General features: G+C 71.7%; 49 protein-coding genes and 3 tRNA genes. 22 read left to right on the top strand and 30 right to left on the bottom strand.

The window, feature by feature from the left end:
- Positions 1-6 precede the first annotated feature (6 nt).
- The gene (recO, locus tag ACFVYR_RS15640) at positions 7-759 is read left to right on the top strand and encodes a DNA repair protein RecO (RefSeq protein ID WP_384255211.1); all 753 of its coding nucleotides are present in this window, start codon (positions 7-9) and stop codon (positions 757-759) included.
- A 51-nt stretch (positions 760-810) separates the two neighbouring features.
- A complete protein-coding gene (locus ACFVYR_RS15645) occupies positions 811-1,632 on the top strand; it encodes an isoprenyl transferase (RefSeq protein ID WP_384255213.1) in 822 nt (273 codons plus the stop codon).
- Positions 1,633-1,719: 87 nt separating this feature from the next.
- On the opposite strand, the gene ACFVYR_RS15650 is transcribed toward ACFVYR_RS15645, so the two are convergent.
- From ACFVYR_RS15650 to ACFVYR_RS15665, 4 genes are read right to left on the bottom strand one after another with little or no spacing between them, the layout of a single operon-like run.
- Complete coding sequence (locus tag ACFVYR_RS15650) at positions 1,720-2,166, bottom strand: Fur family transcriptional regulator (RefSeq protein ID WP_384255216.1); 447 nt, start codon at positions 2,164-2,166, stop codon at positions 1,720-1,722.
- 25 nt (positions 2,167-2,191) lie between these two features.
- Positions 2,192-3,082 carry a metal ABC transporter permease gene (locus ACFVYR_RS15655; RefSeq protein ID WP_384255218.1) on the bottom strand — a complete coding sequence of 297 codons (891 nt, stop codon included), beginning with the start codon at positions 3,080-3,082 and terminating at the stop codon, positions 2,192-2,194.
- A gap of 16 nt (positions 3,083-3,098) precedes the next feature.
- Entirely contained in the window at positions 3,099-3,899 is an 801-nt protein-coding gene (locus ACFVYR_RS15660) for a metal ABC transporter ATP-binding protein (protein ID WP_384255220.1), read from the bottom strand.
- A 32-nt stretch (positions 3,900-3,931) separates the two neighbouring features.
- On the bottom strand, positions 3,932-4,906 hold the full coding sequence (locus tag ACFVYR_RS15665; RefSeq protein WP_384255223.1) for a metal ABC transporter solute-binding protein, Zn/Mn family: 975 nt from the start codon (positions 4,904-4,906) through the stop codon (positions 3,932-3,934).
- A 174-nt stretch (positions 4,907-5,080) separates the two neighbouring features.
- Between ACFVYR_RS15665 and ACFVYR_RS15670 the strand changes: the two genes are divergently transcribed.
- Positions 5,081-6,460: a glycine--tRNA ligase gene (locus ACFVYR_RS15670; protein WP_384255225.1), complete on the top strand. Its 1,380-nt coding sequence runs from the start codon at positions 5,081-5,083 to the stop codon at positions 6,458-6,460.
- A 49-nt stretch (positions 6,461-6,509) separates the two neighbouring features.
- On the opposite strand, the gene ACFVYR_RS15675 is transcribed toward ACFVYR_RS15670, so the two are convergent.
- Positions 6,510-7,406, bottom strand: coding sequence for a helix-turn-helix transcriptional regulator (locus tag ACFVYR_RS15675; protein WP_384255228.1), 897 nt, complete (start codon positions 7,404-7,406; stop codon positions 6,510-6,512).
- Positions 7,407-7,484: 78 nt separating this feature from the next.
- Between ACFVYR_RS15675 and ACFVYR_RS15680 the strand changes: the two genes are divergently transcribed.
- Positions 7,485-7,910, top strand: a complete 426-nt coding sequence (locus ACFVYR_RS15680; protein ID WP_384255230.1) for a VOC family protein — start codon at positions 7,485-7,487, stop codon at positions 7,908-7,910.
- Between the two features lie 6 nt (positions 7,911-7,916).
- Here the strand turns inward: ACFVYR_RS15680 and ACFVYR_RS15685 are convergent, their stop codons facing one another.
- The 5 genes from ACFVYR_RS15685 to ACFVYR_RS15705 all read right to left on the bottom strand — a co-directional run bounded on the left by ACFVYR_RS15685 (position 7,917) and on the right by ACFVYR_RS15705 (position 13,319).
- Positions 7,917-8,291 carry a hypothetical protein gene (locus ACFVYR_RS15685; RefSeq protein WP_384255233.1) on the bottom strand — a complete coding sequence of 125 codons (375 nt, stop codon included), beginning with the start codon at positions 8,289-8,291 and terminating at the stop codon, positions 7,917-7,919.
- A 45-nt stretch (positions 8,292-8,336) separates the two neighbouring features.
- A complete protein-coding gene (locus ACFVYR_RS15690) occupies positions 8,337-8,921 on the bottom strand; it encodes a TetR family transcriptional regulator (RefSeq protein ID WP_384255235.1) in 585 nt (194 codons plus the stop codon).
- 25 nt (positions 8,922-8,946) lie between these two features.
- The gene (locus ACFVYR_RS15695) at positions 8,947-9,963 is read right to left on the bottom strand and encodes an aldo/keto reductase (RefSeq protein WP_384255237.1); all 1,017 of its coding nucleotides are present in this window, start codon (positions 9,961-9,963) and stop codon (positions 8,947-8,949) included.
- Positions 9,964-10,046: 83 nt separating this feature from the next.
- Entirely contained in the window at positions 10,047-11,501 is a 1,455-nt protein-coding gene (locus ACFVYR_RS15700; protein ID WP_384255240.1) for an MFS transporter, read from the bottom strand.
- 150 nt (positions 11,502-11,651) lie between these two features.
- The gene (locus ACFVYR_RS15705) at positions 11,652-13,319 is read right to left on the bottom strand and encodes an MFS transporter (RefSeq protein ID WP_384255242.1); all 1,668 of its coding nucleotides are present in this window, start codon (positions 13,317-13,319) and stop codon (positions 11,652-11,654) included.
- A gap of 229 nt (positions 13,320-13,548) precedes the next feature.
- Between ACFVYR_RS15705 and ACFVYR_RS15710 the strand changes: the two genes are divergently transcribed.
- Complete coding sequence (locus tag ACFVYR_RS15710) at positions 13,549-14,373, top strand: helix-turn-helix transcriptional regulator (RefSeq protein WP_384255387.1); 825 nt, start codon at positions 13,549-13,551, stop codon at positions 14,371-14,373.
- Positions 14,374-14,414: 41 nt separating this feature from the next.
- Positions 14,415-15,554, top strand: coding sequence for a tRNA dihydrouridine synthase DusB (dusB, locus tag ACFVYR_RS15715; protein WP_384255244.1), 1,140 nt, complete (start codon positions 14,415-14,417; stop codon positions 15,552-15,554).
- Positions 15,555-15,811: 257 nt separating this feature from the next.
- On the opposite strand, the gene ppdK is transcribed toward dusB, so the two are convergent.
- The 4 genes from ppdK to ACFVYR_RS15735 form a co-directional block, all read right to left on the bottom strand.
- Positions 15,812-18,505 (bottom strand): pyruvate, phosphate dikinase, encoded by a 2,694-nt coding sequence (ppdK, locus tag ACFVYR_RS15720; protein ID WP_384255247.1) that lies wholly within the window; start codon positions 18,503-18,505, stop codon positions 15,812-15,814.
- Positions 18,506-19,020: 515 nt separating this feature from the next.
- A complete protein-coding gene (locus tag ACFVYR_RS15725) occupies positions 19,021-19,857 on the bottom strand; it encodes a carbohydrate ABC transporter permease (protein WP_384255389.1) in 837 nt (278 codons plus the stop codon).
- Between the two features lie 74 nt (positions 19,858-19,931).
- On the bottom strand, positions 19,932-20,834 hold the full coding sequence (locus ACFVYR_RS15730) for a carbohydrate ABC transporter permease (protein WP_384255392.1): 903 nt from the start codon (positions 20,832-20,834) through the stop codon (positions 19,932-19,934).
- A 104-nt stretch (positions 20,835-20,938) separates the two neighbouring features.
- Entirely contained in the window at positions 20,939-22,213 is a 1,275-nt protein-coding gene (locus ACFVYR_RS15735; RefSeq protein WP_384255249.1) for an ABC transporter substrate-binding protein, read from the bottom strand.
- 234 nt (positions 22,214-22,447) lie between these two features.
- Between ACFVYR_RS15735 and ACFVYR_RS15740 the strand changes: the two genes are divergently transcribed.
- On the top strand, positions 22,448-23,035 hold the full coding sequence (locus ACFVYR_RS15740; protein WP_384255252.1) for a hypothetical protein: 588 nt from the start codon (positions 22,448-22,450) through the stop codon (positions 23,033-23,035).
- Positions 23,036-23,254: 219 nt separating this feature from the next.
- Complete coding sequence (locus ACFVYR_RS15745; protein WP_384255254.1) at positions 23,255-23,692, top strand: group III truncated hemoglobin; 438 nt, start codon at positions 23,255-23,257, stop codon at positions 23,690-23,692.
- Between the two features lie 19 nt (positions 23,693-23,711).
- On the opposite strand, the gene ACFVYR_RS15750 is transcribed toward ACFVYR_RS15745, so the two are convergent.
- From ACFVYR_RS15750 to ACFVYR_RS15770, 5 genes are all read right to left on the bottom strand, one after another.
- Positions 23,712-24,491 (bottom strand): SDR family NAD(P)-dependent oxidoreductase, encoded by a 780-nt coding sequence (locus ACFVYR_RS15750; protein ID WP_384255256.1) that lies wholly within the window; start codon positions 24,489-24,491, stop codon positions 23,712-23,714.
- A 108-nt stretch (positions 24,492-24,599) separates the two neighbouring features.
- Complete coding sequence (locus tag ACFVYR_RS15755) at positions 24,600-25,184, bottom strand: TetR/AcrR family transcriptional regulator (protein WP_384255259.1); 585 nt, start codon at positions 25,182-25,184, stop codon at positions 24,600-24,602.
- Between the two features lie 43 nt (positions 25,185-25,227).
- Entirely contained in the window at positions 25,228-25,578 is a 351-nt protein-coding gene (gene nirD, locus ACFVYR_RS15760; RefSeq protein WP_384255261.1) for a nitrite reductase small subunit NirD, read from the bottom strand.
- On the bottom strand, positions 25,575-28,136 hold the full coding sequence (gene nirB, locus ACFVYR_RS15765) for a nitrite reductase large subunit NirB (protein WP_384255264.1): 2,562 nt from the start codon (positions 28,134-28,136) through the stop codon (positions 25,575-25,577). Before nirB ends, nirD begins: the two co-directional genes overlap by 4 nt.
- Position 28,137: 1 nt before the next feature.
- Positions 28,138-29,412, bottom strand: a complete 1,275-nt coding sequence (locus ACFVYR_RS15770; RefSeq protein WP_384255266.1) for an NAD(P)/FAD-dependent oxidoreductase — start codon at positions 29,410-29,412, stop codon at positions 28,138-28,140.
- Positions 29,413-29,704: 292 nt separating this feature from the next.
- Between ACFVYR_RS15770 and ACFVYR_RS15775 the strand changes: the two genes are divergently transcribed.
- From ACFVYR_RS15775 to ACFVYR_RS15785, 3 genes are all read left to right on the top strand, one after another.
- A complete protein-coding gene (locus tag ACFVYR_RS15775; RefSeq protein ID WP_384255269.1) occupies positions 29,705-31,261 on the top strand; it encodes a ferric reductase-like transmembrane domain-containing protein in 1,557 nt (518 codons plus the stop codon).
- 114 nt (positions 31,262-31,375) lie between these two features.
- On the top strand, positions 31,376-31,567 hold the full coding sequence (locus ACFVYR_RS15780) for a hypothetical protein (RefSeq protein WP_384255271.1): 192 nt from the start codon (positions 31,376-31,378) through the stop codon (positions 31,565-31,567).
- A 92-nt stretch (positions 31,568-31,659) separates the two neighbouring features.
- Positions 31,660-32,442, top strand: a complete 783-nt coding sequence (locus ACFVYR_RS15785) for a sulfite exporter TauE/SafE family protein (protein ID WP_384255273.1) — start codon at positions 31,660-31,662, stop codon at positions 32,440-32,442.
- Positions 32,443-32,497: 55 nt separating this feature from the next.
- Here ACFVYR_RS15785 and ACFVYR_RS15790 read toward each other — a convergent pair whose 3' ends face one another.
- From ACFVYR_RS15790 to ACFVYR_RS15810, 5 genes are all read right to left on the bottom strand, one after another.
- Positions 32,498-33,202: a class F sortase gene (locus tag ACFVYR_RS15790; RefSeq protein WP_384255275.1), complete on the bottom strand. Its 705-nt coding sequence runs from the start codon at positions 33,200-33,202 to the stop codon at positions 32,498-32,500.
- A gap of 116 nt (positions 33,203-33,318) precedes the next feature.
- On the bottom strand, positions 33,319-33,885 hold the full coding sequence (locus tag ACFVYR_RS15795; RefSeq protein WP_384255277.1) for a hypothetical protein: 567 nt from the start codon (positions 33,883-33,885) through the stop codon (positions 33,319-33,321).
- A gap of 284 nt (positions 33,886-34,169) precedes the next feature.
- Entirely contained in the window at positions 34,170-34,967 is a 798-nt protein-coding gene (locus ACFVYR_RS15800) for an aminotransferase class IV (protein WP_384255280.1), read from the bottom strand.
- Positions 34,968-35,040: 73 nt separating this feature from the next.
- Positions 35,041-36,429, bottom strand: a complete 1,389-nt coding sequence (locus ACFVYR_RS15805; RefSeq protein ID WP_384255282.1) for a sensor histidine kinase — start codon at positions 36,427-36,429, stop codon at positions 35,041-35,043.
- 11 nt (positions 36,430-36,440) lie between these two features.
- Positions 36,441-37,139 (bottom strand): hypothetical protein, encoded by a 699-nt coding sequence (locus ACFVYR_RS15810; protein ID WP_384255284.1) that lies wholly within the window; start codon positions 37,137-37,139, stop codon positions 36,441-36,443.
- 238 nt (positions 37,140-37,377) lie between these two features.
- Here ACFVYR_RS15810 and cutA point away from each other — a divergent pair, with 238 nt between their 5' ends.
- From cutA to ACFVYR_RS15825, 3 genes are all read left to right on the top strand, one after another.
- Positions 37,378-37,713 carry a divalent-cation tolerance protein CutA gene (gene cutA / locus ACFVYR_RS15815; RefSeq protein ID WP_384255287.1) on the top strand — a complete coding sequence of 112 codons (336 nt, stop codon included), beginning with the start codon at positions 37,378-37,380 and terminating at the stop codon, positions 37,711-37,713.
- Complete coding sequence (locus ACFVYR_RS15820) at positions 37,710-38,162, top strand: gamma-glutamylcyclotransferase family protein (RefSeq protein WP_384255288.1); 453 nt, start codon at positions 37,710-37,712, stop codon at positions 38,160-38,162. Before cutA ends, ACFVYR_RS15820 begins: the two co-directional genes overlap by 4 nt.
- A gap of 277 nt (positions 38,163-38,439) precedes the next feature.
- Positions 38,440-38,730: a DUF6355 family natural product biosynthesis protein gene (locus ACFVYR_RS15825; protein WP_384255290.1), complete on the top strand. Its 291-nt coding sequence runs from the start codon at positions 38,440-38,442 to the stop codon at positions 38,728-38,730.
- Positions 38,731-38,850: 120 nt separating this feature from the next.
- On the opposite strand, the gene ACFVYR_RS15830 is transcribed toward ACFVYR_RS15825, so the two are convergent.
- Both ACFVYR_RS15830 and ACFVYR_RS15835 read right to left on the bottom strand, forming a co-directional pair.
- The gene (locus tag ACFVYR_RS15830) at positions 38,851-40,953 is read right to left on the bottom strand and encodes a molybdopterin oxidoreductase family protein (protein WP_384255293.1); all 2,103 of its coding nucleotides are present in this window, start codon (positions 40,951-40,953) and stop codon (positions 38,851-38,853) included.
- 280 nt (positions 40,954-41,233) lie between these two features.
- Positions 41,234-41,857: a vancomycin high temperature exclusion protein gene (locus ACFVYR_RS15835; RefSeq protein ID WP_384255295.1), complete on the bottom strand. Its 624-nt coding sequence runs from the start codon at positions 41,855-41,857 to the stop codon at positions 41,234-41,236.
- A 378-nt stretch (positions 41,858-42,235) separates the two neighbouring features.
- Between ACFVYR_RS15835 and ACFVYR_RS15840 the strand changes: the two genes are divergently transcribed.
- The 5 genes from ACFVYR_RS15840 (at position 42,236) to ACFVYR_RS15860 (ending at position 49,443) form a co-directional block, all read left to right on the top strand.
- A complete protein-coding gene (locus ACFVYR_RS15840) occupies positions 42,236-43,171 on the top strand; it encodes a sirohydrochlorin chelatase (RefSeq protein ID WP_384255297.1) in 936 nt (311 codons plus the stop codon).
- A gap of 61 nt (positions 43,172-43,232) precedes the next feature.
- Positions 43,233-44,555: a deoxyguanosinetriphosphate triphosphohydrolase gene (locus ACFVYR_RS15845; RefSeq protein WP_384255300.1), complete on the top strand. Its 1,323-nt coding sequence runs from the start codon at positions 43,233-43,235 to the stop codon at positions 44,553-44,555.
- A 176-nt stretch (positions 44,556-44,731) separates the two neighbouring features.
- Positions 44,732-45,994, top strand: a complete 1,263-nt coding sequence (locus tag ACFVYR_RS15850) for an NAD(P)/FAD-dependent oxidoreductase (RefSeq protein WP_384255302.1) — start codon at positions 44,732-44,734, stop codon at positions 45,992-45,994.
- Positions 45,995-46,037: 43 nt separating this feature from the next.
- Positions 46,038-47,936, top strand: a complete 1,899-nt coding sequence (dnaG, locus tag ACFVYR_RS15855) for a DNA primase (RefSeq protein ID WP_384255305.1) — start codon at positions 46,038-46,040, stop codon at positions 47,934-47,936.
- Between the two features lie 175 nt (positions 47,937-48,111).
- Positions 48,112-49,443, top strand: coding sequence for an RNA polymerase sigma factor (locus ACFVYR_RS15860; RefSeq protein ID WP_384255307.1), 1,332 nt, complete (start codon positions 48,112-48,114; stop codon positions 49,441-49,443).
- 201 nt (positions 49,444-49,644) lie between these two features.
- Here ACFVYR_RS15860 and ACFVYR_RS15865 read toward each other — a convergent pair whose 3' ends face one another.
- The 4 genes from ACFVYR_RS15865 to ACFVYR_RS15880 form a co-directional block, all read right to left on the bottom strand.
- Complete coding sequence (locus tag ACFVYR_RS15865; protein ID WP_384255309.1) at positions 49,645-51,555, bottom strand: ABC transporter ATP-binding protein; 1,911 nt, start codon at positions 51,553-51,555, stop codon at positions 49,645-49,647.
- An 11-nt stretch (positions 51,556-51,566) separates the two neighbouring features.
- Complete coding sequence (locus ACFVYR_RS15870) at positions 51,567-53,300, bottom strand: ABC transporter ATP-binding protein (RefSeq protein WP_384255311.1); 1,734 nt, start codon at positions 53,298-53,300, stop codon at positions 51,567-51,569.
- Between the two features lie 200 nt (positions 53,301-53,500).
- Positions 53,501-54,928 (bottom strand): FGGY family carbohydrate kinase, encoded by a 1,428-nt coding sequence (locus ACFVYR_RS15875; RefSeq protein ID WP_384255314.1) that lies wholly within the window; start codon positions 54,926-54,928, stop codon positions 53,501-53,503.
- Between the two features lie 110 nt (positions 54,929-55,038).
- On the bottom strand, positions 55,039-55,344 hold the full coding sequence (locus tag ACFVYR_RS15880) for a YtxH domain-containing protein (protein WP_384255316.1): 306 nt from the start codon (positions 55,342-55,344) through the stop codon (positions 55,039-55,041).
- A 204-nt stretch (positions 55,345-55,548) separates the two neighbouring features.
- Between ACFVYR_RS15880 and ACFVYR_RS15885 the strand changes: the two genes are divergently transcribed.
- The 3 genes from ACFVYR_RS15885 to ACFVYR_RS15895 all read left to right on the top strand — a co-directional run bounded on the left by ACFVYR_RS15885 (position 55,549) and on the right by ACFVYR_RS15895 (position 55,951).
- A tRNA-Asn gene (locus tag ACFVYR_RS15885) sits at positions 55,549-55,621 on the top strand.
- 5 nt (positions 55,622-55,626) lie between these two features.
- A tRNA-Asn gene (locus ACFVYR_RS15890) sits at positions 55,627-55,699 on the top strand.
- 175 nt (positions 55,700-55,874) lie between these two features.
- Positions 55,875-55,951, top strand: a tRNA-Ile gene (locus ACFVYR_RS15895).
- The last annotated feature ends 78 nt before the right edge of the window (positions 55,952-56,029 follow it).

Genomic DNA, 56,029 nt, shown 5'->3' on the forward strand with positions numbered 1-56,029 from the left:
TCGGCAATGAGTCTCTTCAGGGACGACGGCATCGTGTTGCGCACCCAGAAGCTGGGCGAAGCGGACCGCATCATCACGCTGCTCACGCGCGGTCACGGGCGGGTACGCGCCGTGGCTCGCGGGGTGCGCCGCACCAAGTCCAAGTTCGGGGCGCGGCTCGAACCCTTCTCCCACGTCGACGTGCAGTTCTTCGCGCGGGGGAGCGAACTCGTCGGGCGCGGGCTTCCCCTGTGTACGCAGAGTGAGACGATCGCCCCGTACGGCAGCGGGATTGTCACGGACTACGCGCGCTACACGGCCGGGACGGCCATGCTGGAGACCGCCGAGCGGTTCACCGACCACGAGGGTGAGCCGGCCGTGCAGCAGTATCTGCTGCTCGTCGGCGCGCTGCGGGTCCTGGCCCGCGGCGAGCACGAGCCCCACCTCGTGCTCGACGCCTTCCTGCTCCGCTCCCTGGCCGTCAACGGCTACGCGCCGAGCTTCACCGACTGCGCGAAGTGCGGCATGCCGGGACCGAACCGCTTCTTCTCCGTCGCGGCGGGCGGATCGATTTGCGTCGACTGCCGGGTGCCCGGCAGCGTCGTGCCGTCGGCGGAGACGCTCACGCTGCTCGGCGCGCTGCTGACCGGCGACTGGGAGACGGCGGACGCGTGCGAGGCGCGGCACGCCAGGGAGGGCAGCGGGCTTGTTTCCGCCTATCTGCACTGGCACCTGGAGCGCGGACTGCGCTCCCTGCGGTACGTAGAGAAAAGTACGTGAGCACGTGAGTACGTCGCGTGCGGTGAACAGCTAGGTAGGAGAGAGCCCCCCATGGCACGACGCGGAATCCTCGGACGGTCCCGCCGTGAGTACACGCAGCCCGAGCCGCACCCCTCGGGCGCCCGGCCGCCGAAGATCCCCGGTGAGCTCGTCCCGCGGCACGTGGCGATCGTCATGGACGGCAACGGACGCTGGGCCAAGGACCGTGGCCTGCCGCGCACCGAGGGGCACAAGGTCGGCGCCGAGCGCGTCCTCGACGTGCTCCAGGGCAGCATCGAGATGGGCGTCGGGGCGATCTCGCTGTACGCCTTCTCCACGGAGAACTGGAAGCGGTCCCCGGACGAGGTGAAGTTCCTGATGAACTTCAACCGCGACTTCATCCGCAAGACCCGCGACCAGCTGGACGACCTCGGCGTGCGGGTGCGCTGGGTGGGCCGGATGCCCAAGCTGTGGAAGTCGGTCGCCAGGGAGCTGGAGATCTCCCAGGAGCAGACCAAGGACAACGACAGGCTCACTCTGTACTTCTGCATGAACTACGGCGGCCGCGCCGAGATCGCGGACGCCGCCCAGGCGATGGCGGAGGACGTGAAGGCGGGGCGGCTCAACCCGTCCAAGGTCAACGAGAAGACCTTCGCCAAGTACCTGTACTACCCGGACATGCCGGACGTCGACCTCTTCCTGCGCCCGAGCGGCGAGCAGCGCACGTCCAACTACCTGCTCTGGCAGAGCGCCTACGCCGAGATGGTCTTCCAGGACGTCCTGTGGCCGGACTTCGACCGGCGCGACCTGTGGCGGGCCTGCCTCGAATACGCCGGGCGCGACCGCCGCTTCGGCGGCGCGATCCCCAACGAGGAGCAGATCGCGAACAGTTAGGGACCCAGGCGCAGGGACACGGACAGGGCCCGTACCGTCACACCGACGGTACGGGCCCTGTTCACGTCCGTACGGGACGGCTGCGCGTTACTTGTTCGCGCACTCCTGGCACGTGCCGAAGATCTCCACCGTGTGCGCCACGTTCACGAAGCCGTGCTCGCCCGCGATCGACTCGGCCCACTTCTCGACCGCCGGGCCCTCGACCTCGACCGCCTTGCCGCAGACGCGGCAGACCAGGTGGTGATGGTGGTCGCCGGTCGAGCAGCGGCGGTAGACCGTCTCGCCCTCGTTGGTGCGCAGGGCGTCGACCTCGCCCGCGTCGGCGAGGGACTGGAGGGTGCGGTAGACCGTGGTCAGACCGACCGAGTCGCCCTTGTGCTTGAGCATGTCGTGCAGCTCCTGGGCGCTGCGGAATTCGTCCACGTCGTCGAGCGCCGCGGCCACCGCCGCACGCTGGCGGGTCGACCTGCCTCGAACCGGGGCTCCCACGGTTGCCTCCTCGCGTTGCGCTCTGGTCTGGGCCTGCCGGGCCATTGTGCCAGGTCGGCCCGGAGCCAGGTCAGGTCTTGGCCACCGGCTGGGCCGGGACCGAGCACTCCGCGGGTTCACCGGCCGCCTCCGCGGCGGCCACGGCCCGCGCCCTGCGCCTGGCCAGCGGCGTCGCGAGCACGGTGAGGACGATGAAGGCACCGATGGTGAGCAGCACGATCGTCGCGCCGGGCGGGACGTCCTGGTAGTACGACGTCACCGTGCCGCCGAGCGTCGTCGCGATGCCGAGCGCCACCGAGATCACGAAGGTCGCCGCGAAGCTCCGGGTCAGCTGCTGCGCCGCCGCCACCGGCACCACCATCAGCGCGGAGACCAGGAGCAGGCCGACGACGCGCATGGCGACGGTGACGGTGACCGCCGCGGTGACGGCGGTGAGCAGGTTCAGGGCGCGCACCGGGAGCCCGGTCACGCGCGCGAACTCCTCGTCCTGGCTGACCGCGAAGAGCTGGCGGCGCAGCCCGACCGTGACGAGGACCACAAAGGCGGCGAGCAGGCAGATCGCCGTGACGTCCTCCTCGGAGACGGTCGAGAGCGAGCCGAAGAGGTACGACTGGAGGTTGGCGTTCGAGCCGCCGGGGGCGAGGTTGATGAACATGACGCCGCCCGCCATGCCGCCGTAGAAGAGCATCGCCAGGGCGATGTCGCCGCGCGTCTTGCCGTACCAGCGGATCAGCTCCATGACGACGGCGCCGACGATGGCGACCGCCGTCGCCATCCACACCGGCGAGGCCGAGAGCAGGAAGCCGAGGCCGACGCCGGTCATCGCGACGTGGCCGATGCCGTCGCCCATCAGGGCCTGGCGGCGCTGGACGAGGTAGATGCCGACGGCGGGCGCGGTGATGCCGACCAGGACGGCGGCGAGCAGCGCCCGCTGCATGAAGGCGTATTCGAGGATTTCCATGATTCTTCGCCCTCGGTCAGGTCAGCAGGCCGGTGCGGACCGGTTCCGCGTCGGCGGTGTGCGGGTGGACGTGGTCGTGGCCCGGCAGGGCGTGCTGCCCGACCGCGTGCGGCGGCGGGCCGTCGTGCATGACGCAGCCGTCGCGCAGGACCACGGCGCGGTCGATCAGCGGCTCGAGAGGGCCCAGTTCGTGCAGGACGAGCAGGACGGAGGCGCCCTCGGCGACCTGCTGGCGCAGGGTGGAGGCGAGCACCTCCTGGCTGGCCAGGTCGACGCCCGCCATCGGCTCGTCCATGATCAGCAGCTCCGGCCTGGAGGCCAGGGCGCGGGCGATGAGGACGCGCTGGTGCTGGCCGCCGGAGAGCGCGTTCACGGAGTCCTTGGCGCGGTCGGTGAGGCCGACGAGGTCGATGGCGCGGGCGACGGCCTCGCGGTCGGCCTTGCGGAGCACGCCGAAGCGGGCGCGGGAGAGCCGCCCGGAGGTGACGACCTCGTTGATCGTCGCGGGCACGCCGCCCGCCGCGGTGGTGCGCTGCGGTACGTACCCGACGCGGGCCCAGTCGCGGAAGCGGCGGCGCGGGGTGCCGAAGATCTCGACCTCGCCGCCGGTGACGGGGACCTGCCCTATGACGGTGCGTACGGCGGTGGACTTGCCCGAGCCGTTGGCGCCGAGCAGGGCGACGACCTCGCCGCGGCGCACGGTGAGGTCGATGCCGCGCAGGACGGGGCGCGAGCCGAGCTCGGCCGTCACCTTGCGCAGGGATATGACGGCTTCGCCGCCGTGCCTGCCGTCACCGGAACCGGCTGTCTCGCTCATGGGTCGTGCCTCCGTAGCCGCGGGAGAGGGGGTCACTTGGCGCCCAGGGCCTTCTGCAGGGCCTTGAGGTTGGACTCCATGACCTGGATGTAGTCGTCACCCTTGGACTTGCCGCGGACGATGCCCTCGATGGGGTCGAGCACGTCGGTCTTCAGGCCGGTGTCCTTGGCGAGCGTCCGCGCCGTCTTCTCGTTGACGAGCGTCTCGTAGAAGACCGTGGTGGCGCCGTCGGCCTTCGCCATCCTCTGGAGGTCCTTGACGCGCTTGGCGCTGGGCTCGGCCTCGGGGTCCAGGCCGCTGATGGCCTCCTCGGTGAGGCCGTAGCGCTCGGCGAGGTAGCCGAAGGCGGCGTGGGTGGTGATGAAGACCTTGGAGTCGGTGTCCTTCAGGCCGTTCTTGAAGGACGTGTCCAGGCCGCCGAGCTTCTTCACGAGCTTCGCGGTGTTCTTCTTGTACGTGGCCGCGTGGTCCGGGTCGGCCTTCTCCAGGGCCTTGCCGACGCCCTCGGCGACCTCGGCGTACTTCACCGGGTCGAGCCAGATGTGCGGGTCGGCGCCGTCGTGGGAGTGGCCGTGGTCCTCTTCGTCGCCGTGGTCGTGGTCGTGCTCGTCGGCGTGGCCGCCGACCTCGTTGCCGTGCTTCTCCAGGCTGGTGAGCGAGGCGGCGTCGACCTTGGTCTCGATGCCCGACTGGTCGATCGCGTCGTCCACGGCGGGCTGCAGGCCCTTGAGGTAGAGGGCGACGTCGGACTCCTCCAGCTGTCCGCGCTGCCTGGCGGACACGTCGAGGTCGTGCGGCTCCTGGCCGGGCTCGGTGAGAGTGGTGACGGAGACGTGGTCGCCGCCGATCTGCTCCGCGAGGTACTGCATGGGATAGAACGACGCCGTCACGGCCAGCTTGCCGTCCTTGCCGGCCGCGGTGGAGGTGGTGCAGGCGGTCAGGGCCGTGAGGCCGAGGACCGTCGCGGAGGCGAGGGCGGTGGCGGGTATGAGGCGTCGTACGTTCATGACAGTCATTTTCAACAAAAGTGGAAACGATTGTCAACAAGGGGTCCTGGCCAAGGCTGTAGCGGAACCGATTTGATTAGGGGGGTGAGGCCGCCGGTAACCTGAAGCATTCGCTCCCGAAGCCGCTGCTTTGGCAGTTACCGCTTCGCCCGCCGTCGTCATGAAGAGAGCACCGTGGCCGCCGACAAGATCGACACCATCGTCAGCCTGAGCAAGCGCCGTGGCTTTGTTTTCCCCTGTAGTGAGATCTACGGCGGACAGCGTGCCGCCTGGGACTACGGTCCGCTCGGCGTCGAGCTGAAGGAGAACCTGAAGCGCCAGTGGTGGCGCTACATGGTCACCTCGCGTGAGGACGTCGTCGGCATCGACTCGTCCGTGATCCTGGCCAGCGAGGTCTGGCAGGCCTCCGGCCACATCGCCACCTTCACGGACCCCCTCACCGAGTGCACCTCCTGCCACAAGCGCTTCCGCGCGGACCACCTGGAAGAGGCGTACGAGGAGAAGAAGGGCCGCGCCCCGGAGTCCCTCGCCGACGTCAACTGCCCCAACTGCGGCAACAAGGGCCAGTTCACCGAGCCCAAGCAGTTCTCCGGCCTGCTCTCCACCCACCTCGGCCCGACCCAGGACAGCGGCTCCGTCGCCTACCTGCGCCCCGAGACCGCGCAGGGCATCTTCACCAACTTCGCCCAGGTCCAGCAGACCTCGCGCCGCAAGCCGCCGTTCGGCATCGCGCAGATGGGCAAGTCCTTCCGCAACGAGATCACGCCCGGCAACTTCATCTTCCGCACCCGCGAGTTCGAGCAGATGGAGATGGAGTTCTTCGTCAAGCCGGGCGAGGACGAGAAGTGGCAGGAGTACTGGATGGAGCAGCGCTGGAACTGGTACACCGGCCTGGGCCTGCGCGAGGAGAACATGCGGTGGTTCGAGCACCCGCAGGAGAAGCTCTCCCACTACTCCAAGCGCACCGCTGACATCGAGTACCGCTTCCAGTTCGGCGGCAGCGAGTGGGGCGAGCTGGAAGGCGTCGCCAACCGCACCGACTACGACCTGTCGGCGCACTCCAAGGCCTCCGGCCAGGACCTCTCCTACTTCGACCAGGAGGCCGGCGAGCGCTACACGCCGTACGTCATCGAGCCCGCGGCCGGTGTCGGCCGCACCATGCTCGCGTTCCTGCTCGACTCGTACTTCGAGGATGAGGCGCCCAACGCCAAGGGCAAGCTGGAGAAGCGCACGGTCATGCGCTTCGACCACCGCCTCGCTCCGGTGAAGGTCGCCGTCCTGCCGCTCTCCCGTAACCCTGAGCTGTCCCCGAAGGCCAAGGGCCTCGCGGCGGCCCTCCGGCAGAACTGGAACATCGATTTCGACGACGCGGGCGCCATCGGCCGCCGCTACCGCCGCCAGGACGAGATCGGCACGCCGTACTGCGTCACCGTCGACTTCGACACCCTCGACGACAACGCCGTGACGGTGCGCGAGCGCGACTCGATGAAGCAGGAGCGGGTCTCCCTCGACCAGATCGAGGGCTACCTCGCCACGCGCCTCGTGGGCTGCTGACGCGCGTACGCCCCCTGGGTGAGATCCACGCGAAGCCCCCGGTTCCGGGTCACGGAACCGGGGGCTTCGCGCGCACGGCGGGGCTGCGGGGAGTCTGGACGAGGACCGACGCGTCCTGCGGCTGAGGGGTGAGGAGCAGCGTCATGTCGTACGCCCGGGGCGCGCTGCCGTCCCGCGGTGTGAGCTCGATGGTCCGCGGGGCGAACTCGCCGACCGACCTGCAGGCCCACCAGTCGTCCAAGTCCGGCCGCACGGATCGCAGTTGCGCCGTGAGCCGCAGGAAGCTCGCGTCCCCGGGCCGGCGGTCGGCGTGCGTGCGCAGGTGCCGGTAGAGGTCCATGGCCACGGACTCCCAGCCGGGCAGCAGCCGCTGGTGCCGTTCGTCGCCGACGAGCAGGAGCAGCAGATTGCGCCGCTCGGCGGGGAGCTCCGCGGGGTCGGGCCACACGTCGGCGTACGCGCGGTTCCGGGCGAGGATGTCCAGGGCGGGGCCGAGGAGCAGCGCCGGGCTGTCGGGCCAGCTGTCGAGCACGGCGCGGAGTGCGGGGGCGACCGGGGCGGGCGGCTCCTCGGCGGGGGGAGCGGATCCGGCGGGAGCGAACCCGACGGGAGCGAATCCGGCGAGGGCGAGGGCGTGCCGGTGGGAGGCGTCGTCGAGGCGCAGGGCGCGGGCCACGGCGTCGAGCACCTGCCGCGAGGTGTCGACGCGGCCCTGTTCAAGCCAGGTGTACCAGGCGACGGAGACCCCCGAGAGCACGGCGACCTCCTCGCGGCGCAGCCCCGAGGTGCGTCGGCGGGCGGTAGTGGGCAGCCCCACGTCGCCGGGGGAGGTCCGCTCCCGGTGGGCCCGCAGAAACCCGCCGAGTCCGCGCCGGAGCGCGGCGGTCGCGGTCGCGGCGGCGGTCTCGTTGGTGGTTGCGGTGACGGTCTCCGTCGTGGTCGCCATGGCGCCAGCCTATGACCCGGACTCACCCCCACAGATGCCCCACTGGTTGCGGTGCCCGCCGGGCCGGAGGCTGGACCCATGACTCAAACCCCTGTGATGTGGCGCCGCCGCAACGACTCCACGGACCTGACCGAACCCCGCCCCTTCATCCGCGTCTACACGGGCCCCGGCACGCTGGACGCCCTGGCCGCGTCGTACGAACGGCTGCTCGGCACCGAACGCGACATGTGGTTCACCTACCCCGAGAAGAACCTCGCCCTCGCGGCGGTCGGCGCCTTCCTCCTGATAGAGGGCACGGAGGAGACCCTGGCGCCGTTCCGCGCGACGCACGGCACACTCCTGGTCGACTCGGCGGCCACGTACCTGGACCGGCTTGCGGCGGAGGGCGCGGAGATCACCGAACCGCTGATCAAGGTCCCGACGGGCTCGGGCTTCACGGCGCGGCACCGGGACGGCACGGTGATCGAGTACGTGGAGCACCGGCCGAGGGACGACGGGCGCTAGGCGGGCCTAGTCCTCCACGTCCTCGTCCTCGTCCTCGCCCTGGGACCACGCGGCGACCGGAAGCGACAGGTAGATGCCGAAGTCGTCGCATCCGGTCGCGGCCCTGACGCCGTCGTGCAGCCGGTCCACCCGCTCCTGGCGGTTGCCGGCCCGGCTCTCGAACCACTTCGACCGGATCTCGATCACGAAGTCGAGGCCGCTGCGGTCCCACGGCCCGAGCTCACGGAAGCGCAGCTCCACGTCGCCAGGCCGCAGATCGCCGTCGTAGGGCTCCTCGGGGCACTCCACCGCCAGGGACACCAGGTGGGGGAGGACCGAACCGAGTTCGCGGAGCGTCGCTTCGGGGACGTGGGGCGCGTAAGTGATCTCGACGAGCGGCATCCGATCACTGTATCCGCGGCTCCCCGGCCCCTGTTGTGGCCCTCCCTAGGCCCGCAGGCCCCGCAGGGTCAGGTCGAGGACCGCCGTGAACGCGTCCTCGATGCCGGGGCGGGACCAGTGCGGCGCGTAGGACGGGTCGTGGAAGCGGGAGGTGGCGTCGAAGACGGCGCGGGCCGTCACCGCGGGGTCGGCGGACGCGAAGTCGCCGCTGTCCACGCCCTGTTGCACGATCGCGGTCAGCTGTCCCGTGAGTTCGGCGATGTGGTGGTCGACCACGTCGCTGTTCTCGTCGGTCAACACCAGGTACGTGGCGAAGAGTTCGGGATCGTCACCGGCCTTGTGCTGCTTGGCCTCGAAGAGCCCTGTCAGCCAGAGCCGCAGCTTCGTCGCGGGCGGCTCGGCGCCGGTGACGATCCCGGAGAGCGACTCGGACGTACGGTCCAGCCAGCGCCGTGTCACCGCGCCGCGCAGCTCCGCCTTCGTGCGGAAGTGGCGGTACACCGTGCCGTGGCTCACCCCGAGGGCGCGGGCCACGTCGACGACCGTGGCCTTGGCCGCACCGTGCCTGCGCAGCACCTCCTCGGTCGCTTCGAGGATGCGCTCGGGGGTCAGGGGAGCCGCGGTTTCCATGGCACAGACCGTACCCGTGGCCGGTTCAGCGCTCGCTGTCGAGGTGTGCCATCTGCGCCTGCGGGTAGCGCGCGCCGGCCGCCGCGTCCGCGGGCACGGCCGCCTCGATCGCCGCCAGGTCCGCGTCGTCGAGCGTCACGTCGAGGGCGCCGAGCGCCTCGTCGAGCCGGTCCCTGCGGCGCGCGCCGACCAGTGGCACGACGGCCGCGCCGTGCCGGGGGCCCTGCGCGAGGACCCAGGCGATGGCGGTCTGCGCGACGCTGACGCCCTTCTGGTCGGCGATCTTCCGCAGGGCGTCGACCAGGTCGAGGTTGCGGTCGAGGTTCTCGCCCTGGAAGCGGGGGCTCATCGAGCGGAAGTCGTTCGCGGCGAGCTGCCGGTCGCGGGTGAAGTGGCCGGAGATCAGGCCGCGCGAGAGCACGCCGTACGCCGTGACGCCGATACCCAGCCCGGCGACGGTCGGCAGGATCTCCGCCTCGATGCCGCGCGAGATGAGGGAGTACTCGATCTGCAGGTCGGAGATGGGGGCCGTGGCCGCCGCCCGGCGGATCGTGTCGGCGCCGACCTCGGAGAGGCCGATGTGCCGTACGTACCCCTTCTCGACCAGCTCCGCGATGGCGCCCACCGTCTCCTCGATCGGGACGTCGGGGTCGATGCGGGCGATGCGGTAGACGTCGATGTGGTCGACGCCGAGGCGCTGCAGCGAGTACGCGGCGAAGTTCCTGACCGCGGCCGGGCGGCCGTCGTACCCCGACCAGCCGCCGTCCGGATCGCGCAGGGCGCCGAACTTGACGCTGGTCAGCGCCTGCTCGCGGCGGGCGGCCGGGGCGGTGCGCAGGGCCTCGCCGATCAGCATTTCGTTGTGGCCCATGGCGTAGAAGTCGCCGGTGTCCAGGAGGGTGACGCCCGCTTCGAGGGCGGCGTGGATCGTCGCGATCGATTCGGTGCGGTCCGCGTCCCCGTAGAGCGCGGACATGCCCATGCAGCCGAGGCCGAGGGCGGCGGTGCGGGGGCCGGTGGTTCCGAGAGTGAGAGTGCGCATGCGTCCACGATGACATGACAGATGACAGATTTCAATATCTGTCATCTGTCAGTCGTTCCTCGCGAGCTGTCGGCTCCCGTCTGTCACCTCGCCACAGCCACCGCCTCCGGCCGCGCCTCCTTCTCCAGCCGCTCCGCCGTCCTGCGTGCCGAGTCGCGCGCCCACCGTCCGCTGGTCAGCGCCCCGAGCAGCAGTACGGCCAGACCGCAGCCCGCGATGATCCACCAGGCGGGGCGGCTCGCCTGTGTGAAGTCGTCCGCGTACGAGGAGGACGCCACGCCCGAGGCGAGGACCGCGCCGATCACCGCGACGCCCAGCGTCGTGCCGATCTGGCGGCTGGTGGACGCGACGGCCGCGGCGACGCCCGCCTGGGCACGCGGCATCCCGGAGACCGCCGTGTTGGTGATCGGCGCGTTCACGAAGCCGAAGCCGAGGCCGAAGAGGAGGTAGCCGAGGAGGCGCGTCCCGCTGGAGGCCGCCGCGTCGAACCCGGCGAAGAGGACGCCCGACGCCGTCATCGTCACCCCCGCGATCAGCAGCGGGATCCGTGGGCCGCGGCTGCCCACCAGACGGCCCGACAGCGGCCCGCAGACCAGCGCCATGGCCGCGATCGGCAGCATCCACAGCCCGGCGTGCAGGGCGTCGAGACGCAGCACGTCCTGGAGGTAGAGCGTGGAGAGGAAGAGGAAGCCGCTGAGCGACGCGAAGGCGCAGACCGCGATCACCGTCGCCCCGCTGAACGGCACCGACCGGAAGAAGCGCAGGTCGATGAGGGGCTGATCGCGGCGCGGCTCGTACCGCAGCAGCCCGGCAAGGCCGAGCACCGCCGTGCCCGCGGAGGCGAGGATCAGCGGTGAGGTCCAGCCGGCCCGCGGCGCCTCGATGATCGCGTACGTCAGCGCGCCGAGCAGCACGATCACGAGCAACTGCCCCACCGGGTCGGGGCGGCGCGGCTGCGGGGCGCGCGATTCGGGGACGTACCGCAGGGTGAGGAGGAGCGCGGCGAGGCCCACCGGCACGTTGATCAGGAAGATCGAGCGCCAGCCGACCGAGTCCACGAGGACGCCGCCGACCAGCGGGCCCGCCGCGAGCGAGATTCCGGACACGCCGCCCCAGACGCCGATGGCACGGGCCCGCTCGCGCGGCTCGGTGAACGTGTTCGTGATGATCGACATGGCGACCGGGTTGAGCATGGAGCCGCCGACCGCCTGCACCATGCGGAAGGCCACCAGGAATTCGAGGCTGGGGGCGACCGAGCAGAGCACCGAACCGAGTGTGAAGATCACGAGCCCCGCCAGGAAGATCTTGCGGCGGCCGATCCGGTCGGCGGTCGAGCCCGCGAGCATCAGGAGCGAGGCGAGGACGAGCGTGTACGCGTCCACCGTCCACTGCATCCCCGAGACGCTCGCGTCGAACTCCTTCTGCAGGGTGGGCAGCGCGACGTTCAGGACCGTGTTGTCGAGGGTGACGATGAGCAGGCTCGAACAGCAGATCGCCAGGACGAGCATCCGTCGGCGGTGAGTGAGTTCATCGGGCATCTTTCGACGGTAGTTCGGCGGAGCGCTCAGGGCGCGGGGTGGGACCGGGCGAGAGCAACGGGTGGGGGAGAGAGTGACGGGTGGGGGAGGGGGGTGACGGCCGGGAGGGTGTGACGGCCGGGAGGGGGGTGACGGGGTTGAGCGCCGGGCTCAGCTCAGCGTTCGCGGCAACCGCAGGCTCAGCAGGGCCAGGCCGAGCAGGCCCGCGAGCTGCACGCCGAGCCCGCTCACGAACGCGTCCCGCATGCCGAGGTCCGGCACCAGCGCCAGGAAGAGCGAGCCGATCGTCGCCACCCCCACGGCCAGGCACGACTGCTGCACGGTCGCGGCGAGCCCGCTGCCCGCGCCCGCCCGCGCGGCCGGAACGGCGGCGAGCGCGACGCGGTAGTAGAGCGCGAGCTGGACGCCCTGGCCGAGGCCGCAGAGGAGCAGCCCGGGGGCGAGGGCGAGAGGGTCGAGGGCGGACCACGGCGTCCACAGCACCGTAAGGCCGAGCACGGTGAGGCCCGCGACGTGCACGAGGGCGGCGCGGGTCATCGCGCGGGTGCCCCAGCGCCGCACCAGACGCGGCACGAGCATCGACGCCGGAATCTGCGTCAGACCCATCGGGACCACCGCAAGGCCCGCCTTCAACGCCCCGTAACCCAGGCCCTGCTGAAGAATGATCGCGAACCCGAACATGAAGCCGCTGAACCCGATGAAGATCGGCACACCGAGAACCAGACTCCTGCGTACGCCCGGCTCGCGCAGCAGCGACGGAGGCAGCAGCGGACTCCCACCGGTGTGCTCGGCGCGCCGCTCCACGGCCCCGAACGCCCAGCCGAGCAGCGGCGCCGCGACCAGCAGCAGTACGGACCACAGCGGCCAGCCCGTCGCGCGGCCCTCCGTCAGGGGCAGCAGCAGCGCGGTCAGCGCGCAGGCGAACAGGACCGTGCCGAGGACATCGCTCCGCGCGGGCCGCTCGGCACGGCTGTCGGGCACCGCGCGCCCGCCGATGAGCAGGGCCGCCACCGCGACCGGCACGTTGACGAGGAACACGGCGCGCCAGCCGGTACCGCCCAGGTCGGCGGCGACCAGGGCGCCGCCGAGCGCCTGCCCGAGCAGACCCGCGATACCGCTCACGGCGCCGTACAGGGCGACGGTCCGCGCTCGCCGCTCGCCGCGCGTCGTCGCGTGGATGGTCCCGAGAACCTGCGGCAGCATCAGCGCGGACGCGGCACCCTGGGCCACCCGCGCCCCCACCAGCCACCACGCGCCGGGCGCGACCCCGCAGGCCAACGAGGTCAGCCCGAAGGCGGCCACACCCCACAGGAACAGCTTCCTGCGCCCGTACGTATCGCCGAGCCGCCCCCCGAGCACGAGCAGCACGGCGTACGCCACCGCGTAGCCCGCGACGACCATCTCCAACGTGGCGGGGGAGGCGTTCAGGTCGCGCTCGATGCTGGGCAGGGCGACGTTGACGATGAAGAAGTCGATGCTGGAGAGGGAGGCGCCGAGGAGGAGGGTGAGGAGGGCGAGGGGGGTGAGGGAGGGACTGAGGGGGGTGAGGGGCGGGGTCGGACTCGCGTGGGGCTTGTCTGAGGAGTACTTGTACGAGGAGTACTTGTCCGACGGGCTGCGGCTCAGCTTGTCGGAGGAGCTGCGGACCAGCTTGCCGGGTGAGCTGCAGTCCAGGTTGTCGGAGGAGCTGCGGACCAGCTTGTCGGGTGAGCTGCAGTCCAGGTTGTCGGAGGAGCTGCGGCCCAGCTTGTCGGAGGAGTACTTGTCGGAGCGGTTGCCGTCGGAAGCGTTGCCGGTTGGCGTCGCGGGATGAGTCACGGATCGACTCTGTTCCGGTCCTCAGAGGGGTACCAGAGTGTCTTTATCCTGGTACCAGGCGAACCTGGAAACAGGCTGCGGGATGGCGCAGCCTGGACACGTGACGACGACCACGACCACGACGACTACCAGGACCACACCCACCACACCCACCACGCCCACCACGCCCACCACATCCGCCACATCCGCCCCCGCCTCGCCCTCCGCCCCGTCGGCAACCGGCGCCGAGATCCGCAGGCAGGAGCTCGCCGCCTTCCTCCGCAGCCGCCGTGAACGCGTCACGCCCGAGCAGGTGGGCCTGCCCCGCGGCACCCGGCGCCGTACGCCGGGCCTGCGCCGCGAGGAGGTCGCGCAGCTCGCCTGCGTGGGCGTCACCTGGTACACGTGGCTGGAGCAGGCGCGGTCCATCAAGGTGTCCGCGCAGGTCATCGACGCGATCGCCCGGGCGCTCCTGATGGACCCCAGCGAGCGCGCCCACCTCTTCGCGCTCGCCGGAGCCGTGGACCCGCGCCCCGAGGCGGAGTGCACCGCGCTCTCCGCGGAGGTCCGGCGGCTGCTGCGCCGCCTCGCCCCGTATCCGGCCAACGTGCAGAACGGCCGCTACGACGTGCTCGCGTACAACCGTTCCTGGACGCACGTCTTCGGCGACTTCGACGCGATGCCGCAGCGCGACCGCAACTGCCTGTGGCTCCTGGCCACCAGTGAGCGATGGCGCGCGACCTTCATCGACCGCGACGAGATGCTGCGCGATCTGGTCGCCAAGTTCCGCGGTTCCATGGCCGAGCACGGGGCCGAACCGGCCTGGAAGGAGCTGCGCGACCGGCTGGCCGGGGTCTCCGCCGAGTTCCGCGAGCTGTGGGAGCGGCACGAGGTGGCGACCATGTCTCCGCACGTCAAGCGCTACCAGCACCCCCAGGTCGGCCTGCTCCGCCTGGAACACCGCATGCTGTGGATGGCCCCGCTGACGCAGGCGTACCGCCTCATCGCCTACGTCCCCGCCGACGACGCGACGGAGGAGCGTCTGGAGCGGCTGGCGGAGCTGTCCGAGGAGTGAGGGACAATGAAGGGTCCCGTCATACGTTCCGGAGATCATCGATGCCGTCCCAGCCGCAGCCCCTGTCGATCGGCCCGCACACCGTGCAGCCGCCGGTCGTGCTCGCCCCCATGGCGGGCATCACGAACGCGCCTTTCCGGACGCTGTGCCGGGAGTTCAGTGGAGGCAAGGGCCTCTTCGTCAGCGAGATGATCACCACGCGCGCCCTGGTGGAGCGCAACGAGAAGACGATGCAGCTGATCCACTTCGACGCGACGGAGAAGCCGCGCTCGATCCAGCTGTACGGCGTCGACCCGGCGACCGTCGGCAAGGCCGTCCGCATGATCGCGGAAGAGGACCTGGCCGACCACATCGACCTGAACTTCGGCTGCCCCGTCCCCAAGGTCACCCGCAAGGGCGGCGGCTCCGCGCTGCCGTACAAGCGCCCCCTGCTCCGCGCGATCCTGCGCGAGGCGGTCAGCGGCGCGGGCGACCTGCCGGTCACCATGAAGATGCGCAAGGGCATCAACGACGAGCACATCACCTTCCTCGACGCGGGCCGCATCGCCGTCGAGGAAGGCGTGACGGCCATCGCCCTGCACGGCCGCACCGCCGCCCAGCACTACGGCGGCACCGCCGACTGGGACGCCATCGCGCGCCTCAAGGAGCACGTCCCCGAGATCCCGGTGCTCGGCAACGGCGACATCTGGTCGGCCGCCGACGCGGTCCGCATGATGAACGAGACCGGCTGCGACGGCGTCGTCGTGGGCCGTGGCTGCCTCGGCCGCCCCTGGCTCTTCGGCGACCTGGTCGCCGCCTTCGAGGGTACGGGCGCACCCAAGGCCCCCGACCTGCGCGAGGTCGCCGCCGTCATGTTGCGGCACGCCACCCTCCTCGGCGAGTGGATCGGCGACGAGGCGCGCGGCGTCATCGACTTCCGTAAGCACGTCGCGTGGTACCTGAAGGGCTTCGCGGTCGGTTCGGAGATGCGCAAGCGCCTCGCGATCACCTCCTCGCTCGCCGAACTGGAGGACGGACTCGGCGAGTTGGACCTCGACCAGGCGTGGCCGGCGGGCGCGGACGGCCCACGCGGCCGCACCTCGGGCAACAACCGGGTCGTCCTGCCGGACGGCTGGCTGAAGGACCCCTACGACTGCGCGGGCGTGAGCGAGGACGCGGAACTGGACACGTCGGGCGGCTGAGGCCCGGCGCCGACGACCTGGCCCGCACGCAGCGATGTGCTCACTGGTCACCGGACGCCTGGAGCATCTGGACGACGGCCGCGTTCCCTGCGGCGCTCGGCCGGGCAAGGAGACGCGCCGGACCGGTCGTACGCGAGGATGTCGGGGCCTACGCGTCGGGGCAGCATCCCCGCACAGGATGCTGCCCCTTCTTCGCGGACCGGAGCCGACGCCGTATCGGTACTGAGGGTCGGGGACACGGCGTCGGCCCCGGGGCTCTACCGGTGGTCGCTGCCCGTCGAGTGGGACGCGGCGCGGCCGGCCTCCAGGCGGGCCACCGGGATGCGGAACGGTGAGCAGGAGACGTAGTCCAGGCCCACCTCGTGGAAGAAGTGCACGGACTCCGGGTCGCCGCCGTGCTCGCCGCAGACGCCGAGCTTCAGGTCGGGACGGGTCTCGCGGCCCGCCTTGACCGCGTCGCGGACCAGCTTGCCGACGCCGTCCTTGTCGATGGTCTCGAAGGGCGAGACCCCGAAGATGCCCTTCTCCAGGTACGCGGTGAAGAACGAAGCCTCCACGTCGTCGCGCGAGAAGCCCCAGACCGTCTGCGTGAGGTCGTTCGTGCCGAAGGAGAAGAACTCGGCGGCCTCGGCGATCTGGTCGGCGGTGAGCGCGGCGCGCGGCAGCTCGATCATCGTGCCGAGCGCCAGCTTCAGGTCGACGCCGGTCGTCTCGATGACCTCCGCGATGACCTGCTCGGCCTCGTCACGGACGATCTCCAGCTCCTGGACCGTGCCGACGAGCGGAATCATGATCTCCGCGCGCGGGTCGCCCTTGGCGCTCTTGCGCTCGGCCGCCGCCTCCGCGATGGCCCGCACCTGCATGGTGAAGAGGCCAGGGATGACCAGGCCGAGGCGTACGCCGCGCAGGCCGAGCATCGGGTTCTGCTCGTGCAGCCGGTGCACGGCCTGGAGCAGGCGCAGGTCGTTCTCGTTGGCGTCCTTGCGGGACTCGGCGAGCGCGACGCGGACGGACAGCTCGGTGATGTCCGGCAGGAACTCGTGCAGCGGCGGGTCCAGGAGGCGCACGGTGACCGGCAGGCCGTCCATCGCCTCGAAGAGCTCCACGAAGTCCTGCTTCTGGAGCGGGAGGAGCTCCTTGAGCGCGTCCTCGCGCTCGTCGTCCGCGTCGGCGAGGATCAGCCGCTCGACCATCTCGCGGCGCTCGCCGAGGAACATGTGCTCGGTGCGGCACAGGCCGATGCCCTGCGCGCCGAAGCGGCGGGCGCGCAGCGCGTCCTCGGCGTTGTCCGCGTTGGCGCGCACCCGCAGGCGGCGCACCCGGTCCGCGTACGCCATGATCCGGTGCACGGCGGCGACCAGCTCGTCGGCGTCGTCGGCGCCGGCGTGCATGCGGCCCTCGAAGTACTCGACGACGGGGGAGGGGACCACGGGCACCTCGCCCAGGTAGACCTTGCCCGTCGAACCGTCGATGGAGACGGTGTCGCCCTCCTCGACGACCACGCCGCCCGGCGCGGTGAGGCAGCGCCGCTTGGTGTCGACCTCCAGCTCCTCGGCGCCGCAGACACAGGTCTTGCCCATGCCGCGCGCCACGACGGCGGCGTGCGAGGTCTTGCCGCCGCGCGAGGTCAGGATGCCCTCGGCGGCGATCATGCCGTCGAGGTCGTCGGGGTTGGTCTCGCGGCGGATCAGGATCACCTTCTCGCCCGAACGCGACCACTTGATCGCGGTGTACGAGTCGAAGACCGCCTTGCCGACCGCGGCACCCGGTGACGCGGCGATGCCCCGGCCGAGCTGCTCGACCTTCGCGTTCTCGTCGAAGCGGGGGAACATCAGCTGCGCGAGCTGCGCGCCGTTGACGCGCTGGAGCGCCTCGGCCTCGTCGATCAGGCCCTGGTCCACGAGCTGCGTCGCGATGCGGAAGGCGGCACCCGCGGTGCGCTTGCCGACGCGGGTCTGGAGCATCCACAGCTGGCCGCGCTCGATGGTGAACTCGATGTCGCAGAGGTCCTTGTAGTGCGTCTCAAGGGTCTCCATGATCTGCATGAGCTGGTCGTACGACTTCTTGTCGATCTGCTCGAGATCGGCGAGCGGCACGGTGTTGCGGATGCCCGCGACGACGTCCTCGCCCTGCGCGTTCTGGAGGTAGTCGCCGTACACGCCCTGATGGCCGCTGGCCGGGTCGCGGGTGAACGCGACGCCCGTGCCGGAGTCGGGGCCGAGGTTGCCGAAGACCATCGAGCAGACGTTGACGGCCGTGCCGAGGTCGTGCGGGATGCGCTCCTGGCGGCGGTAGAGCTTGGCGCGGTCGGTGTTCCACGATTCGAAGACCGAACGGATCGCGAGGTCCATCTGCTCGCGCGGGTCCTGCGGGAAGTCCCGCCCGGCCTCCGTCTTGACGATCTTCTTGAACCTGGTGACCAGCTTCTTCAGGTCGGCGGCCTCGAGGTCGGTGTCGACCGTGACCTTCTTGGCCTCCTTGGCCTTCTCCAGCGCGTCCTCGAAGAGGTCACCGTCGACGCCGAGTACGGTCTTGCCGAACATCTGGATGAGGCGGCGGTAGGAGTCCCACGCGAAGCGGTCGTCGCCGGACTGCTTGGCGAGGCCCGTCACGGACTTGTCGGAGAGCCCGATGTTCAGGACGGTGTCCATCATGCCGGGCATGGAGAACTTGGCGCCGGAGCGGACCGAGACGAGCAGCGGGTCGTCGGCCTGGCCGAGCTTCTTGCCCATCTTCTTCTCGAGGGCGTCGAGGTGCGCACTCACCTCGTCCCGCAGCTCGACGGGCTCCTCGCCGCTGCCGAGGTAGGTCTTGCAGGCCTCGGTGGTGATGGTGAAGCCCGGCGGGACGGGCAGCCCGAGGTTGGTCATCTCGGCGAGGTTCGCGCCCTTCCCGCCGAGAAGGTCCTTGAGGTCCCTGTTGCCCTCGGTGAAGTCGTAAACGAACTTCACGTCCGCGGTCGTCTCACTCGTGTGAGCTACGTGGGAATCTTTGTTTTCCGACACGGGTCTCGACTCCTCGAGGACTCGGTGGCTGCCCTGACGGCGAGGAACATACCCAGATCGAAGGCTCATGGGTACGTCCACTTGTGCGTCATACGGCCGTAACCACCCGTCCGCCGCTAGATCGAAAGTGACTGAGCGGTAGCCAAGACCTCCTTCGTTCGTTCAAGTCTTGAACACACACCGCCCTCTGTACTCACTAAACGCTCAGGTGAGCGGGGAAATCTCAGATGTGAGTTCACCTCGTGAATGATCGAGCAGTGGCACTGAGTGCCACCCTTTGGAGAAGTGCACCCGCTCATGAAGCGCTCATCTGAGCGCAAGGCCTATCAGGGGTGGCGAGAATCACGCCGTTTGGAGGGGCCGAATGTCGGCATCCGGACCCTCTGAAGAGGGTCCGGACTCCCTGAAGTGCGGTGGAGTACTTCGCGGACGCCGGTGAGGAAGGGAGTTCCGGACAGATCTCAGTCGTCGATCCCCGACCTCTCCACCCCCGCCACGATCCACCGTTGGAAGAACAGGAACACGACCAGGAGCGGCACGATCGACACCGCCGCCGCGACGAACAGTTCGTGCAGGCGGATGACCTGGGACGTGGTGAACGTGGCCAGGGCCACCTGGACCGTCCACGCGTCGCGGTCCTGGCCGATCACCAGGGGCCACAGGAAGGAGTTCCAGGCGCCGATGAACACGATCGTGCCGACCGCGGCGAAGACGGGACGGGAGTTGGGCACCACCACCCGCCAGTACGTGCGCCAGTAGCCGAGGCCGTCCACCCGTGCCGCGTCCTCCAGTTCCCTGGGGAAGCCCAGGAAGTACTGGCGGAAGATGAAGCAGGCGAAGGCCGAGAACAGGGTGGGGACGATCAGGCCGCGCAGGGTCGACACCCAGCCGAGCGACGAGACCAGGACGAAGCTCGGTACGAAGGTGACGGCGGCCGGGACCATCATCGTGCCGAGGATCGCGTAGAAGACCTGGTTCGCGAACCGGTAGGGGATGCGCGCCAGGCCGTACCCGGCGAGCGAGGCGAGGACGAGGGTGCCCAGCGTCGTCGCGACCGCGATCAGCGTCGAGTTGAGCAGGGCCCTCGCCATCGGCACCGTCGGGTCGTCGAACAGCTCGGAGAGGTTCGACCAGTGCAGGGTGGAGGGGAAGAACGTCCAGTCGGGGGACGTGATGTCGTCCTCGGACGCGAGGCCGTTGCGTACGAGGAGGTAGAAGGGGATCAGGAAGAGGAGCGCCAGGGCGATCAGCAGGACGAGGCGCAGGGCGCGGCCCGTGCGGACCAGGGCGTCGTCCATGGGGCGGTGCGGAGCCTTCGCCGGGTTCCCCGGCCTCTTCGGGTCGGCACGCTTCGCGGATGTGGTCATGGCGCTCAGTCCTCCTTTCCGCCGAGGCCGAACCAGCGCGCCTGGCCGATCGTCACCACCGCGATGATCAGGGCGAGGATCACCGCGCCCGCGCTGCCGAAGCCGAGGTTCTGCTCCTGGCCGAGCGCTGTGTAGTAGAGGTAGACGAGCGGCGGACGGGCGTAGGGCGGGTAGCCCTGGGAGTCCGAGAGCAGGTTGTAGAACTCGTCGAAGGCCTGGAAGGCGTTGATGACCAGGAGCAGCGTCACGGCGACCGAGGTGGTGCGCAGCTGCGGGAGCGTGATGTGGCGAAGCACCTGCCAGCCGGGCCGCGCCCCGTCCACCGCAGCCGCCTCGTAGAGGGTGGGGGAGATCCGTTGCAGGCCGGCCAGGAAGAGGATCATGTAGAAGCCGGCCTGGAGCCAGAGCCGTACGGTGACGATGACCAGCCAGTACCAGGGCGGGTCCGTCGTCGAGAGCCAGGCGGTCTGGTCGGCGCCGAACCAGCCGAGGACGGTGTTGGCGAGCCCGAACCGCACCCCGTTGAAGATCGACAGCTTCCAGATCAGCGCCGCCACGACGTAGCTGCACGCCGCCGGGAGGAAGAAGACCGAGCGGAAGAACGCCTGCGCGCGGCGCATCCGGTTCACCATCAGCGCGAGCGCGAGGGACAGCACGAACGTCGTCGGCACGATGAAGGCGGAGAACACCGCGAAGGTGACGAGGCTGTCGGTGAAAGCGTCGTTCCGCAGCATCGACGTGTAGTTGTCGAATCCGATGAAGTCGGTCGGCGAGACCGTGTTGTGGGCGTCGAAGAAGCTCAGGTAGACGCTCCAGGCGAGCGGTACGTACGTGAAGAGGATCAGGCCGAGCGCGAAGGGGCCGACGAAGACCCAGAACCAGAGGGTGCGGTTCTGGGTGCCGAGCAGGGCTTTCGCGGGGCGGCGGCGCGTCTTCGGCGTATCCGGCCCAGCTGACGCCTTGGGCTCGGAGTTCGCGGAGTTCGCGGCGGGACCCGTGGCCAACGCCCGCCTCACGACTTCTTCTTGGCGCGGTCCAGCTCCGCCCGCACCTTGCGTACGACGGACTTCAGCTCGCTCTCCGGGTTCGCGCCGGACTTGATGATCCGGCTCAGCGCGTCCTGGTACGCGGTGCGGCTCGGCGGAGTCCACAGCAGCGGCTGGGCGTAGCCGTACTGTGTGGAGTAGCGCACGGCGTCCGCCGCAGGGCCCTCCTTCAGCTTGTCGGCCTTCTTCGCCAGGGAGAGCCTGGCCGGGATGTGGAAGCCGTACGACAGCGCGAAGTCCTCCTGGTACTCCGTCCTGTCGATCCACAGCCACTTCAGGAAGTCCTTCGCCTCCTTCTTGTGGTCGCTGCGGGCGCTCACCGCCGCGCCGTACGCCCCCACGGGCAGCGCCGGTTTCCCGCCCGGCCCGTCGGCGGGCAGCGCCAGCACGCCGAAGTCGTCGCCAAGCTCCTTGCGCACGGCGGGCAGCGCCCACAGCCCGCACCACTGCATGGCGGTCAGCTCCTGCACGAACGCCGACGGGTCCGACCAGTCGGCGGGCGCGCCGAGCAGCAGCGACTTGTCGGCGTACAGCTGGCGCAGCTTGCCCAGGACGCGGGCGGCCGCCGGGTCGTCGAAGCCGACCTCGCCGTCCTCGGTGACGGAGGAGAGACCGGCCGCGTACAGGGGTGTGATGCCCAGCGCACCGGCGCCGCCGTCATTGCCGAGGAAGAGGCCCTTCACCTTCTTCGTGGTGGTCGCCTTCGCCGCGTCGACCAGCTCGTCCATGCTCTTCGGCGGCTGCACGCCCGCGTCGTCGAGCAGGCTCTTGCGGTAGTAGAGCAGGTGCATGTCGGCGACCTGCGGAATGGCCCAGATCTTGCCGTCGTACGTTTTGGGAGCGAGCAGCACCGGGTTGAAGTCGTCCTTCACACCCTCGAACAGGTCGGTGAGGTCGACGACCTGGCCGCCCCTGATCTGGTCCAGGGACGGGCCGTTGACCTCGAAGACGTCGGGCCCCGAGTCGGTGAGCAGGGACGCGGCGGTCTGCTCGTCGTAGTTGCCCGGGCGCCACTGGACGCTGACGTCCGCCTTCTTGTACGCGGCGGCGTACCGCTTCACGGCCTGCTCGGTGCCCGCCTCGCCGTACTGGTGGTACCACTGCGCGAGCCGCGGGCCCTTGCCGCCCGAACCGCCGCCGTCGCGCCCGGTGTTGGACCCGCACGCGCTGAGCAGCCCGAGCGCCGCGCCGGCCGCGACCGTCGTGCCCGTCCCGAGCAGTGTCCTGCGGCTGATGGTCATGCTGGTCGTCCCCCTGCGTGGTGTGTCGGAACTCCGTGGCGTGGCCTTGTGTGCCCGGCTCAACGATCAACCATGCAGAGGGATTACGACAGGGGTGTTGCGGCCGAGTGTCACCCTGCGGACACCCGGGCCGCCCCGACGAGTGTCAACGGGCCGTCAAGGTGTGCCGACGGTGTGTATATGCCTCGTCAACGGGCGACGACGTGGGCACGCGGCCGTTCTACCGTGCCGCACATGGGACACGACATGGCAGGTTGGGGCGCTGTCCGCGGCGGTGCCGCCCACGGCGGCAGAAGTCGTCGGGGCGGCGAAGGAGCGGCGGGGCAGACCACGTCGGACCGCGGCTGGGCCGCCTCGGTGCGGGGCGCCGTCTTCTGCGCGTGCGCGCTCTTCGTGCTCGTCCTGCTCATCGACCGGGCGGACGACACGCTCACCCCCGCGCGGGCGTGCCTGTGGGCCGCGCTCGCCGTGCTGCTCTACCTGGTGCTGCACCCCGTACGGGTGACCGCGGGCCCCGGCTGGCTGGCCGTACAGGGGCTCGGCCGCCGCAGACACGTCTGCACCTGCCTGCTGACCGCCGTGCGGCGCAGCGAGGGCGTCGCCGCCCGCCTGGTCCTCTGCGACTCACTCGGCAACCGCGTCGAACTCGACCCGCAGATCCTCGTCGACAACCCCCTGCTCCTGCACCGCCTCGACACCGGCGCCCGCACCGCGCGGGAGAACGGGCTGCTCAGGACCGGCTGCACCGAACTGCGCCGGCTGGCCACGCGGGCCGACCGCGCGGCGGCCAAGGCCGTCTTCGAGGCGTCGGACCTGCGCTGAGCGCACGAGCGCACATGGACGCGTCGGACCTGCGCTGAGCACACCCGGAAATGCCCCGCACGCACGCCGTCCCTGATGCTGCCCCGCACACTGCCCCTGATGCTGCCCCGCACACCGCCCCTGATGCCGACCCGCACACGCCCCCCTTTCGTCCCGCGCGCCCCGGACATCCCCCGTTCACCCGACATCCCGCCGCCCGGTCGTGGCACAGTCGTATGTGTGGATATCGTCAGCCGTGCCGATCTGGACGTACTGCTCCGCCGCTTCTACGCGGCGGCCTTCGTCGACCCGCTGATCGGCCCCTTCTTCACGGAGATCGCCGGGACGGACCTCGACGCGCATCTGCCGCACATCACCGACTTCTGGGAGCGCGCGCTCTTCCGCACCGCCGAGTACCGCCGTGACGCCTTTGCCCCGCACGCCGCCCTGCACGCCGCGCGGTCGCTGACCGCCGAGCACTTCGGCCGCTGGGTGCAGCTGTGGCACGCCAGTGTCGACGGCCTGCACCGCGGATCGAACGCCGACCGCGCCAAGGCGCAGGGGGAGCGGATAGCGCTCGCCCTGCTGCGGCGCCTCGGGGGCAAGGACGTGTCGACCACCGGTGCGGGCCCCGGCTTCGTCCCGCTGGCCGCCCTGGAGCTGCGCGGAGCGGCGTGAGCCGTACGGCGCGGGGGCGTCAGGCCGCCGCGCCGCCGTCGATCACCAGGTCCGCGCCGACCACCGAGCCGGACTCGTCGGACGCCAGGTAGAGCACGGCCGCGGCGACCTCCTCGGTCGTGGAGACGCGGCCCAGCGGCGTCGACTCCTTCATCCGGGCCGCCCGGTCGGCCTCGGTCTCGCCGGGGCGGAACGACATGGTGGTGTCGGAGGAGCCGGGGCTGACGGTGTTGATGCGGACGCCGTCCCTGATGTGCTCGGCGGCGGCCGCGCGGCTCAGCGCGGAGACGGCGGCCTTGGTCGCCCCGTAGGCGGCCGTGCCCGGCGTGCTGGTGTGCGCGCCGAGGGTGGAGCCGATGTTGACGATGGTGCCGCCCGCGGGCTGCGTGCGCATCTGCTTCACCTCGGCCTGGAGGGCGAGGAGTACGCCGGTGACGTTGATGTCGAGCATCGTGCGCCAGTCCTCCTCGGGCAGCTCGGCGACCGGCTGTCCGGCGCGCAGGATGCCCGCGTTGTTCACTGCCACGTCCAGGGAGCCGAAGCGGTCGACGGTGGCGGCGACGAGCGCGGCGAGGTCGGCGGAGCGGGAGACGTCGGCGGTGACGGCGAGGGCGGTGCCGCCGACGGCCTCCACGAGGTCCGCGGTCTCCTTCAGCGGGCCCTCGGTGCGCCCGGCGACGACGACGTTCGCGCCCTCGGCCGCGAGGGCGAGGGCGATGGCCCGGCCGAGGCCGGAGCCACCGCCGGTGACGAGGGCGGTACGGCCGGTGAAGCGGTGCCGGGCGACGGAAGCAGTCATGGCGGAGTCTCTCTTTTCTTGACCGATCGGTTCAATATCAAGGCGTGAAGAAGTCGGCCCTACGGATACGGATACGGATACGGATACGGAGGCGGATGCGGATGCGGCTCAGTCGAGCAGGGTCAGCGCCTGCTCCACCGCGTCCCGTACCCGCGCCGGGTCCGTGGAGGCCTTGCCGACCACCCGCAGGCCCTGCATCACGACGAGCAGCATGCGGGCGAGGGTCAGCGGATCGCGGTTCCCGGGCAGCTCGCCCTGGGCCTGCGCGCGGACGAGCGCGGAGTGCATCAGCGTCTCCAGGCGCTCCCAGCTCCGCTCGACGCAGCGGGCGGCGGACTCGTCGTGCGGGCCCAGCTCGGCCGCGGTGTTGGTGATGAAGCAGCCGTTGAGGCGCGCCTCGGCGGAGGTCGCCTCGGCTCCGAAGCGGCGTACGAGCGCGCGGACGGCGGGCAGTGCGGGGCCCGGCTGCGAGAGCTCGGTCAGCAGGCGCGGGTCCTGGAGCGTGGCGTACCGCTCCAGCGCCTTCAGGTACAGCTCGTGCTTGTTCCCGAAGGTCGCGTAGATGCTGGCGCGCCCGATGCCGAGCGCCTCGACGAGGTCCGCCATCGACGTCGCCTCGTAGCCGCGCCGCCAGAACAGCTCCAGGGCCGACTGCAGCGCGGTGTCCGGATCGAATTCCTTGGTCCTGGCCACGAAGGGAACAGTACGCAATTCTGGAATGACCGGTCAAGAGGGATCAGGCGATGCGCACCGCGTGCACCGCCACCGCCACCTCCTCGTCGTCCAGGCACCGCCCGGTCTCCAGGTCGAACCGCTGCTTCAGCAGCGGCGAGGCGACGAACGGCCGTCCCCGCTCCGTTCCGAGCAGGCCCCGGGAGAGGACCGCGGCGCCCGTGAACGGGTCACGGTTGTCGATCGCGTACGTACGGCCCTCGCGGTCGAGGAAGAGCGCGGCCTGGCGGCCGTCGGGCAGCAGGGCGGCGAGGCCCCGGCCCGGCATCAGCTGCGTACGGTCGCAGATCGCGAACCAGTCGTCGTCCAGGCGCAGTTGGACACGGGGGGCGGGCGAAGCGGTCGAGTCGCTCATCGTGCGGCTCCTTCCAGGGGGCGGGGGCTGATGGACAGCAGGGGCAGGTCGGGCTTGATCTGGTCGCGCTCGGGGACGAAGCCGACCGTGGGGTCGGGCACACCGGGCGCGTTGACGAAGGAGACGAAGCGAGCGAGGCGCTCCGGGTCGTCGAGGGTCTCGGCCCACTCGTCGCGGTAGTGCGTGACGTGGGCGGCCATCAGTGACTCCAGCTCGTCACAGATGCCAAGGGAGTCGTGGACGACGACGTCGCGGACGTGGTCGAGGCCGCCGTCGATCCGGTCGAGCCAGGCGGCGGTGCGCTCCAGGCGGTCGGCGGTGCGGATGTAGAACATGAGGAACCGGTCGATGAGACGGACCAGTTCGGCGTCGTCGAGGTCCTGGGCGAGCAGGTCGGCGTGGCGCGGGGTCGCGCCGCCGTTGCCGCCGACGTACAGGTTCCAGCCGCTCGCCGTGGCGATCACGCCGAAGTCCTTGGACTGCGCCTCGGCGCACTCGCGGGCGCAGCCGGAGACCGCCGACTTCAGTTTGTGCGGGGCGCGCAGGCCGCGGTAGCGCAGCTCCAGGTCGATGGCCATGCGGACGGAGTCCTGAACGCCGTAGCGGCACCAGGTCTGCCCGACGCAGGACTTCACCGTGCGCAGCGCCTTGCCGTACGCGTGGCCCGACTCGAAGCCCGCATCCACCAATCGCGCCCAGATGACCGGCAGTTGTTCGACGCGCGCGCCGAACAGGTCGATGCGCTGACCGCCGGTGATCTTCGTGTAGAGCCCGAAGTCCCGCGCCACCTCACCGATCACGATGAGCTTCTCCGGCGTGATCTCGCCGCCGGGGATGCGCGGGACCACCGAGTAGGAGCCGTTCTTCTGGAGGTTGGCGAGGAAGTGGTCGTTGGTGTCCTGGAGCGCGGCCTGTTCGCCGTCCAGGACGTAGCCGCCGGCGCCGATGGCCGGGGCGAGGGACGCGATGATCGAACCGACCGCCGGCTTGCACTCGTCACAGCCCTCGCCGCCGCGCGCCTCCTCGCGGCCGTGCGCGTCGAGCAGTTCGCGGAAGGAGGTGACGCGCAGGGCGCGCACGATCTCGTACAGCTCCTGGCGGGTCTGCGCGAAGCAGCCGCACAGCCCGTCGTCACCGCTCTTCGGCAGCAACTGCCCGATCACCTTCAGGCAACTGCCGCACCCCGTACCGGCCTTGGTGCACTTCTTGACCTCGGGCAGCGAGGAGCAGGCGCAGATCTGGTCCTTGGTGACGTTGTGGCAGTTGCAGATGACCGCGGAGCCGGGCAGGGCCTCGGGGCCGAGCGCGACCGGGGCGCCCGCGCCCGCGGGGAGCACCAACTGCTCGGCGGGCACCGGAGGTACGGACCCGGTGAGCGGGCGCAGCACCCCGTACGCCTCGGCGTCGCCGACGAGGATCCCGCCGAGCAGTTCACCGCCCGGCGCCATCACCAGCTTCTTGTACGTGCCCGAGCGCGAGTCGGTGTAGACGACGTCGAGGCAGCCCTCGGCCGTGCCGTGCGCGTCGCCGAACGACGCCACGTCGACACCGAGGAGCTTCAGCTTGGTGGAGAGGTCGGCGCCGGTGAAGCTCGCCTCGCGGGAGGCGATGGCGGCGGCGGCCGTCTGCGCCATCTCGTAGCCGGGCGCGACCAGGCCGTACACCCGGCCGTCCGCCGCGAGGGCGCACTCGCCGATCGCGTACACGTGCGGGTCGCTGGTGCGGCACTGCTCGTCGACCGTGATGCCGCCGCGCTCGCCGACCGCCAGGCCGTGCGCGCGGGCGAGCTGATCGCGCGGGCGGACGCCCGCCGAGAACACCACCAGGTCCGTGGCGACCTCGCTGCCGTCGGACAGCTTCATGCCGGTCACGGCGCCGTCCTCGCCGGTCACGATCTCCTGCGTGCCGGTGCCGGTGTGCACGGTCAGGCCCATGCCGGTGATGGTGCGCAGGAGCGCGGCGCCGCCGCCCTCGTCGACCTGCACCGGCATCAGGCGCGGCGCGAACTCCACGACGTGCGTGGCCAGTCCGAGCCCCTTCAGCGCGCCCGCCGCCTCCAGGCCGAGCAGCCCGCCGCCGACGACCGCGCCGGTCGTGGCGCGCCGCTTCGCGTACTCCTCGATGGCGAGCAGGTCCTCGATGGTGCGGTAGACGAAACAGCCCGTCGCGTCCTTGCCCGGCACGGGCGGCACGAACGGGTAGGAGCCGGTCGCGAGCACCAGCGTGTCGTACGCGAAGACGGCGCCCGAGCGCGCGGTGACCGTCCTGGCCTCGCGGTCGAGGCTCTCCGCCGCGTCACCCACGTACAGCTCGATGCCGTGCTCGTCGAGGAACTCCCGGTCGGTGACGGAGAGTTCGTCCGGCGTGCGGCCCGAGAAGTACGAGGTGAGCTGCACGCGGTCGTAGGCGGGGCGCGGCTCCTCGCACAGCACCACGATCCGGTGGCTCGCCGTGAGGCCCTGCCCGGCGGCGGCTTCGAGGAAGCGCTGGCCGACCATGCCGTGTCCGACGAGCACGAGGGTGGGGCGGGGGTTCGGGGGCGGTACGGGCGTGGGCATGTCAGCGGCCTCCGTCGTGGGTGAGTCCGTCGTGGGTGAGCAGGTGGAGCAGAGGGCTGTCGTCGTCGGGCAGCGGATCGTCGGCCTCCCAGGCGCGGGCCAGCGCGCCGACCGCCGCGAGCTCGCCGAGCAGGACGCCGCCGACGAGGCGGCCCTCGCGGACGACGACCTTGCGGTACGTGCCGCGGGTGGCGTCGGCGAGCTGGACGACATCGTCATCGGGGCGGGGCTCCGGGTCGCCGAAGGCCGCGAGGTCCAGCGGCCCCGGGCCCGGCAGGGTGAGGCGGGTCAGCGTGCGGGAGCCGGTGTAGGGGCGCGCGCCGTTCCGGCCGGCCGCTTCGCGCGTCAGCGCGTCGGCGAGCGCGTCGGCCTGCTCGACGGCGGGCGTCGCGAGGCCGTACACGCGGCCCCCGTGCTCCGCGCAGTCGCCGACGGCCCGGATGTGCGGGTCGGAGGTCCGCAGCAGGTCGTCCACGACGATGCCCCGGCGCACGTCGAGCCCGGCGGCCCGCGCCAGACCGGTGCGGGGCCGCACGCCGCAGGCCAGGACGGTCAGATCGGTGTCCAGGAGGTAGCCGTCGGCGAGTTCTACGTGGCGTACGGCGCCGTCGGTGACACCGACCCCGCGCACCCGGCACTCGGTGTGCACCTCGACGCCGAGGTCCGTGAGATGCCGGTGCACCAGCCGCGACGACATGGGGTCGAGCTGCCGTTCCATGAGCCGCTCGGCCTGCTGGGTCAGGACGACCTGGGCGCCACGCCGGGCGAGGGCGCGGGCCGCCGACACGCCGAGGAGGCCGCCGCCGATGACGACGACGCGGACGCCCGGCGCCACGGCGGCGGAGAGGGCGAGACAGTCGTCCAGGGTCCGGAACGCGTGCACGCCACCGGGCAGTTCACCGGCGCCGGGCGCGAACAGGCCGCGCAGCGGAGGCAGTACGGGGTTCGAGCCCGTCGCGAGGACGAGCGTGCCGTACGCGACGACGCTGCCGTCGGCGCAGTGCACCCGGCGCTCGGTCCGGTCGACGCGGACCGCGCGGGTGCGCAGGGCCGGGCCCGGCGGGCGCGGCAGGGCGATCACGTCGGGGCCGTACCGGCCCGCGAGGACCTCGGCGAGCAGGACGCGGTTGTACGGGGAATGGTCCTCCTCGCCGATCAGCACGGTCCCTGCGCCGAGCCGCTGCGCCAGCCGGGCACCGGCGAGACCCGCGCCGATCACGACGACACCGTCGGCCGGTGCGGGGCCGGTGGCGGTCGGCTGCGCTGATGAGGTCATGCACAGCAGCGTGCGGTGCCGGTGTTACCCGGCAGGATCGGACCTGTTTCCCGCGGGGAACGCTGCGCTCAGCGGGGGCGGGGGAGGGCTGTGAGGGGCGGCGGGGCCGACGGCGGGGAGCGGTGGGGCCGACGGCCGGAGCGGTGGGGGCGGTCGTGGAGCCTCGGTGCCCCAGCCCCGCCGGGCCCCCTTGCTTAACCCCCGTTGAGCCGATCCTCAAGGGCGCCTTAAGGATCGCGGGAACGCCGTTGACCAGCGACTTCCGACGAGTTCCGGCGCCTAGTGTGCCGCCGTGACCACCGAGGCAGCCGACCCCCGACTCGACGCGTACCCCGCCCTGGCCGCGTACCTGCGTCAGCTGGACGCCACACCGGACCCCGGCATTCCGCCGATGCCCGAGGCGCCGCCGAGGGTGCCGCCGCAGGGCGCTCCCCGAAGGCCCGGAGGGCGGCGCCGAGGACGCCGGGCCACCATCCGCGCCACCGCCACCGCCACCGCCGCCACCGCCGCCGCCACCGCCACCACCCCCGCCCTCGCCCCGCCCCTCCGCGTCCCGCCCCGGACCCTGCGTACCGGAATCCTCGGCGGCGGTCTCGTCGTCACCGCGCTGTGGGCCGCCCAAGTGGCGCCGTCCGCCCGGCTCGACGCGCTGTTCGCCACCGGGGCGCACCTCACGGGACTGCTCGCCGGGTACGGGATCCTCGTCATGCTGTTCCTGATGGCCCGTGTCCCCGCCGTCGAACACGGCGTCGGCGCCGACCGCCTCGCGCGACTGCACGCCCTCGGCGGCCGGTACGTCCTTGGCCTCTGCGCCGCCCACGCCCTCCTCGCCGTCTGCGGATACGCCGCCCACACCGGCACCGACCCACTGCGCACCGCCCTCGGCCTGCTCGGCTACCCCGGCATCGCGGCGGCCACCACGGGCACCGCCCTGCTCGCCGCGGTCGGCGCCACCTCCGCCCGCGCCCTGCGCCGCCGCGTCCCGCACGAGATCTGGCGCGCCGCGCACCAGCTCACCTACCTCGGCGCCGCCCTCGCCTTCGCCCACCAGCTCGCCGGCCCTGACCTCGCGGACGGCGTCCTCACCCGGTGGTTCTGGTCGCTGGCGCACGCCACCGTCGCCGTCCTGCTCGCCTGGTACCGCGTCGTCGTCCCCGTACGGCAGGCGCTGCGCCACAGCCTGCGCGTCGTCGACGTACGGAGTGAGGGCCCCGGCGTCGTCTCGGTCCTCGTGCAGGGCATCGGCGTCGACCAACTGCGCGCCGAACCCGGGCAGTTCTTCCGCTGGCGCTTCCTGCGGCACGGACTGTGGCACACCGCGCTGCCCTTCTCGCTCTCCGCGCCGGTCCGCGACGACCTGCTGCGCATCACCGTCAAGGCGGCGGGCGACCACACCCGGCGGATGCGGCGTCTCAGGCCCGGTACGCGTGTGCTGGCCACCGGCCCCTTCGGCGCGCTCACCGCACACCGGCGCACGCGGCGCAAGGTGCTGCTCCTCGCGGGCGGTGTCGGCATCACGCCGTTGCGGGCCCTGTTCGAGACGCTCCCCGGCGGGCCCGGCGACATCACCCTGCTCTACCGAGCGGGCAGCGCGGGGCAACTCGTCCTCAGGCAGGAGCTTGAGGCCATCGCCGAGCGCAGACGGGCCGGCCTGCACTTCCTGCTCGGCCCCTCCGACGCCGCCTTCACCCCGCTCGCCCCGCAGGCGCTGCGCAACCTGGTCCCCGACCTCGCCGAGCACGACGTGTACCTGTGCGGCCCGCCCGGCATGTCCGCCGCGGCGACGGTGGCGCTGGTGCGGGCGGGCGTCCCGGAGGAGCACATCCATGCGGAGCGCTTCACGTTCTGAACACCGCGCCGCACGCTCGCGTACGCCGCTTCCGCCCCCGCGCCGCTCCCCTCACCCCCCACCCCTCACCCCTCACCCCCCACCCCGAGTACGAGAAAGCTGGTCAGCCGGTCCATGGGACGCCACCGCAAACCCGTCGCCCCCGCCCCGGGCCCCACCCTCCGGGCCCGCCGCGGGCTCGCCACGGGCCTCGCGGGGGCGAGCGCGCTCGTCGCCACGGCCCTCGCCCTCGCCATCGACCCGGCGGCACCCCCGGCCCCCGACCGCGCCCCGGCGGGCGCCCCCGCGCCACGGGCGGCGCCATGAGTACGTGACCCCGGGCGTGGCGACCTCAGAAGACGCTCAACTCTCACCGATTACGTGGACGGCGTGATCATCCCTTGCCTAGGGTCGCGATCATGCCTGACATATCCCTGACCACGGTCGTCGTCCTCTGCCTGGCCGCACTCGCGGCCGGCTGGATCGACGCCGTGGTCGGCGGCGGCGGACTGCTGCTGCTCCCCGCCCTGCTGCTCGGCCTGCCGGGCGGCACCCCCGCCGCGCACGCCCTCGGCACGAACAAGGCCGTCGCGATCGTCGGGACGACAGGCGCCGCCGTGACGTACGTCAGGAAGACCCGCGTCGACGTGCCGACCGCGGTACGGATCGGCCTCGCCGCGCTCGCCGGTTCGATGGGCGGCGCCTTCTTCGCGGCCGGGATGAGCACCGAGGTCCTCAAGCCCGTGATCATGGTGGTGCTGCTCGCCGTCGCCGCCTTCGTGATCCTCAGGCCCGCCTTCGGCACCGCGCCCGCCGCGGGACCCGCGTCCCGGCGGCGCGTCCTCGCCGCGATCGGCCTCGCGGGCCTCGGCATCGGCTTCTACGACGGTCTCATCGGCCCCGGCACCGGCACGTTCCTCGTGCTCGCCCTGACCGCCGTGCTCCACCTCGACCTCGTCTCCGCCTCCGCCACCGCGAAGATCGTCAACTGCTGCACCAACGCGGGCGCCCTCGCGATGTTCGCCTGGCAGGGCGCGGTCCTGTGGCAGCTGGCCGCTCTGATGGCCGTCTTCAACCTCGCGGGCGGCATGTTCGGCGCGCACACGGCGCTGAAGAAGGGCAGCGGCTTCGTCCGGGTCGTCCTGCTGACCACCGTCTTCGCGCTCGTGGTGAAGATGGCGTACGAGCAGTGGCTGGCCTGAGGCCTGGCGCACGCGCCGGAAAGCGGTCAGACACGCGCCGGAAGGCGGCCGGTTCTCAGCGCACGCCGGTGAGGTGCGCGAAGACCACCACGTTGCCCTGGTACCCGGTCTGCCTGGAGTACTTCCCGCCGCAGGTGATGACCCGCAGCTCCGGCCGGGACGCGGCGCCGTACACCTTCTCGTCGGGGAAGTCCTTGGCGTCGTACACCTCGTTCGCGTCGACGGTGAAGACGGCCACGCTGCCGTCCCTGCGCCGGACCTCGATCCTGCTGCCCTTCCGTACCGCACCCAGCTCGTAGAAGACGGCGGGACCCTCCTTGTTGTCGACGTGACCGGCGACGATGGCGGTGCCGCGTTCGCCCGGCGTGGTGCCCGCCTCGTACCAGCCCGCCAGGTTCTTCCGGTTCAGGGGCGGCACGTCGAGGCTGCCCTGCCGGGTGAGGCCGAGCCCCATCAGCGGTGTGTCGACGCCGATCGCGGGGATGCGCACCCGATCGGGCGGGGACGGCGGGAGCGGCGGTGTGCCGTGGTCGTGAGGGGTGGCAGGCTCGGGGCGCCGGGTGCCCGGCCCGGCCGACGCGGCCTGGGCGGCGGAGGGCTGGGGCGGGCGCGACTCGGCGCCGCTGCTCAGCAGCCAGGCCCCGGCGCACAGCGCCACGGCGGTGACGGCTCCTATGGCGGCGTTGCCGACCTTCCTGCGGGCGCGGGGTCCCGTACCGGACTGCGTACGGGGCCGGGGTACGCGGCGGGTACGGCGCATACGGCATCCCCCTCGGGGTCGGAACGGTCCTGTCCCTCGTCCCCTCCCGCCCACGAGGGGACACGGGCGGGAGGGGGCAAGGGGTGGCGGTACCGGCGGACAGCGGAGGGTGTCCGTCAGATCCTGTCGCCTCTCGCCCGGCGGTGCAGGAGCCAGGTACCGCCCGCGGCGGCGACGGCCAGGGCCGCCACTCCCGCCGCGGTCTGCACGGGGTCGGGGCCGAGTGCGCCGCCGACCCCCGTCTTGACGTGTCCTCTCGGATGCTGCCGCGGCTCCACGCCCGCCGCCGCGGTGGAGGTGATCGTGACCACCAGGTCGCCCGCGACGCGCTTGCCCTTCACGCCTGAGCCGCCGGACCCGGAGCACTTCGCGACGATCTCGTACGTGCCGGGCTGCGCGGACGGCGGCACCTCGAAGCGGCCGGACGCGGCCTCGCCGCCCTCCTCCTGCGCGCCGGGCGCCAGCGAGAAGCTGCCCGCGCCCACCGCGCTCGCGTCACCCGCCGCGGTCCCGCCGGGGCCGCAGGCGGTGGTGTGCACGGTGACGGTGGTGCCGGGGGTGACGGTGGCGGGCTGGATGCGCAGTTCACCGGCGGGCGGTCCTGGAGCGGCCGATGCGGGGAGGGCCAGGGCGCCCGCCGCCACGGCGAGAGCGGTACCGGTCAGCAGGCGGGCGTTGCGCATTGCTCGTTCCTCCGAGGGCCTTCGCGCGAGCACGGCCCGCGGCACCCCCAAGTGCCGCTGCGTCGGTCGAACCCCGCTCTACCGAGGTAAGTGGCACTCGGCGCCGCACGCCTCCCGGTGAGCCGCCAAAAGGGCGAGGTACGGGGCACTTCTCGTGCGGCGCCGACCACGTTCCAGCAGGTCACCGGCGTATCGGAGGAAGGCGGACGAAGGGTGGGCGCGGCACCGGTGAATGGGTGACACCGGCGCGGCGACGCGTGGCGGGCGGGTTTGAGGACGGGCTCTCAGAGCGTGTCCCACGGCACGGCCTCGTAGGACCCGGCCACCGTCGCCATCAGCTTCTCGTCGATCCCGTACACGGTGTCGTCGATCCGCCGCACGGGGCGGACCCCCCACGCGTTGGTGACGAAGGCCGCCGCGTACGACGGGAGGTCGGCGAGGGTCACCGGGGCGTGCCGGGTCGGCAGACCGGCGGCGGGCAGGACGGCCTGGACCAGTTGCATCGTGATGCCGGACAGGTGCGGGGCGGTCGGCCACACGACTTCCCGGCCGTCGAAGAAGGCGATGTTCGTGACGGCGCCCTCGCTGACCTCGCCACCCGGTCCCGTGAGCAGCGCCTCGTCGAAGCCCGCGCGCCGGACGAGGTCGGCGTGGCGGGCCTGCCCGAAGCCGCCCAGGTGCTTGATGTGGGCGAAGGGCCGCTGGTACGGCACGGAACGCAGCGACTGCGCGCGTTCCTCCATGGTGGCGGGCAGCTCCGTCGGCGGCCGGACGACGACCATGAGGGACGGCTCCCCGCCCGGGGCGTGGACGTAGACACGTACGGACGCCTCCGTGATGTCGTCGCGCAGGATGTGCCGGATCAGGCCGCGCACCCGTTCCCCGTCGAGGGCGTGTCCGAAGAGCTCACGGGTGGCCGCGTCGAGCCGGGCCAGATGCCGTTCGATGCCGCGCACTTTGCCGCCCCTGACCTGCATCGCGGTGAAGTGTCCCGTCTGGACGAGGGCGGGCCACAGCAGGGCGTCGGCGGTGACGGCCCGGCCGTCGATCTCGATGCGTTCGACCAGCGCGGAATTTGTCATGCGGCCACGCTACGGCGCGCCCGACGGGTCGGGCCCTCGGCAGGTCAGGTCGACGGGTCGGGCCCTTCGTAGGTCAGGCCCTCGGCAGCCGTACGACCGCCACCGCACCGCCGTCCGCCGCGTTGGCGAGGTCCACGCGGGCGCCGATCACCTGGGCCTGGCCGAACGCGATGGTCAGGCCGAGACCGGTGCCCTGGCCGCGTTCCCGCGCGCCGGTCTGGAACCGTCGCGGGCCGTCGGTGAGCAGGTGCCGCGGGAAGCCGGGACCGTGGTCGCGGACCGTGACCTCGACGCCGTCGACCCGCACCTCGACCGGCGCGCCGCCGTGCTTGCGCGCGTTGGCGACGAGGTTGGTGAGAATCCGCTCAAGACGCCGCGCGTCGGTCCGCACGAACGTCCCGTACGCGGCGTCGCCACCCTGCTCGCCACCCCGCTCGCCACCCCACCCGGCGCGCCCACTCAGCGCGTCGAAGCCCGCGGCCGAACCGCTCACCCGCTCCGCGATGGTCTCGACGAGCCGCCCCAGTTGGTGGACCTCCAGGTCGGGCCTCTCCACCTCCGCGTCCAGGCGGGCCACTTCGAGCAGGTCCTCCGTGAGGGTGCGCAGGGCGTGGACGCGGTCGCGCACGAGTTCCGTCGGACGGCTCGACGGCAGCAGCTCGGCCGCCGTGTGCAGCCCGGTCAGCGGGGTGCGCAACTCGTGCGCGACGTCCGCGGTGAAGCGCTGCTCGGCCTCCAGACGCTGTTGCAGGGACGCGGCCATCGTGTCGACCGCGGTGGCCAGTTCGGCCACCTCGTTCCTGCTGTGCCGCTCACCGGGCGGGCGCGGATGGCCGATACGGGCGTCGAGGTCGCCCCGGCTGATGCGGCGCGCGATGGCCGCCGCGGTGCGCAGCTCGCGGCTGACCCTGCTGGACAGGCCCGCACCGCCGAGCGCGGCGAGGGCGACGACGACGGCGCCCCAGATGATCACCTGACGGTCGAACTCGGCCATTTCGGCAGCCTGTTCGCGCAGCGGCTCACGGATGGACAGGACGTGACGGGGGTGATCGCCGATCGGCCGCGCCGCCCAGACGCACGGGTCGTCCGACGCCATGTCGAGATAGGTGGTGCGCTGCCCGGCCAGCGCGGCCTTCCGCAGGGGCTCGGGCAGCCGGGGGTCGTCGAGGGCGGCGTCCGTGTCGTCGTCCTGCTCGACCTGGCCCGACAGCTCGTACAACTGGCGTACGCGGACGAGTTGCGCCACGGACCCGGACCGCGCGCTCCCCGTGACCTGGTCGAGCCGGGCGTGGTGGACGAGCAGGCCGATGGCGACGGCGACCACCGCGCAGCCCGCGGCGAGCAGCGCGGCGATCTTCCAGCGCAGCCCGAGGCCGTTGAGCACGGCACGGACGTGGGCCATGGTGCGGGGCACGGCGCGGGGCGTGGTGCGCGGCGCGGCGCGGGGCACGGCGCGGGGCATGGCGCGCGGCATCAAGGCCCGTTCCGCTCGGGCTGCTGTCCGGGCTTCTCGGACCGCTGTCCGGGCTTCTCGGACTCCTTGTAGTTCTTGATGTCACTGACGGCGGACATCCGCGCGCCGTCCCAGTGGAAGCGCACCGCCTGCTCGCCGCCCTCCGCGCACGGAGTACGAAGGAGCAGGTCGGGGCCGATCGTCTCCACGCGCAGGTTCCTGCCGGAGGTGAGCAGGATCGGGTAGACCTTGCCGTCGCGCGGGGAGTAGACGGCCAGAACGGACCGCCCGCTGTCCGTGTCGGCGGCCATCAGCATCTCGGGCTTCCCGTCGCCGGTGAGGTCGACGAATTCCGGCGGTCGCAGGCCGGCCCGCCCCGGCCGGTCGATCATGCCCCGGTCGGCCAGCGGCTTCGTGCGCTGGTCGGCGCGCAGGATCGCGCGCGCGTCCATCGAGGCCAGCCCGCCGGAACCGACCTTCGGCAGCCCCCGCAACGGCCGCGGCGACGGCTGGTGCGTGGCGGCCTCCGCGCCCGGCGCCCGCGAGAACTTGCCCGACCAGGCGGGCCAGACCGCCTCGGGGCGGGGCTGTACGGAGACGGACGGCGCGCTCTCGCCGTGACCGAGACCGTTCGTGCCGGCGCACCCCGTGCCCCCGGTGAGGGCGAGGACCGCGAGGGCGGCGGCGTGGAGGAGCGGGCGGCGGAAGTACGTGTTCATGGGATGGCTGACCGTCACGTGGGGGGAGTTGAGCTGGTGATGGCCGACCCGGAGCGCTGCTCCGTGGCTTCGGCGGAGTGCCGGCCACCGCTCTCGAAGGTAGGAACCGTCCATCACGGAGAACGGGAGGTTGTGTAACGAATACGCCTAAGAGCGGCGAAAGCCCGATGCTCAGGACCTTCGGCCTGTGCACTCGCCCCTGGGCGCCCCTGGTGGCCCCGCTGTGCACAATCGGCGTATGGACGACGAACCGAAGGTGCGGGTGCTGACCGTACTGACCACGACGGACACCGAGGGCAAGGCTCGGGACCTCGCGGGCGGCGCGGTCCGCGCGCGGGTCGCGGCCTGTGCGCAGATCGCCGGACCCGTCACGTCCGTGTACCGGTGGGAGGGCGAGCTGGAGTCCGCCCAGGAGTGGCAGGTGCTGTTCAAAACGGCGACCGCGCGCTACGCCGCCCTGGAGTCCTGGCTCACCGAGGCCCACGACTACGACACCCCGGAGATCATCGCGACGCCGGTGGTCCGGGGGAGCGCCGCCTACCTGGAGTGGGTGGAGCGGGAGACCGCCGAGTGACGGTCCGGAACGAACGCGGCGCGCCCCGCCTCCCGTTCTTCGTCTACGGCACCCTCCGCCCCGGAGGGCCGAACCACGCCGCGTACCTGCGCGGCCGGACCGCCTCGGAGGAACCGGCCCACCTGCCGGACGCCGTCCTCTACGACGGCCCCGGCTACCCGTACGCCGTCGAGGCCCCCGGCGAGGGCCCGGTCCGCGGAGAGCTGGTGACGGCCCTGCCCGCCGCCTACGACCGGCTCCTCGCCGCCCTGGACATCCTTGAGGAGTACGTCCCGGGCGACCCCCGCAACCTGTACGAACGGATCGCGCGCGACGTGACCCGAGCGGACGGGACGGCCGTACGCGCCTGGGTGTACGTCGCGGCCCCGCGGCCGGCAGCCGGGCTGCGGGCCTCGGGATCGGTGATCGGCGGAGGCGACTGGACCACGCACCGCCTCAAAACCCGGTGACCCCGACCTCCCACCTCTCACCTCCCCCTCCCACCTCTCACCTCCCGCCTCTCGCCTCCTCCCCTCCACCGGGCCAACACGCCCGCCCCACGGCCCAACTCCCGCCCCACAAGCATGAATACGCAGCTCAAACGGCTACGCACTCGATGTGATGATCTGAACCACTCGTGCGAGCGAGTTCACGCGACCACGGACAGTGCGTGCCGCGAAGCTCTCCGTGCGCACCTCTCGGTGTGCGAGGCGGTGCGTGAGCACCCATCCCAGAAGGAGTCGCCTCATGCGAGTTCGCCGTACCCTGCCGGCCCTCATCGGCGCCCTGACCATCGGTCTCGGCATCTCCCTGGCGTCCTCGGCCTCCGCCGAGCCGACGGCCGTCAAGGACCCCTGCGGGTTCTTCGAGACCGCAAGCGACGCCTACTACAACCACTGCACCAGCGACGGCTCGCACATCGTGATCGAGATCGACGACTGGGGTCCCAACAGCGAGCGATGCGTCGGCCCTGGCGTGACCTGGATCGGCTCGGCGTCGGGTGTGGACGGCGCCTGGTACACGGGCCGCCTCTGCTGATCCCCGGCACCTTCGCCTGACGGCGGGCCCGGGGCACTCGCACCCCGTCCCGGCCCCGCATCACCTCCCCTTCAACCACCTCCCCTTCGACCTCCAGCCCTTCGGCCTCCAGTCCTTCACCTATGGCCGTTCCACGCGCTCCAGCCGCACCGCGCACACCTTGAACTCCGGCATCCCCGACACGGGGTCGAGGGCCGGATGCGTCAGGGTGTTGGCCCGTCCCTCCCCCGGCCAGTGGAACGGCATGAAGACCGTGTCGGCGCGGATCGCCGACGTCACCCGCGCCGGAGCCACCGCGCGCCCGCGCCGCGAGACGACGGCGACCGGATCGTCCTGCCCGACCTCCAGGCGCGCGGCCAGCCGGGGATGCAACTCCACGAAGGGCCCCGGAGCAGCCGAGTTGAGCTCCTCCACGCGCCGCGTCTGAGCCCCCGACTGGTACTGCGCCAGCACCCGCCCCGTGGTCAGCAGTACGGGATACTCCGCGTCCGGCTCCTCAGCCGCGGCCCGGTGCACCACCGGCACGAACCGGGCACGCCCGTCCTCGGTGGCGAACCGGTCGAGGAACAACCGCGGCGTCCCGGGATGCGGCGCGCGGATCCCCTCGCCGACCACCCCGCCGTCGCGCACAACGCCAGCCCCTTCCCCGGTGGTCCCCGCGTCCGCCGGGCACGGCCAGAACACCCCCTTCCCGTCGTCCTCCCTCAGCCGCTCGTAACTGATCCCCGAGTAGTCCGCGGGCCCGCCCGCGCTCGCCCGGCGCAACTCCTCGAAGACCTCCTCCGGTTCGGCCGGGAACCCCTTTCCGTGTCCGAGCCGCGCCGCGAGCCCGTGCAGCACGTCCAGGTCACTGCGCACCCCGGCCGGCGCGGAGACGGCCCTGCGCCGCAGCAGCACTCGCCCCTCCAGATTCGTCACCGTCCCCGTCTCCTCCGCCCACTGCGTCACCGGCAGCACGACATCCGCCAGCTGAGCCGTCTCGGACAGCACCACGTCCGCCACCGCGAGGAAGCCGAGCGAGCGCAGCCGTCCCTCCACGTGCGCGGCGCGCGGCGCGGAGACGACCGGGTTGGAACCCATCAGAAGCAGGGCCTTGATATCCCCGCCCAACGCGTCGAGCAGCTCGTACGCCGACCTGCCAGGACCCGGCAACGAGTCCGGATCCACACCCCACACCCCCGCGACATGCGACCGCGCCGCCGGATCGGTCAGCTTGCGGTAACCGGGCAACTGGTCCGCCTTCTGGCCGTGTTCACGCCCACCCTGACCGTTGCCCTGGCCCGTCAGGCAGCCGTACCCGGAGAACGGCCGCCCGGCGCGCCCCGTCGCGAGACACAGGTTGATCCACGCCCCGACCGTGTCCGTACCCTTGGACTGTTGCTCGGGCCCACGTGCGGTGAGCACCATCGCGTTGTCGGCGTCGCAGAAGAGGCTTACGGCGTCGCGCAGTTGAGGAACGGCCACGCCGGTGATCCGCTCGACGTGCTCGGGCCAGTGCGCCATCGCCGCCGCCCGCGCCTCCTCCCATCCGTTCGTCCGCTCCTCGATGTACGTCTCGTCCGTGCGGCCCTCCGCGACGACCAGGTGCAGCAGGCCGAGTGCCAGGGCGAGGTCCGTGCCGGGCCGGGGCGCCAGGTGCAGGTCGGCCTGCTCGGCGGTCCGGGTACGGCGGGGGTCCACGACGATCAGCTTGCCGCCGTTCGCCCGCAGCTCCGTGAGGTACCGCAGGGCGGGCGGCATCGTCTCGGCGAGGTTCGACCCGACGAGGATCACGCACCCGGTACGCGGGATGTCCTCCAGCGGGAACGGCAGCCCCCGGTCGAGCCCGAACGCCCGCTGCCCGGCGGCCGCGGCCGACGACATGCAGAACCGTCCGTTGTAGTCGATCTGCGACGTGCCGAGCGCCACCCTCGCGAACTTGCCCAGCGCGTACGCCTTCTCGTTGGTCAGGCCGCCCCCGCCGAACACGCCGCACGCGTCCGCTCCGTACTCCGCGCGCGTACGGACCAGCTCGTCCGCGATCCGGTCCAAGGCCTCCTCCCAGGTGGCCGGAGTGAGCCTGCCCGTGGCGCGGGACCGGATGAGCGGCTCCGTCAGCCGCACCCGGGAGGAGAGCACGGCGGGGGCCGTGCGGCCCTTGCCGCACAGAGCTCCCTTGTTGACGGGGAACCCGGCACGCTCCACGACCTCGACCTCGCCGTCGGGCGTCGTCGTCAGGCCCATGCCGCACTGCAGGGCGCAGTACGGGCAGTGGGTTGCCGTTGCCGTTGCCGTGGCCGTTGCCTTCGCCTCTGCCTCTGTCGTGGCCGAGGGGGGCGCCGGTGTTGCGGATGTCGCCGGTGTCGCCGTGGAGTGCATGCCGTTCAGCGTCCGGCGTGCGTGTTACGTGGCGCGGTGCGGGCGCGTTACGCGCACGGTAAGCGGACCTCAGTGGCTCCCTTCTCGCGTTGTGAGGTGCCTCCGGCGTGGTCTCCGGCGTGGCCTGTGGGGAGCCCCCGTTCGCTCAGCGGGGAGCGGCAAGTGCTCGTTGTACGCCCGGTTCCCGTGGGCCCAAGAAGTGGGGGTCGGGGTGGAACGTCGCGTCGAGGGCGGCCTTGGTCGCTGCGAGGACCTCGCGGGCGCCGCCGTAGTACCAGGTCGCGTCGTGCACGGCGTCCGCTGCGACTCCGTACGACGAGACGCCCGCCGCGTCGCAGAGTGCGACCGCCCTGCGTATGTGGAAGCCCTGACTGATCAGTACCGCCCGGTCCACGCCGAATATCTTCTTGGCGCGGACGCAGGAGTCCCATGTGTCGAACCCGGCGTAGTCGCTCACGATCCGCCGCTCCGGCACACCGTGCTTCTTCAGGTACGTGCGCATCGCGTCCGGCTCGTCGTAGTCCTCGCGGCTGTTGTCCCCGGTGACGAGGACGACCTCTATCCGGCCCTTGCGGTACAACTCGGCGGCCGCGTCCAGCCGGTGCGCCAGGTACGGCGACGGCTCGCCCTTCCACAGGCCGGCGCCGAAGACCATGGCGACCCGGGTGCGCGGCGCGCCCGCGACCGTGCCCACCTTGTCGTCCGTCGTCACGAACAGCCACGTCGCGGGCAGCAGTGCCAGCACGCACAGCGCCATCGCCGCCTGCACGGTCCGTCGCTGTTCCTTCCGCGTGCGCGGCAACCGCAGCCAGGACGGTCTCCGCACCGCGGACAACCCCGCACGCGGAGTCGGCAGCCGCAGCCGCAACCGCCGCGCCCACCCCGAACGTTCCCCACGTCGTGCCACCTGTGAACCGCCCCCGAACCCCGTACCCGCCGGATCCCCCCGATCCGATCACTGCCACAACCGTAAGCGGAACCGCCGGCAACATCAGCGACCCGTGCCCCCGAAACACCCCGGAGAACAACCCCCGACCCCGACTCGGGGAGAGCCCTGACACCACCCCGCCCCCCGCCGTGAGCGCCGGGAAAACAGCCGTCACCGCCGCGCAACGCCACGGCAACACGGCCCGGTCATCCTCGGTCCATGACGCCGTCGCACCCTCTTCGCCAAGAGTCCGGCAGCACTCACCTCGACAGTACGGCGCAGCTCATGGACCGCATCACCAGCCAGCTCGGCACCCAGCTCACCCTCGTCTCACCCGACGGCCGACGCCGCCCCGCCCCCACCTCTCGCCCCGACCCCCACCCCACCCTCGTCCTGGTCGCCCACGGCAGCCGCGACCCGCGCGCCCTCGCCACCGTCACGGCCCTCGCCGAGCGGGTCCGCGAGCAACGGCCCGGCCTCGCCGTCCGTCTCGGCCACATCGAGCTGAACGAGCCGCTGCTCACCGGCACCCTCGCCGAACTCGAACTCGACCGGCTCGCCGTGCCCGAGGACCGCACCGCCGTCCTCGTACCGCTGCTCCTCGGCCGCGGCCAGCACGTCAAGCGCGACATACCCGCGGCCGCCGCCGGCGTCCCCGGCCTCGACATCCGCGTCGCCGCCCCGCTCGGCCCGCACCCGTTGCTCGCCGAGGCGCTGCACGCCCGGCTCGTCGAGGCGGGCTGGCCCGCGCGGCACACACGCACGGGCGCGCGCCGACGGCACGCGGTCGTCCTCGCCGCCGCGGGCTCCCGCGACCCCGAGTCGGCCGCCGACACCGAGACCGCCGCCGCGCTGCTCGCCGAACGCCTGGGCGTCCCCGTCGTCCCCGCCTACGCCGCGCCCACCGCGGCCTGCCCCCGCACCGTGCCGCAGGCGCTCGAATCCCTGGCGGCGCAGGGGCGGACGCGCACCGCCGTCGCCGCCTACTTCACCGCGCCGGGCCGCTTCGCCGGCCAGAGCGTGGCCGCCGCCCCCTGGCTCGCCGCGGCGCCCCTCGGCCCCCACCCGGCGCTCGCCCGGCTCGTCCTGCACCGCTACGACCAGGCACGCACCGCCCCGGCACCGGCCCGGCGGCGCCGCCTCAGCAGCGTCTGAAGCAGGCCGAATCCGCGGGGCCAGATCCCTGTTTGTCACTGCTTGCGTCTACTGTCGGTGCATGGAAGGCACAGCACCGAACGCGCGACCCGAGGACCGCACCGCCTACAGCGCCTACGACGAGGCGGCCGCCGAGCGGTGGGCCGCCGAGCCCGACAAGAGGCCGGGGCGCACGGCTTTCCAGCGCGACCGCGCGCGCGTCGTGCACTCCGCGGCGCTGCGCCGCCTCGCGGGCAAGACCCAGGTCGTCACTCCCGGCACCCGCAGCCAGGCCTGGGACGCCAGCGCCCGCACCCGTCTGACGCACTCCCTGGAGTGCGCCCAGGTCGGCCGCGAGCTGGGCGCCGCCCTGGGCTGCGACCCCGACCTGGTGGAGACGGCCTGCCTCTCCCACGACCTGGGCCACCCGCCGTTCGGGCACAACGGCGAACAGGCGCTGAACGAAGTGGCGGCCGACTGCGGCGGCTTCGAGGGCAACGCCCAGTCGCTCCGCCTCCTCACCCGCATCGAGCCGAAGCGCTTCACCCGCTCCGCCGCCACCGGCGACCTCGTCAGCGTCGGCCTCAACCTCACCCGTGCCGCCCTGGACGCCGCCACCAAGTACCCGTGGCCGCGCGGCGCCCACCCCGCCGACCCGCACTCCGCCAAGTTCGGTGTCTATGAGGACGACCGGCCGGTCTTCGACTGGGTCCGTGAGGAGGCGCCGGGGCGGCGCACCTGCTTCGAGGCGCAGATCATGGACTGGTCCGACGACGTCGCGTACTCGGTGCACGACTTCGAGGACGGCCTGCACGCGGGACACATCGATCCGAACGCGCTGCACGCCGAGCCCGAGCGGCAGGACATCCACGCCGTGGCGATCGGCCGCTACGTAGCCGATGACACCGACCCCGAAGAGCTCGACCAGGCGCTGGACCGCCTACTGGAGCAGGAGTGGTGGCCGCACGGGTACGACGGATCGGCCGTCGCCCAGGCCCGGTTGAAGGACGCCACGAGCCAGCTCATCGGCCGCTTCTGTCTGGCCGCGGAGAGCGCCACCCGCGCGCGGTACGGCCCGGGGCCCCTCACGCGGTACGCGGCCGAGCTCGTCGTCCCCCGCGCGGCGCGGCACGAATGCGCGGTGCTCAAGGCCGTCGCCGACCGCTATGTGATGCAGCGCCCCGCCCAGGAGCGGCTCCGCGCGGACCAGCGCATCGTCGTCGCCGAGCTCGCCGAGGCGCTCACCGTCCGCGCCCCCGACGGGCTCGACCCGCAGTTCCGCGCCCTGTACGACGCGGCGGCCGACGACCGCGCCGCCCGGCGCGTCGTGATCGACCAGATCGCGTCGCTCACCGACGCGGCGGCCCGCGCCCTGCACACGCGAATGACGGCGAGACCCCAGTGAAACGACAGTAAATGACCATGAAGTGACCACAGGGTGTGACGGAATGTGGCCAGTTGGAGCCACGCCCCCTTCCCCCATCACGCTCCGTGCGGGACGCTCCCTGTGGCGGCAAGGCCGATCGGCAATTCTGTGTTCTTCCGGGGGACATCCCCGGTACCCCGGCGAGGAGGCATCAAGTGGTCGACGCGGATCAGACGTTCGTCATTGTCGGAGGAGGTCTGGCCGGCGCCAAGGCGGCCGAGACACTCCGTTCCGAAGGGTTCACCGGCCGGGTGATCCTCATCGGTGACGAACGTGACCACCCCTACGAGCGCCCGCCGCTGTCCAAGGGCTACCTGCTGGGCAAGGAGGAGCGCGACAGCGTCTTCGTCCACGAACCCGCGTGGTACGCGCAGGCCGACGTCGAACTGCACCTGGGGCAGACCGTCGTCGCCATCGACCGCGCCGCCAAGGCCGTGCGCCTGGGCGACGGCGCCGTCATCCGCTACGACAAGCTCCTGCTGGTCACCGGCGCCGAGCCGCGCCGTCTCGAGGTGCCGGGCACCGACCTCGCGGGCGTCCACCACCTGCGCCGCCTCGCGCACGCCGACCGGCTGCGCCACGTCCTCGCCTCCCTCGGCAGGGACAACGGGCACCTGGTGATCGCGGGCGCGGGCTGGATCGGCCTGGAGATCGCGGCGGCCGCCCGGGAGTACGGCGCGGAGGTCACCGTCGTCGAGCCGGAGCCGACGCCGCTGCACGCCGTCCTCGGCCCCGAGATCGGCCAGATGTTCGCCGACCTGCACGCCGAGCACGGCGTGCGCTTCCACTTCGGCGCGCGGCTCACCGAGATCACCGGCCAGGACGGCATGGTTCTCGCCGCCCGCACCGACGACGGCGAGGAGCACCCGGCGCACGACGTCCTCGCGGCGATCGGCGCGGCCCCCCGCACGGCGCTCGCCGAGTCGGCGGGCCTCGACCTGGTCGACCGCGCGGACGGCGGCGGCATCGCCGTCGACGCGTCCCTGCGCACCTCGGACCCCGACATCCACGCGGCGGGCGACGTGGCCGCCCTGCGCCACCCGCTGTTCGACACCAGCCTCCGCGTGGAGCACTGGGCCAACGCCCTCAACGGCGGACCCGCGGCGGCCCGCGCCATGCTCGGCCAGGACGTCCGTTACGACCGGGTGCCCTACTTCTTCTCGGACCAGTACGACGTGGGCCTCGAGTACTCGGGCTGGGCGCCCCCGGGGACGTACGACCAGGTGGTGGTCCGCGGTGACACGGCCAAGCGCGAGTTCATCGCCTTCTGGCTGTCCGACGGGCGGGTCCTCGCGGGGATGAACGTCAATGTGTGGGACGTCACTGAGCCGATCCAGCAGCTGATTCTGCGGGGTGTGCGTCCCGACCCGGACGCTCTCGCGGACCCGTCGGTCCCGCTGGCGTCGCTCCTCGCGTGACCGGCAGGGCGGGAGTGTCACAGGCGCCCCGTAGTATTCCTACGTGGCAGGCAGGATCAATGACGAAGACGTGAAGGCGGTTCGGGACGCGGTCCCGATCGACGCCGTGGTCTCCGACTACCTCCAGCTGCGCAACGCGGGGGGCGGAAACCTCAAGGGCCTGTGCCCCTTCCACGACGAGAAGTCCCCGTCCTTCCAGGTCAGCCCGAGCAAGGGTCTCTTCCACTGCTTCGGCTGCCAGGAAGGCGGCGACACGATCGCCTTCGTGATGAAGATCGACCACCTCACCTTCTCGGAGACGGTCGAGCGCCTCGCCGCCCAGGCGGGCATCACGCTGCGCTACGAAGAGGGCGGGTACAACCCCGCGCACCAGCGCGGTGAGCGCATCCGCCTCGTCGAGGCCCACAAGATCGCCGCGCAGTTCTACGTGGACCAGCTGGAGAGCCCCGAGGCCGAGATCGGCCGCAAGTTCCTCGCCGAGCGCGGCTTCGACCAGGCCGCGGCCGCGCACTTCGGCGTGGGCTACAGCCCCGCGGGCTGGGACCACCTCACCCGCTATCTGCGCGGCAAGGGCTTCACCGACAAGGAGCTGACCCTCTCCGGCATCTCCCAGGAGGGTCGCCGCGGTCCCATCGACCGCTTCCGCGGCCGCCTGATGTGGCCCATCCGCGACATCGGCGGCGAAGTGGTCGGCTTCGGTGCCCGCAAGCTCCGCGACGACGACAACGGCCCGAAGTACCTGAACACGCCGGAGACGGCGATCTACAAGAAGTCCCAGGTCCTGTACGGCATCGACCTCGCCAAGAAGGAGATCGCCAAGACCAGCCGCGCCGTCGTCGTCGAGGGGTACACGGATGTGATGGCCTGCCACCTCGCGGGCATCACCACCGCCATCGCGACCTGCGGCACGGCCTTCGGCAGCGACCACATCAAGATCCTCCGCCGCCTCCTGATGGACAACGGCTCGGCCCGGGTGATCTTCACCTTCGACGGTGACGCGGCGGGCCAGAAGGCCGCCCTGCGCGCCTTCGAGGACGACCAGAAGTTCGCGGCCGAGACCTACATCGCCATCGCCCCCGACGGCATGGACCCCTGCGACCTGCGCCTCGCCAAGGGCGACACGGCAGTCGCCGACCTGGTCGAACCCCGTACGCCGCTCTTCGAGTTCGCGCTCCGCCAGATCGTCTCGCGCTACGACCTGGAGACCCCCGCGGGCCGCGCCGCCGCCCTGGACGAGGCCGCCCCGGTGGTGGCCCGCATCAAGAACAGCGGCGCGCAGCACGAGGTCGCCGTCCAGCTCGCCGGCATGCTCGGCATCCTCGACACGCAGTTCGTCGTCAAGCGCGTCGCCCAGCTGGCCCGCTGGGCCCGCGACCGCGGCGGCCGGGGCCCGGCGCCGGCCGCCCAGCGCTCCTCGCAGACGTACGAGGCCGCCCCGCAGGGCTTCAGCGGCCCCGCACTCAACCTCCGCAGCCCCGCGCACCGCACCGAGCGCGAGCTGATCAAGCTCGCCCTGCAATACCCCCACCTGGTCTCCCCGGCCTTCGACGCGTACGGCCTCGACGAGTTCACCGCCCCGCCCTACGCGGCGGTGCGCCGCGCCATCGAGGAGGCGGGCGGCGCGGAGTACGGCGCGCAGGACCCCCAGGAGTACCTCGTCCGCGTCCGTGACGCCGCGCCGGACGACGCGGTCCGCTCGATGGTCACCGAGCTCGCCGTCGAGGCGATCCTGCGCAAGACCGTCGACGAGGTGTACGCGGGCATCCAGCTCGTGCAGGTCCGCCTGCGCGCCGTCGACCGCCGCATCCGCGACGTCCAGGGCAGCCTCGCCCGGCTCGGCGCGGGCGGCGACCCGCAGCATCTGAGCGCCGTGCAGAACGAGTTGTGGGTCCTTCAGCAGTACGGGCAGGCGCTGCGCGAACGGGGCGCGGACGCCCTCTGAGGGCAGCCCCGGAGGCAGTCCCCGACAGTCCCCGCAAACAGCCCCTGAGGTTCTCCGGGGTTCGACCCGGGCCCAGGGGTTACCCGGCGGGTAACCACGCGGTCACGGAACGGACTCAGAAAGTCACCGCACGCCCCTCGTGGCGGCCGTGTGTCGTGCCCCACACTGGGTTCCGGTGCCTGAGTCCTCGGAGCGCGGCCGACCCGCAGACAGTGGGTCCGACACCCCCGCGGTTCCACACATCGTGTCCGGGACGGACAGCGGCGAGGCCGTCGTCCCTCTCCCGTTGCCGCACGCCTCAGCTGCGATCACCCTGGAGGTCGCCCCCGTGCAGACCCAGACCCTCACCCAGACCGACACCGCCGTGCGCGCCGATGCGGAAGCGGAAGCGGACGCGGCCGTCCTGGAGTCGGTCCCGTCGCAGAGCCGGGCGAGCCATCACCCGGAGACACAGAGCGCACCGGAGACGCCGGACGTTCCCGAAGCGCACGTGGCGCAGGTGGCGCCGGACGAGCAGGACGCGCCCGAGGCCGCGGAGGCGCTGGAACCGGAGACCCTCGACCTTCCCGCCCCCCGCAGCCGCGCCGACGCCGGCGGCCCCTCGTCCGACCTGTTCCGCCAGTACCTCCGCGAGATCGGGCGGATCCCGCTGCTCACCGCGGCGGAGGAGGTGGAGCTGGCCCGCGCCGTCGAGGCAGGCCTCTTCGCCGAGGAGAAGCTGGGCAACGCCACCGACCTGGACTCCCAACTCGCCCTGGACCTCGACAAACTGGTCGTCATGGGCCGGATGGCCAAGCGCCGCCTCATCGAGGCCAACCTCCGCCTGGTCGTCTCCGTCGCCAAGCGCTACGTCGGCCGCGGCCTCACCATGCTCGACCTGGTCCAGGAGGGGAACCTCGGGCTGATCCGGGCCGTTGAGAAGTTCGACTACGCCCGCGGCTACAAGTTCTCGACGTACGCGACCTGGTGGATCCGCCAGGCCATGTCCCGCGCCCTCGCGGACCAGGCCCGCACGATCCGCGTGCCCGTGCACGTCGTGGAGCTCATCAACCGTGTCGTACGCGTCCAGCGCCGCATGCTCCAGGAGCGCGGGTACGAACCCACGCCCGAGGAGGTCGCCGCCCAGCTGGACCTCCTGCCCGAGCGCGTCAGCGAGGTGCTGCGCCTGGCGCAGGAGCCCGTCTCGCTGCACGCCCCGGTCGGCGAGGAGGACGACGTCGCGCTCGGCGACCTCATCGAGGACGGCGACGCGACGAGTCCCGTGGAATCAGCGGCGTTCCTGCTGCTCCGCGAGCACCTGGAGGCCGTGCTCTCCACGCTCGGCGAGCGCGAGCGCAAGGTCGTCCAGCTGCGCTACGGCCTCGCCGACGGCAGGCCGCGCACCCTGGAGGAGATCGGCCGGATCTTCGGCGTGACCCGCGAACGCATCCGCCAGATCGAGTCCAAGACCCTCAACAAACTCCGTGACCACGCGTTCGCGGACCAGCTGCGGGGCTACCTGGACTGATCTGGGGGCCGGGCCCTAGGGTCTGTCTTTCGGATCAGGCCGGACTTGGGTGGCCTTGCCTTGGGTGGGGCTTGAGCGGGGTCTGGTGCGTGCAGCTGCAAGGCGGAGGAGGGCGGCAACGCGGAGCGTTGGCAACCGACGACAACGCCGCAGATGTGCGTGCCAGGCCCCGCGACCCCGGACAGATCCGAAAGACAGGCCCTAGTCGACCTCGGCCACTGCCTGGGCGAACTGAGCGGCGTACAAGCGCGCGTACGCCCCCTCGGCGGCCAGCAGCGTGTCATGGTCGCCCTGCTCCACGATGGAACCGTTCTCCATCACCAGAATCGTGTCCGCGTCCCGGATCGTGGAGAGCCGGTGCGCGATCACGAAGGACGTCCGCCCGTGCGCCAGGCGCGCCATCGCCTTCTGGATGAGCACCTCGGTCCGGGTGTCGACGGAGCTCGTCGCCTCGTCGAGCACCAGGATCACCGGGTCGGAGAGGAACGCCCGCGCGATGGTGATGAGCTGCTTCTCGCCCGCACTCACGCCCGTGCCCTCGTCGTCGATCACGGTGTCGTACCCGTCGGGGAGCGTACGCACGAAGCGGTCCGCGTGGGCGGCGCGCGCCGCCTCCTCGACCTCCTCGCGCGTGACGTCCTTCGACGCGCCGTACGCGATGTTCTCCGCGATGGTGCCGCCGAACAGCCAGGTGTCCTGGAGCACCATGCCGATGGCGGCCCGCAACTCGTCCCGCGACATCCCGGCGACGTCGACCCCGTCCAGGGTGATGCGCCCGCCGGTGACCTCGTAGAACCGCATCAACAGGTTGACCAGCGTCGTCTTGCCCGCGCCTGTCGGCCCGACGATGGCGACCGTGTGGCCCGGCTCCACCACGAGGGACAGGTCCTCGATGAGCGGCTTGTCCGCCTCGTAGCGGAAGGACACGTGCTCCATCTCAACCCGCCCGCGCAGCCGGTCGGGGCGCACGCCCGGCACCGGGTCGGCCTCCTGCTCCTCGGCGTCGAGGATCTCGAAGACCCGCTCGGCCGACGCGACGCCCGACTGCACGAGGTTCGCCATCGAGGCGACCTGTGTCAGGGGCATCGAGAACTGCCGCGAGTACTGGATGAAGGCCTGCACGTCACCGATGGAGAGCGATCCGGAGGCCACGCGCAGGCCGCCCACCACGGCGACCAGCACATAGTTCAGGTTCGATATGAAGAACATCAGCGGCTGCATGACACCGCTGTTGAACTGCGCCTTGAACCCCGCCTCGTACAGCTGCTCGTTCTGCTCGGCGAACGCCTTCGCCGACTCCTCCTGCCGGCCGAACACCTTCACCAGGGTGTGCCCGGTGTACATCTCCTCGACATGGGCGTTCAGCTTGCCGGTGGTCTTCCACTGCTGCACGAACTGCGGCTGCGACCGCTTGCCGACCTTCGTCGCGACGAAGAACGACAGCGGCACCGTGACCAGCGCGACCAGGGCGAGCAGCGGGGACACCCAGAACATCATCACCAGGACGCCGATGATCGTCAGCAGTGAGTTGATGAGCTGGCCCATCGTCTGCTGCAGCGTCTGGTTGATGTTGTCCAGGTCGTTCGTGGCGCGGCTCAGCACCTCGCCGCGCTGCCGCTTGTCGAAGTACGACAGCGGGAGCCGCGACAGCTTCGTCTGCACGTCGCCGCGCATCCGGAAGACGGTCCGGTTGATGGCGCGGTTCGAGAGCCGCGTCGCCACCGCCATCAGCAGCCCCGCGATCACGAACGTGCCGAGCGCGAGCAGCAGGACCTCGCCCACCGCGCCGAAGTCGATGCCCTCGCCGGGCGTGAAGTCGACGCCGGAGAGCATGTCGGCCATGCCGCCCTCGCCCTTGGCGCGCAGGCCGTCGAGGACCTGCTCCTTCGTCGACCCCTGCGGCATGTCACGCCCGACGATGCCCGCGAAGAGCAGGTCGGTCGCGCGGCCCAGGATCTTCGGGCCGAGCACGGAGAGCGCGACGCTCAGGACGGCGGCCACGAGCATCGCCCACATCGTGGCGCGCTCGGGCCTGAACTGCCCGAGCAGCCGCTTCCCGGAGTTCTTGAAGTCCATGGAGCGGGAGTCGGGACCCATCATCGGTCCACCCATGCCAGGGGGCATTACGCGGCCTCCGCTTCCGTCAGCTGGGAGAGCACGATCTCCCGGTAGGTCTCATTGCTCTCCATCAGCTCGTGATGGCGGCCCGTGCCCACGACCCGGCCCTCGTCGAGGACCACGATGCGGTCGGCGTCCCGGATGGTGGACACTCGCTGGGCGACGATGACGACGGTCGACTCGGCGGTCTCGCGGCCGAGCGCGGCCCGCAGCGCCGCGTCGGTGGCGTAGTCGAGCGCGGAGAACGAGTCGTCGAAGAGGTAGATCTCCGGGCGCTGCACGAGGGTGCGGGCGATGGAGAGGCGCTGGCGCTGGCCGCCGGAGACGTTCGTGCCGCCCTGCGAGATGGGCGCGTCCAGGCCCTCCTCCAGGCCCTCGACGAACTCCTTGGCCTGGGCGACCTCCAGCGCGTGCCAGAGCTCGTCGTCGGTGGCGTGAGGGTTGCCGTAGCGCAGGTTGGTCGCCACGGTGCCCGCGAACAGGTACGGCTTCTGCGGGACCAGGCTCACGGTCTTCGCGAGCAGGACGGGATCGACGGTCCCGACGTCCACGCCGCCGACCAGGACCTCGCCCTCGGTGGCGTCGATCAGTCGCGGTACGAGGCTGAGCAGCGTCGACTTGCCGCTGCCGGTCGACCCGATCACGGCGGTCGTCTCGCCGGGCCGGGCGACCAGGTGGACGGCCTTGAGGACGGGCTCCTCGGCGCCGGGATAGCGGAAGCCGGCGTCCCGGATCTCCAGGTGGCCGTGGCTGCGCAGCTCGCGCACCGGGGACGCCGGGGGCACCACGCTGCTCGCGGTGTCCAGGACCTCCTCGATGCGCTCGGCACAGACCTCCGCGCGCGGCACCATCATGAACATGAAGGTGGCCATCATCACGGACATCACGATCTGCATCAGATAGGCGAGGAACGCGGTGAGCGCGCCGATCTGCATGCCGCCGCTGTCGATGCGGTGCGCGCCGAACCAGACCACCGCGATCGAGGAGATGTTCACGACGGTCATGACGATCGGGAACATCAGCGCGAGCAGCTTGCCGGTGCCGAGCGAGACGTCGGTCAGATCGGCGTTGGCCTTGCGGAAGCGCTCCTTCTCGTAGTCGTCACGGACGAAGGCGCGGATGACGCGGTTGCCGGTGATCTGCTCGCGCAGCACCCGGTTCACCGTGTCGAGCCGCTCCTGCATCGTGCGGTACAGGGGCCGCAGCCGCCGCACGATGAGGCTCACGCTGAGGCCGAGCACGGGCACGACGGCCACCAGCACGCCGGAGAGCGGCACGTCCAGGCCGAGCGCCATCACGATGCCCCCGACACACATGATGGGAGCCGTCACCATCAGCGTGAAGGACATCAGGACCAGCATCTGCACCTGCTGGACGTCGTTGGTGGTCCGCGTGATCAGCGACGGGGCCCCGAACTGCCCCAACTCGCGCGCGGAGAACGACTGCACCCGGTCGAAGACGGCGGCCCGGACGTCACGGCCGACGGCGGCGGCGGTCCGCGCGCCGAAGAAGACGGCGCCGATGTTGCAGACCATCTGCACGACGGTGACGGCGATCATGATGCCGCCGAAGGTGAGGATGTAGCCCGTGTCGCCCTCGACGACACCGTTGTCGATGATGTCGGCGTTCAGGCTGGGCAGGTAGAGCGCGGCGCAGGTCTGCAGGAACTGCAGGAGCACCAGCAGGGCGATGGGTTTCTGGTACGGACGCAGGTACGTCCGCAGGAGTCTTATGAGCACGCTCGGTCTCTCGAGGAGTCGGGTGTCGGCACATTGGGGGCGAGGTCGCCCCCAATCCTGCGACACCCGACCCAGGGGCGTGCAACTGATTAACCCATGACCGGGTCAAATTTCAGCCCGAGTAAAGAACTGGGCCGACTCAAGGACCCTGAGGTACCCGTAGGGGCCCGGCCGGGTGGGGATACGCGACCGGGCCGGGCCTACGCGAACGCCCCCGGATGGGCCTGCTCCCGCACGGTCACGTACTGCTGCCGCACCGCCTGCCCCACCGCGAGCTCCTCGCCCGGCTCGAAGACCTGCGCCGTGGCCCCCTGCCAGAACGGCAGCTGCCCGGTGAGCGCCCAGGCGGCCTGCCGTGCCGCGCCGATCGCCGCGTAATCCGCGGGCTGCGGGACCACGACCTGCGTACCGAGCAGCATCGGCGCAGCGGCCTGTACGGCGGGCAGCTCGGCGGCGGCGCCCAGCAGGAACACCCGCCGGACCTCCACGCCCCGCCCCCGCAGTACGTCGAGCGCGTCCCCGAGCCCGCACAGCATGCCCTCGAAGGCGGCCCGCGCCAGGTGCTCGGGCTTCATCGACTCGCGCCGCAGCCCGGTCAGCGTGCCCGCCGCGTGCGGCAGGTTCGGCGTCTTCTCGCCCTCCAGGTACGGCAGGAGTACGAGCCCGTGCGAGCCAGGCGTCGACTTCATGGCGAGCGCGGACAGCTCCTGGAGGTCCGCGACCCCGAGCATCTCGGCCGTGCCGCGCAACACCCGCACGGCGTTCATCGTGTGGACCACCGGCAGGTGCATGCCGGTGGCGTCCGCGAGCGAGGTGATGATCCCGCGGGCGTCGGTCAGCGCCTCGTGGTGCACGGCCATCACGGAACCGGAGGCTCCGAGCGACACGACCGCGTCGCCCTGCTGGACGCCGAGCCCGAAGGCCGCCGCCATCGTCTCGCCCGTACCGGCCGATATCAGCAGCCCCTCCGGTGTCGTGCCAGCGGCCTCCGCGGGGCCGATCACCTCGGGCAGCATCGCCTGGTGGCCCAGGGCGAGTTCGACGAGGTCCGGGCGGTACGCCCCGCCGGCCGCCGACCAGTAGCCGGTGCCCGAGGCGCCGCCGCGGTCGGTCGTACGCCGGGCGGGCCGCCCGAGCAGCTGCCAGACCAGCCAGTCCGGGGCCTGCATGAGGGCGGCGACGCGCCTCGCGGCCTCCGGCTCCGTCTTCGCCAGCCAGCGCAGCTTCGTCACCGGCTGCCCGGCCTGCGGTACGCATCCCACGGCCTGGGCCCAGGCCTCCCGGCCGCCGAGGCCGTCGATCAGGTCGACGGCGGCCACCTGCGCCCGCCGGTCGTTGCCGACGAGCGCGGGCCGCACGGTGTTGCCGTGCTGGTCGAGCGGTACGAGTGCGTTCTGCTGGGCGGAGACACCGATGGCCTGCACGCCTTCGAGCAGTCCGCTGCCCGCCGCCTCGCCGAGGGAGAGCAGCCACGCCTGCGGATCGACGTCGGACGGCCGGGAGCCGCCCTCGCCGCTCTCCAGCGGATGCGGGGCGTAACCCTGCTTGAGTACGGCGCCCGTGTCCGCGTCACAGACCACGATGCGCGTGAATTCGGGCGAACTGTCCAACCCTGCGACTATCCCCATGCGGGAATTCTGCCGCACCGCGGGCACTACCCGTACCTGTGTTCGCTCTACGTGATCCGGCACGACCCGGCGCCGCCCCGCGTGCCCCTGGGGCGGCGCCGGGGTATGCCCTAGGTGTTGCTGGTGCCCCAGTCGTCCTCGGCGCCGCCCGGTCCGCGCTGCTCGCGCAGGGAGCGGACCCGCTCGGCCACCGAGTCGGGCACCTTGTCGCCGACCTTCTCGGACACCGTGTGGAAGGCCTTGCCCGCCACGTCCCGCCCCTGCTGCGTCGCGGACTCGACGGTGTTGCGCACGGCCGGGTTCTGCGAGATCTCACGGGCGGACTTCTTCAACTGCTCGTAGCGCTCGCGTCCGGCCCGGGTCCCGAGTACGTACCCGAGGGCCAGTCCCGCCACGAATGTGAGCCGGTACCGCATGGCTGCCACCCTTCCCTAACGTCTTCCCTGGCGTCGGCTTCGCACGTCTGTCGCACGTCTGTCGCTCGTCCGTCACTCGCCTGCTGATCGGCCGAGGGGTACCGATTGGCGGAGCACCCCCCTGCTTGCGCTAATGTATGTGTCGCAGCGAGCGCCCGCCGCCCGGAGAGTTCCCAGGTAGCTGAGTTCGATGCAACGAGACGATCCCCTGTAGCTCAATTGGCAGAGCAGCCGGCTGTTAACCGGCAGGTTACTGGTTCGAGTCCAGTCGGGGGAGCTCGGTCTCCTGTAGCTCAATTGGCAGAGCAGCCGGCTGTTAACCGGCAGGTTACTGGTTCGAGTCCAGTCGGGAGAGCTGTACGGAAGGGCCCCTGAGATCTGTCTCAGGGGTCTTTTTCGCGCCTGGTGGAACCATGCGGGCGGCCCCGCGGTCCTCATGGTCGAGCTATGCCGACCATCCGAAGCAGGAGATCGTATGAGCGGCTATGCTGCGGCAGACGGCGCGCACAAATGTGCGCGACGCGCCGTTAGGGGCGGTAGCTCAGCCGGTTAGAGCAGCGGACTCATAATCCGTCGGCCGTGGGTTCGAGTCCCACCCGCCCCACCACAGCGCCATGGCGCAGGAACGATTCCACCTGCGTCAACGGCGCAAACCTCCGGGTGTGCACCTTCTGGGTGGCTGTCC

The sequence above is a fragment of the Streptomyces sp. NPDC058284 genome, assembly GCF_042881135.1.
In the GTDB taxonomy this organism is placed as follows: Bacteria; Actinomycetota; Actinomycetes; order Streptomycetales; family Streptomycetaceae; genus Streptomyces.

Bases quoted from the DNA above. Each gene is read 5' to 3' on its own strand.
- nirB (WP_384255264.1), bottom strand. From the start codon at position 28,136: ATGCCCACGCCCGTACCGCCCCCGAACCCCCGCCCCACCCTCGTGCTC.
- nirD (WP_384255261.1), bottom strand. From the start codon at position 25,578: ATGAGCGACTCGACCGCTTCGCCCGCCCCCCGTGTCCAACTGCGCCTG.
- ACFVYR_RS15795 (WP_384255277.1), bottom strand. From the start codon at position 33,885: ATGCGCAACGCCCGCCTGCTGACCGGTACCGCTCTCGCCGTGGCGGCG.
- ACFVYR_RS15805 (WP_384255282.1), bottom strand. From the start codon at position 36,429: ATGCCCCGCGCCGTGCCCCGCGCCGCGCCGCGCACCACGCCCCGCGCC.
- ACFVYR_RS15875 (WP_384255314.1), bottom strand. From the start codon at position 54,928: ATGGGGATAGTCGCAGGGTTGGACAGTTCGCCCGAATTCACGCGCATC.
- ACFVYR_RS15655 (WP_384255218.1), bottom strand. From the start codon at position 3,082: ATGGAAATCCTCGAATACGCCTTCATGCAGCGGGCGCTGCTCGCCGCC.
- ACFVYR_RS15690 (WP_384255235.1), bottom strand. From the start codon at position 8,921: ATGGAAACCGCGGCTCCCCTGACCCCCGAGCGCATCCTCGAAGCGACC.
- ACFVYR_RS15770 (WP_384255266.1), bottom strand. From the start codon at position 29,412: ATGACCTCATCAGCGCAGCCGACCGCCACCGGCCCCGCACCGGCCGAC.
- ACFVYR_RS15740 (WP_384255252.1), top strand. From the start codon at position 22,448: ATGGGACACGACATGGCAGGTTGGGGCGCTGTCCGCGGCGGTGCCGCC.
- ACFVYR_RS15680 (WP_384255230.1), top strand. From the start codon at position 7,485: ATGACTCAAACCCCTGTGATGTGGCGCCGCCGCAACGACTCCACGGAC.
- ACFVYR_RS15790 (WP_384255275.1), bottom strand. From the start codon at position 33,202: ATGCGCCGTACCCGCCGCGTACCCCGGCCCCGTACGCAGTCCGGTACG.
- recO (WP_384255211.1), top strand. From the start codon at position 7: ATGAGTCTCTTCAGGGACGACGGCATCGTGTTGCGCACCCAGAAGCTG.
- ACFVYR_RS15700 (WP_384255240.1), bottom strand. From the start codon at position 11,501: ATGCCCGATGAACTCACTCACCGCCGACGGATGCTCGTCCTGGCGATC.
- ACFVYR_RS15840 (WP_384255297.1), top strand. From the start codon at position 42,236: ATGACGCCGTCGCACCCTCTTCGCCAAGAGTCCGGCAGCACTCACCTC.
- ACFVYR_RS15825 (WP_384255290.1), top strand. From the start codon at position 38,440: ATGCGAGTTCGCCGTACCCTGCCGGCCCTCATCGGCGCCCTGACCATC.
- ACFVYR_RS15810 (WP_384255284.1), bottom strand. From the start codon at position 37,139: ATGAACACGTACTTCCGCCGCCCGCTCCTCCACGCCGCCGCCCTCGCG.
- ACFVYR_RS15880 (WP_384255316.1), bottom strand. From the start codon at position 55,344: ATGCGGTACCGGCTCACATTCGTGGCGGGACTGGCCCTCGGGTACGTA.
- ACFVYR_RS15660 (WP_384255220.1), bottom strand. From the start codon at position 3,899: ATGAGCGAGACAGCCGGTTCCGGTGACGGCAGGCACGGCGGCGAAGCC.
- ACFVYR_RS15865 (WP_384255309.1), bottom strand. From the start codon at position 51,555: ATGGGTGGACCGATGATGGGTCCCGACTCCCGCTCCATGGACTTCAAG.
- ACFVYR_RS15665 (WP_384255223.1), bottom strand. From the start codon at position 4,906: ATGAACGTACGACGCCTCATACCCGCCACCGCCCTCGCCTCCGCGACG.
- cutA (WP_384255287.1), top strand. From the start codon at position 37,378: ATGGACGACGAACCGAAGGTGCGGGTGCTGACCGTACTGACCACGACG.
- dusB (WP_384255244.1), top strand. From the start codon at position 14,415: ATGCCGTCCCAGCCGCAGCCCCTGTCGATCGGCCCGCACACCGTGCAG.
- ACFVYR_RS15830 (WP_384255293.1), bottom strand. From the start codon at position 40,953: ATGGGCCTGACGACGACGCCCGACGGCGAGGTCGAGGTCGTGGAGCGT.
- ACFVYR_RS15780 (WP_384255271.1), top strand. From the start codon at position 31,376: ATGGGACGCCACCGCAAACCCGTCGCCCCCGCCCCGGGCCCCACCCTC.
- ACFVYR_RS15645 (WP_384255213.1), top strand. From the start codon at position 811: ATGGCACGACGCGGAATCCTCGGACGGTCCCGCCGTGAGTACACGCAG.
- ACFVYR_RS15750 (WP_384255256.1), bottom strand. From the start codon at position 24,491: ATGACTGCTTCCGTCGCCCGGCACCGCTTCACCGGCCGTACCGCCCTC.
- ACFVYR_RS15845 (WP_384255300.1), top strand. From the start codon at position 43,233: ATGGAAGGCACAGCACCGAACGCGCGACCCGAGGACCGCACCGCCTAC.
- ACFVYR_RS15675 (WP_384255228.1), bottom strand. From the start codon at position 7,406: ATGGCGACCACGACGGAGACCGTCACCGCAACCACCAACGAGACCGCC.
- ACFVYR_RS15650 (WP_384255216.1), bottom strand. From the start codon at position 2,166: ATGGCCCGGCAGGCCCAGACCAGAGCGCAACGCGAGGAGGCAACCGTG.
- ACFVYR_RS15685 (WP_384255233.1), bottom strand. From the start codon at position 8,291: ATGCCGCTCGTCGAGATCACTTACGCGCCCCACGTCCCCGAAGCGACG.
- ACFVYR_RS15695 (WP_384255237.1), bottom strand. From the start codon at position 9,963: ATGCGCACTCTCACTCTCGGAACCACCGGCCCCCGCACCGCCGCCCTC.
- ACFVYR_RS15800 (WP_384255280.1), bottom strand. From the start codon at position 34,967: ATGACAAATTCCGCGCTGGTCGAACGCATCGAGATCGACGGCCGGGCC.
- ACFVYR_RS15725 (WP_384255389.1), bottom strand. From the start codon at position 19,857: ATGGACGACGCCCTGGTCCGCACGGGCCGCGCCCTGCGCCTCGTCCTG.
- ACFVYR_RS15785 (WP_384255273.1), top strand. From the start codon at position 31,660: ATGCCTGACATATCCCTGACCACGGTCGTCGTCCTCTGCCTGGCCGCA.
- ACFVYR_RS15735 (WP_384255249.1), bottom strand. From the start codon at position 22,213: ATGACCATCAGCCGCAGGACACTGCTCGGGACGGGCACGACGGTCGCG.